Raw genomic sequence first — 44,114 nt, forward strand, 5'->3', positions numbered from 1 at the left:
GTGCTGCTCGTCATTTTCATGGTGGCGGCACCGATCGTGAATCCCGCCGTGGTTGACCTGCCCAGTGTGGCCAACGCCACTCAGCAGCAAAAGGCGCCCCCCATCGTCGTGACCGTGCATGAGGACGGCACACTGACTGCGCGCGGCAAGGATAACGCCGGCAACAGCTTCGAGCGCAAGCTCGACAAACAGGGCCTGATCGACTTCGTGCATCAGCGCCAGAACGAGAATCCCGATCAGCCGGTGGTGATCGCCGCCGACCGCTCGGTCAAGTACGAAGCCGTGCTGGACGTCATGTCAGTGCTCAAGGCTGACGGCGTGAAGCGCGTCGGCCTGATGGTCAAGCCCAAGTAAGCACCGCCCCACGCGATGAAAACCGCCGCCTATCCTTATCAGCCGGCCCCGGAGCGGGGAACCCTGCGTTCCTTCCTGCTCGCGGTTTTCATGCACCTGCTGCTGGGCATCGTGCTGTATTTCGGCGTGCACTGGCAGAGCAGCACCCCGGTGGGCGCCGAAGCCGAGCTCTGGGATGAGATACCGGCCACTACCGCACCGCCGCCGCCTCCCGCACCCCTGCCCATCGTACAGGCCCGTCCGGCGCCTCCTGCGCCAGCGGTGAGGTCTCGTGCCGAAGAAGACGCCGAGATCGCCCTCCAGCAGCAAAAGCGCCGCCAGGCCGAGGCCGCCGCCCGCGAAGAGGCGCGCCAGCAGGCCGACCTGCGCGCGCGCCAGGAAGCCGAGCGGCAGGAAGCGGCCCGCAAGGAGGCGGCCCGCAAGGATGCCCAGCACAAGGACGACCTGCGCCGCGAAGAACAGAAGAAGGACGAGCTGAAGAAGGAAGCCCAGCGCAAGGAAGACGCGCGCAGGCAGGCCGTGCTGCAGGAGCAGCGCAAAGAGCAGCGCAAGGAGCAGGCTGAGCGCGAGCACAAGGAAGCTGAGGCCAAGAGCCGTGCCGAGGCGGATGCCAAGGCGCGCGCCGAGGCTGACGCCAAGGCAAAGGCAGCCGCTGAAGCCAAGGCCAAGGCTAACGCCGAAGCCAAGGCCGCGGCCAACGCGAAAGCCAAGGCTGATGCGGATGCCAAGGCCAAGCGCGACGCCGCCGCCAATGCCCAGCGCCACAGTGAATTGGCGCGGCTGCAGGCCATGGCCGGCGGCGGGGCGGCAGTTGGCGGCGCCGGCGGTGTCGGCAGCAGCGCTGGCAGCGGTGCGGGGTCGGGCGGCAAGGCCTCGCCTGGCTACCCGGATCGCGTGCGTCGCCGCGTCAAGCCGAATATCGTATTTACTGAAGACGTGCCTGGCAATCCGGCCGCGGTGGTGTCTGTTCAACTGGCGCCGGACGGCTCCTTGATGTCCGCGCGGCTGTCCAAGTCCAGCGGCAATTCGGGCTGGGACAACGCTGTGCTGCGCGCCGTGGAGCGCTCGGATCCGCTCCCCCGCGACGAAAACGGCAAGGCGCCAGCCAGCTTCACGATCACCTTCAAGCCTAAGGATTAAGAGGGACGGCGATGTCCACGGCACGGGAACACTCGAATTGCAACATATTGCAACCTACGTCGATGCACCGCAGTCCCAACGCTACGATGACAGGTTGCCTGACGCAGCCGGCAAATGTGCCCGGGGCACGCGATACGGGCATGCGACAAGCCTTCAGCATGCTTGCCCGTTCCACGGCTCCCGTTTGCCGGCCGCGCTCGATGAATATTGATCTCGATTGAGGAGCAGCATGCGAAAGCTTTGGGCCCCCCTTTGGCTGGCCGCGCAGCGGCACGGCACCCGCGCGCACGCCCTGTTTGCCGGGCTGGCCGTGGTGCTGGCTTGTTCGGCCGGCAGCGCGCAGGCGCAATTGAACGTTGAAATTACCGGCGTTGGCGCCAGCCAGCTCCCCATCGCCACGGCCAATTTCCAGGGCGAAGCTCAGGCCCCGCAAAATCTCACCGCCATCATCCGCAGCGACCTGCAGCGCAGCGGCCGCTTCCGCAATGTCGACCCGGGCGGCGCCACGGTGGCGGAGTCCGCCAATGCCGACCTTGGCAGCTGGAAGGCGCGCGGCGCCGATGCCTTCGTGGCCGGCAGCGTCACACCCACCGGCAACGGCCAGTACGACGTGCGCTTTCGCCTCTACGACACCGTCAAGGGCACCAGCCTGGGTGGCCTGGCCTTCACTGTCAKCGGCAACCAGCTGCGCGTGACCGGCCACAAGATCGCCGACTACATCTACGAGAAGCTGCTGGGCGAGCGCGGCGTGTTTGCCACGCGGCTGTCCTATGTCTCGCGGGTCGGCGGGCGTTTCCAGCTGCTGATCTCGGACTCCGACGGCCAGAACTCTCAGGTGGCGCTGACCAGCAACGAGCCGATCATCTCGCCTTCGTGGTCGCCGGATGGCAGCAAGGTCGCTTACGTGTCCTTTGAAGCCAAGAAGCCCGTGGTCTACGTGCACGACCTGGCGACCGGCAAGCGCACGCTGGTGTCGAACCAAAAGGGCAACAACAGCGCGCCTTCGTGGTCGCCTGATGGCCAACGCCTGGCGGTGGCGCTGTCGCGCGACGGCAATACCCAGATCTACCAGGTTGGCGCCGATGGCTCCGGGCTCAAGCGCCTCACCCGCAGCAGCGCCATCGATACCGAGCCGCAATATGCGCCTGACGGCCGCAGCATTTACTTCACCAGCGATCGCGGCGGTGCGCCGCAGATCTACCGCATGCCGGCCGGCGGCGAAGAAGGCGGCGCAGCCCAGCGCGTGACCTTCAAGGGCAGCTACAACGTGAGCCCGCGCATTTCCCCGGATGGCAAGCAGCTGGCCTACATCACCCGCAGCGGCGGCTTCAAGCTGCAGCTGATGGATCTCGGCAACGGCGATGTGACCTCGCTGACCGACACCGCCAACGACGAGGCCCCGAGCTTCGCCGCCAACGGCAAGTACATTCTTTATGCCACCCGGGTGGGAGGTCGCTCGGTGCTGGCGGCAGTGTCCACTGACGGGCGTACCCGGCAGGTTTTGTCGCTCCAGTCCGGCGAGGTTCGCGAGCCGTCCTGGGGACCATTCATGCAATAAACGAGGAGTTCCTAGCCATGACCAATATGATGACCAAAACCCTTGCCGTCGCCGCTCTGCTGGCCCTCGGCGCTTGCAGCTCCGGTGTCAAGCTGGACGACACCGCTAACGCCGGTGCCGGCAACAAGGGTACGCCTTCGACCGACGCCCGCGCCGTGGCGCCGGTGGACGTGTCGCGTGATCCGCTGAACGATCCGAACAGCCCGCTGGCCAAGCGCAGCGTGTACTTCGACTTCGACAGCTACAGCGTCAAGTCCGACTACCAGGGCATGCTCTCGGAGCACGCCAAGTACCTGGCCACCAACAAGGGCCGCCGCATCCTGATTCAGGGCAACACCGACGATCGCGGCACCAGCGAATACAACCTGGCACTGGGCCAGAAGCGCGCCGAAGCCGTGCGCCGCTCGCTGTCCTCGCTGGGCGTGCCGGAAACCCAGATGGAAGCCGTCAGCCTGGGCAAGGAAAAGCCCAAGGCAACCGGCCACGACGAAGCCGCCTGGGCGGAAAACCGCCGCGCGGACATCACGTACTAATCCGCGGACAGCCATCTCATGAAAGCACGCGTCTCCAAGTTGGTATTGCTTGCTGCGATGTCCTGCGCCAGCCTGCTGCCGTTGGCACAGGCGAGGGCTGGCGTGTTCGACGATGACGAGGCGCGCAAAGCCATCGTCAACATGCGGGACCAGTTCAACGGTTTCCAGGCGACGGCATCGCAGCGCATCGATCAGAACAGCCGCGCGCAGCTCGACATGCAGAACCAGCTCGAAGGCCTGCGCCAGGAAGTGGCGCGGCTGCGCGGCCAGAACGAGATGCTGCAGAACGAGGTGACGACGCTGCAAAAGCAGCAGAAGGACTACTACGCGGACCTGGACGCGCGCCTGAAGAAATTCGAGCCGCAGCAGGTCACAGTGGATGGCCGCGAAGGGTTGTCGCAACCGGGCGAGAAGACCGAGTACGATGCCGCGCTCAAGCAGTTCCAGACCGGGGACTTCAAGGGTGCCGGCAACGTGTTCGCGKGCTTCATCAAGAAGTACCCGCAGAGCCCGTACGTGCCACTGGCGCAATTCTGGCTCGGCAACTCGCTGTACGCGCAGCGGGACTACCGCGGCTCGACCTCGGTGCTGCAGAACATGGTACAGGCCTATCCGGATCACCCCAAGGTGCCGGATGCGCTGATCGCCATCGCCAACAACCAGATCGAATCGGGCCAGAAGCCCGCGGCCCGCAAGACCCTGGAGCAGGTGGTAGCCAAATACCCCGGCACCGAGGGCGCGCAGGCGGCGAGCAACCGCCTCAAGACGCTGAAGTAAGCGCCCGGGAGGTTGGGGCGCCGGTGCGCGACCCAGGTGGCAGACAGAAGACAAAGGGCCCGCTTTTCGCGGGCCCTTTGTCTTGGTCGCGCTAAAATACGCGATTCGCCCCGATTTTTGCGTGGTGCCTCCGGGCGCCGCGCCCTGCCATCATGAAAAAACGCGCAATCGTCCTGCTTTCCGGCGGCCTGGACTCCGCCACCGTCCTTGCCATGGCCAATGCGCAGGGCTTCGAGACCTATGCGTTGTCGATGCGCTACGGTCAGCGCCACTCCTCGGAACTGGAGGCCGCAAAGCGCGTGGCCGCCGCCCTGGGCGCGGTGCGCCACGAGATCATCGACCTGGACCTGCGCCGCTTCGGCGGCTCCGCGCTGACCGACGATAGCCTTGAGGTGCCTACGGACGGTGCCGTCGGCGGCATTCCGGTGACCTACGTGCCCGCCCGCAACACCATCATGCTGTCGCTGGCCCTGGGCTGGGCCGAGGCCGTCGGCGGCCGTGACCTGTTCTTCGGTGCCAACGCGGTCGACTACTCCGGCTATCCGGATTGCCGGCCCGAGTACGTGTMCGCCTACGAGGCGCTTGCCAACCTGGCCACCAAGGCTGGCGTCGAAGGCGAGCGCATCCGCGTGCACGCGCCCATCATCGACATGACCAAGGGCGAGATCATCCGCGCCGGCCTCAAGCTCGGGGTGGACTACGGCATGACGGTGTCGTGCTATAAGGCCGACGACGACGGCCGGGCCTGTGGCGTGTGCGACTCTTGCCGCATCCGCCGCGCGGGCTTCGAGGCCGCTGGCGTGCCCGATCCCACCCGCTACCAGGGCGCGGCCTGACAGTTGCCGTTGCCACCAGCGCGCTTGCGCGCACCCACGCGTTCCGCTTCCCCCGCCGGACACCCATGCCCGAAATCGATATTGCCGCGCTCAGCCGTACCATACTGGCTAGCACCTTCATCCTGACCTTCCTGTTTGGGGCCGTGCTTCAGCGCACRCACTTCTGCACCATGGGCGCGGTCTCCGACATCGTCAATATGGGCGACTGGACCCGCATGCGCATGTGGGGGCTGGCCATCGGCGTGGCCATGATCGGCACCGCCGCGCTGGCCGCGGGCGGCTACATCGATCCCACCAAGACCATCTATGCCGCCAGCAAGCTCAGCTGGCTCTCCGCCCTGGTGGGCGGGCTGATGTTCGGCTTCGGCATGGTGCTGGCCTCGGGCTGCGGCAGCAAGACGCTGGTGCGTATCGGCGCGGGGAACCTGAAGTCGCTGGTGGTCTTCGTCTTCCTGGGGCTGTCGGCCTATATGACGCTGCGCGGCTTGTTTGGCGTGATTCGCGTGAACACCGTCGATGCCGTGGCGCTCACGCTGCCCACCACGCAGGATCTGCCCTCCGTGCTGGCGCACGCCAGCGGCATGGCGCGCGCCACCCTGCAAGTCGGCATCGCGCTGGTGGTGGGCGGGGTGCTGGTGATCTGGGCGCTGGCTGGACGCGGCTTCCGTACCTTCGATAACCTGCTTGGTGGCCTGGCCGTGGGCCTGATCATCGTGGCCATGTGGTACGTGTCCGGGCATCTCGGCTACGTCGCTGAGGATCCCAATACGCTCGAGGAGCTGTTCGTTGCCAGCAACAGCGGCCGTATGGAGAGCCTGAGTTTTGTCGCTCCCTACGCCTACACGCTTGACTGGCTGATGATGTTCAGCGACAAGAGCAAGGTGCTGACMATCGGCATCGTCAGCGTGTTCGGCGTGGTGGCCGGCGCCGCTGCGTACGCACTGGTGACCCGCACCTTTCGCTGGGAAGGCTTTGGCAACGCCGAGGACGTCGGCAATCATCTGGTCGGTGGCATCCTGATGGGCGTGGGTGGCGTGACCGCGCTGGGCTGCACCATCGGCCAGGGGCTGTCAGGCGTATCCACGCTGGCGATTGGCTCGTTTATCGCGCTGGCCGGCATCCTGCTTGGCTCGGTGCTGGGCTTCCACTACCAGATATGGCGCCTTGAGCGCATGATCTAGCACGAGTAGTTCGTGAGTAGTTCGTGTTAAAAGGTTGACTTTAGGGCCAAGATATTCCTATAATCGCGGCTTCAGTTTTTCCGGGTCGTTAGCTCAGTCGGTAGAGCAGCGGACTTTTAATCCGTTGGTCGCGTGTTCGAGTCACGCACGACCCACCAGCATTGCGAAAAGGCGTAGCGGGCAACCGCTACGCCTTTTTTGTTTCATGCTCCGCGCCCGAACATCAGGCGCGGAGCCGTCGCAAATTAGCCTTCCTTGACCAAGTGCCTGGCGAGAAACGCTTCCATGGCTTCGTAGAAGTCGAAGGTGTTTTCCTCGTTGTGGAAGCCGTGGCCCTCGTTTTCCTTTAGCAGGTATTCCACATCCACGCCGCGCGAGCGCAGCGCCTGGACGATCTGGTCGCTCTCCGCTTGCTTGACGCGCGGATCGTTGGCGCCTTGCGCCACCAGCAGCGGCGTGCGGATCTTGTCCGCGAAGAACACCGGCGAGGCATCGTGCAGGGCTTGGCGCTCGGTTTCCACGTTGGGGTTGCCGACCATCTCGTACAGCATGTCGAGCATCGGTTTCCAGTACGCGGGAATGGTCTCCAGCAGCGTGAACAGGTTCGATACGCCGACATAGTCGATGGCCGCGGCGTAGCGCTCCGGCGTGAAGGCAACGCCCGCCAGCGTTGCATAGCCGCCATAGCTGGCGCCGTAGATCGCGATGCGCTTAGGGTCCACGATGCCTTGCGCGGCGAGCCAGTCGACGCCGTCGTCGATATCGTGCTGCATCGTCTTGCCCCACTGCTTGAAGCTCGCCTCCCAGAATGCGCGACCGTAGCCAGTGGAGCCGCGGAAGTTGATCTGCAGCACGGCATAGCCGCGATTGGCCAGCAGCTGCACCTCGGGGTTGAAGCCCCATACGTCGCGCGTCCACGGGCCGCCGTGCGGGTTGACCACCAGCGGCAGGCCTTGCGGCACAGGTTCTCCCGCGCTGGCCACCGGCAGCGTCAGGTAGCCGTGGATCTGCAGGCCGTCGCGTGAGGTGAAGCGGATTGGCTGCATGCCGGCCATGTCGGCTTCATCCAGCCAGGGCTGCACCTTGCCTAGCGTGACCAGCTTTTGCGTGCCGCTGTCGTACAGGAAGCGCGTGCCGGTGGTCTTGTCGCTCGACGCGGAGACGATCATGCGGGTCTCGTCGCGCGTGATGCTGGTGACGTGGTGCTCGTAGCCCGGCAGTTGCCGCTCCAGGTCGGCATGGATCTGCTCGGCGTGGGCGTCGAAGAAATGGCGGTGTGTCTTCCAGTCGGTGTACCAGGCGGCGGTCAGCACGCGGCGATGCCGTGGTCAGGATCGGGCGGAAAGGCTCGTCCTCGGTATCGCGGTAGAGCAGGGTGGTGTTCACGCCGTCGCTGGCGGTCGCTACCCGCAGGCGGCCTGCGTGGTCGGTGCCCCAGCTCATCACGTTGCCCGGGTTTTCCGCGATCTGCACCGACTCGCCCGTGACGACATCGACGCGCAGCACGTCGAATACTTCCGGGTCGCGCTTGTTGTGCGACAGCAGKATATGGCGGTCGTCGTCCTCGAGATCGTCGATGATCTCCGCGCGCACGCCCGGGTAAGGGGTCAGGTCGACCTGTTCGCCGCCGTCGATCGGCACCGACAGCACGTGGAAGTTCTCGTCGCCGCCAAAGTCCTTCGCATACAGGATGTGTGCGTTGCCTTTCCAGGTGTGGAAGGGCAGGTCGCGCTCGCTCTCGCCGGTCAGCGGCCGGGCTTCGCCCAGCAGGTTGCCATCTGCGTCGATGGCCTGCACGAAGACGTTCTGGCGGCCCTGGTACCGGGCGAGGAAAGACAGGTGGCGGCCATCCGGCGAGATCGAGAACTGGGAGCGGTCCGGCTTGCGGAACAGTTCACGTACGCTGTAGTGCTTCACCTTTGCCGGCGCCTGTGCACCGGCTGATGGGTTGTCCTGACGCAATGCTCACTCCTTGGTGTGTTTGGGGCCGGCAAACGGCGGCAGGGCTCAATCCGTACGCGCGGCTTGCCCGGTAGTGCCTTCGGACGGTGCGGGCGGCGTCGGGTCCTTGTCGTGCGCGGCGTCCCGGCGCTCGATTTCTTCCCGCGTGGATGTGGACAGGTCCCAGCTGGCGATAAACAGCGCGGCGATCAGCGGGCCGATGACGAAGCCGCTCAGCCCGAACAGTGCCATGCCACCCAGCGTGGAGATCAGCACCACCCAGTCGGGCATGCGGGTGTCCTTGCCGACCAGGATGGGGCGCAGCACGTTGTCCACCGCGCCGATCACCACCGCGCAGAAGCCGATCAGGATGGAGCCCTTGCCCACGTCGCCGGTCAGCAGGAAGTAGATCCCCACCGGTCCCCAGATCAGTGCGGCGCCTACCGCGGGCAGCAGCGACAGGAAGCCCATCAGCACACCCCACAGCAGCGAGCCCTGGATACCGAGGAACCAGAAGGCCAGGCCGCCCAGCGCGCCTTGCACCGCGGCCACGGCGATGTTGCCCTTGACGGTGGCGCGGGCCACGGTGGTGAACTTGCGCAGCAGGTGCTGCTTGTGCGGCTCGCTCAGCGGGATCGCCCGCATGATGATCTTGGAAAGCTGCGGGCCATCGCGCAGCAGGAAGAACAGCAGGTACAGCATCACGCCAAAGCTGACCACGAACTGAAATGTGTTCTGCCCGATGCTGAGCGCCTGCGCGGCGATGATCTGGCTGGCCTGGGCGGCCCCCGCAGTGAGCTTTTGCTGCAGGTCGCTGATATCGGTCAGGCCGAAGCGGCCGAGCACCCTTGTCACCGACGGCGGCAGGGCGTGCAAGGCTTGCTGGAAGTAGGCGCCGAAATTGAGCTGGCCGGACTTGATCTGCTGGTAGACGGTGCTGCCTTCCTGGATCAGGGCGCCGGTGACAAAGATCAGCGGCAGCACGACGATCAGCAGGCACAGTGTCAGTGTGGCCAGTGATGCCAGGTTGCGCCGGCCGCCCATGCGCCGGGTCAGCCAGTTGTTGGGCGGCGTGAAGATGATGGCCAGAATGGCGCCCCAGAACACGGCGCCGAAGAAGGGCTGCAGGACGAAGMAGAAGGCGATCGACACTACTGCCAGCAGCAGGTAGAACGCCTTTTGCTGCATTTCCACTCGTTGGGTCATTGCGCTGTCACCTTGCGTCGAAAAAGCGTTGGAGCGCGCGCCGCTATGGTGGCGTACGGCGGCTCGCCGCGGCGCGTGGCGCTCATTGCCTTCATTGCCGTATGGCAGGCCCTCGGCAGGCAAGGCCGGCGCAGGTGGCGRCCTTGCATGGCGTATCGCGGTGCTAACGCACCAGCGGGTCGCGGAAGCCTGTGTCGACGGTGTCGGACGGGGTCTTGCGGGCATCCTGGACGGAGCTTTTCTGAAAAGTCTCGTAGGCCCAGTAGCCGGCTGCGGCGAGCGCGCCGAGCTTGGACAGCTTCCAGCCCCAGCGCAGCACCGGGGTCTTGCGCAGCAGCGGCAGCGCCAGGGACACGGCTGAGCTGAGCAGCGGGTAGTCCTTGGCGAGTCCGAGCAGCTTGAGCCAGGAGGCGGGCCGGGTCATGCGCGGCAGCCAGGTGCTGAAACGGCCGAGGCGGGTCGCGCTGCCACGGACGTGATGGAGCGCCTGGGCGCAGTCGTAGCGTTCAAGCGCGGCGCGCGTGATCAGCAGCTCCTTGCGAATGGCAAGGGGCAGCCGCACCTCCCGCGCGAAACGCACGGGGCGTTGGTGCGAGCGAGGCGCTTTGGCGGTGGATGCGGAGCCGGCCGCGTTGTCGGCCGGCTCGCCTGGGGTGTGTGGTGTGCTCATCGGCGCAGGATCTCCCGGTCTTTATCGATCTCGGCCAGCGTCGCTTCGAACAGGGGCGGGGCATTGCGCACCAGATGGCGGGCAACCGCGAGGCAGATCGCGCAGGCGGCCAGGTATAACGCAACCAGCACGCCCAGGGCCTGCCAGCGGTAGGTGTCCCAGAACACGATGGCGATCAATACGGTCAGCGTCACCATGGCCAGGCCAAAGAACACCAGGCCGAAACAGGCCAGCAAGGCCATCTTCATCAGCCGGGAGCGTTCTTCCGCGAGTTCGACACTGGCAAGTTCAAGGCGAGTCTGCACCATTGCCACCAGTGATCCTGCCAGGCTGCGCAGGGCATCCATAAACTTGGGGGAAGAGGTGGGGTCGCTCATTCAATTCCGGCGAAGGCGTGCAGCGGCGAAGCGCTGCACCTGCTGCAGACGGGGAACCCCGCCAGCGGTGCGGGACCGCTGGCGGGGCGTTGCCCGGCACTGGGCCGCGACATGCCGCGGCCCAGGTGCAAGGCGTTCGGGTTCATGCGCGAGGCCTGCGGCCTGGCGAATTACTTGCGGTTCAGCAAAAGGCCGATCAGCAGGCCGACGCCGGCGGCAACGCCGACTGCGCGCCACGGATGGTCATGGACGTAGTCGTCGGTGGCACGTGCAGCCGCCTTGCTCTTGGTGACCACGGCGTCCTGGAGGTCTTGGGCCTTTTCTTTGGCTTGTTTCAGCAGGCCCATGCCGCGCTCACGCARCTCGGCAGCTTTCTCGCCTGTGGTCGAGGCCGCTTGCTTAAGCAGTTCTTCGGCATCGGACAAAACGGTCTTGACATCGCTCATCAGTTTCTCCTGTTTGCGGGCGGTGGTTTCAGATTGTGACATTTTGCCTTCCTCGCACGTTGTCGGGCAGCTTCTCGCCCTCTTTACTAGCATATGCGGGGAACCGCCGTGGTTTCAACACCACGAGTCCGACACAGCGTGTAGGACTGTGACGCAGGACAAAGGTCTTAACAAAGGTCTTAATACAAAAAGGTGATTTTGTAGTGACTTTATATTCGTTTGGGTTGGATCGCAATCGCACTAGACTGGTTCAACCCTATTTTGCCTCTTGAGGAGACCCGCATGGCTCTACGTCTCGGTGATATCGCGCCGGATTTCGAACAGGATTCCAGTGAAGGCCCGATCCGCTTTCATGAATGGCTGGGCGACAGCTGGGGCGTGCTTTTCTCGCACCCGGCCGATTTCACACCGGTCTGCACGACCGAACTCGGCCTGACGGCGAAGCTGAAGGGTGATTTTGCCAAGCGCAATGTCAAAGTCATCGCACTGTCGGTCGATCCTGTCGAGTCCCATCGCGCGTGGATCAAGGATATCAACGAGACCCAGGGTACCACGGTCAATTTCCCCATCATCGCCGATGGCGAGCGCAAGGTTTCAGAGTTGTACGACATGATTCACCCCAATGCGAACGAGACCTTGACGGTGCGCTCGCTGTTTGTGGTCGATCCGAAGAAGAAGGTGCGGCTGACCATCACCTACCCGGCCAGCACCGGGCGCAACTTCAATGAGATCCTGCGGGTGATCGATTCTCTGCAGCTCACCGACAACCATAGCGTCGCCACGCCTGGCAACTGGCAGGACGGCGAGGATGTCGTGATTGTGCCCTCGCTGAAGGACGAGGACGTGATAAAGCAGAAATTTCCGAAGGGATACAAGGCCATTCGGCCTTACCTGCGGCTGACGCCGCAACCCAACAAGTAAGCAAGCGGCCGGCCGGGGCGCGTAGCGCCGGGCCGGCTGACCGGTGTTGTACAACGATGGGCTCGCCCGTCGTCTCTCCTTGGTAGTGTGCTTGGCCCGGCTTTGCAGCCGGGCCATTTTTATTTCTGGCGAGAGAGCGGGCGGGCCCGGGCGGCGTGTCTTAGAAGAACGCCTGGATGCCGGTCTGGGCGCGGCCCAGGATCAGCGCGTGGATGTCATGGGTGCCCTCGTAAGTGTTGACCACTTCGAGGTTGACCACGTGACGGATCACGCCGAACTCGTCCGAGATGCCGTTGCCGCCGAGCATATCGCGCGCCACGCGGGCGATGTCCAGCGACTTGCCGCAGGAATTGCGCTTCATGATCGAGGTGATTTCCACCGCGGCGGTGCCTTCGTCCTTCATGCGGCCCAGGCGCAGGCAGCCTTGCAGGCCCAGCGTGATCTCGGTCTGCATGTCGGCCAGCTTCTTTTGCACCAGCTGGTTGGCGGCCAGCGGGCGGCCGAACTGCTTGCGGTCCAGCGTGTACTGGCGCGCGGTATGCCAGCAGAACTCGGCAGCGCCCAGGGCGCCCCAGGCGATGCCGTAGCGGGCCGAGTTCAGGCAGGTGAACGGACCCTTCAGGCCGGACACGCCGGGCATCAGGTTCTCTTCCGGCACGAACACCTGGTCCATGACGATTTCGCCGGTGATCGAGGTGCGCAGGCCAACCTTGCCATGGATGGCAGGTGCAGACAGGCCCTTCCAGCCCTTTTCGAGGATAAAGCCGCGGATCGCTTCCTTGCCGTCGTCGCCGACCAGCTTGCCCCACACCACGAATACGTCGGCGATGGGCGAGTTGGTGATCCACATCTTGGCGCCGGACAGCTCATAGCCGCCTGCAACCTTCTTGGCGCGCGTGATCATGGAGCCCGGGTCGGAGCCGTGGTTCGGCTCGGTCAGGCCGAAGCAGCCGATCCACTCGCCGGTAGCGAGCTTAGGCAGGTATTTCTGCTTTTGCGCTTCGCTGCCGAATTCGTGGATGGGCACCATCACCAGCGACGACTGCACGCTCATCATCGAGCGATAGCCCGAATCCACCCGCTCCACTTCGCGCGCGATCAGGCCGTAGGCCACGTAGTTCAGGCCGGGGCCGCCGTATTCCTCGGGAATGGTGGGGCCGAGCAGGCCGAGTTCGCCCATCTCGCGGAAGATCTCGATGTCGGTCTTCTCATTGCGGAACGATTGCAGTACGCGCGGGGCGAGCTTGTCCTGGCAATAGGCCAGGGCGGCATCGCGCACCATGCGCTCGTCGGCGCTCAGCTGGTCGTCCAGCAAGAGGGGGTCGGCCCAGTGGAATTCGGCGTTGGCAGCCATGTAGGTCTCCTTCGGTAGTGCAGGTCTAGTGCGGATCGGGATGGGCGGCCTCGCGAGCCAGCCCTGAATTCAGGAAGTATCGGCGTATTCCGCGGTCCGCCGAGGTGCTTTTGCGGTTCCGCATTGCGGAACTTTGTTCCGATGATGTAGTATATCGCAATGCGCGATCCATGCAATAGGGCGTGCTGCCTCCATCCAATCCGCGGAGATCACTTTTGGCTACTGAATCGCAAGCCACGCCTGCGGCGGATGCCGCCAACGCCACACCGCGCGAAAGCGATCCCAATTTCGTTGCCGCGCTGGCGCGCGGCCTTGAGTTGCTGCGTTGCTTTCGCACTGGCGAGTCGATGCTGGGCAACCAGGATTTCGTGCGCCGTACGGGCTTTCCCAAAGCCACCGTGAGCCGGCTGGCCGGCACGCTGGTGCAGCTGGGCTACCTGCGCTACGACGATAGCCTGGGCAAGTACGCACTCGATGCCGGTGTGCTGGCGCTAGGCTATTCCTACCTGTCCGCGTCCAATGTGGTGACGCTGGCGCGTCCGCACATGCTGGCGTTCGCCCAGGCTTATGGGGTGTCGGTCTCGCTGGGCAAGCGCGAGCGCATGGAGGTGATCTATCTTGAATCGATCCGCAACGATGCGGGCGTGATGCTGGGGCTGGGAGTGGGGTCGCGGCTCTCGCTGGTGTCGAGTTCCATGGGCCGCGCTTACCTGGCGGCCTTGCCGGCAGCCAAGCGCGAGCGGGTGCTGGCGGAGTTTGCCCTGGCCTATCCCGAACAGTGGAAAACCCAGGAGGCGGCCATGCGTGCCACGGTGGAGCAGGCGTCTACCCTGGGCTATGCGGCGTCGTTCCGCGACTGGCACCCGGCCATCCACGCATGCGCGGTGGCATTTCGTCCGGTGGGGGAGAAGGAGCTGCACATGCTGAGTTGCAGTGCGTCCTATGGCTCGGTCGAGGAAGCGGTGTTCCACGACAAGCTGGCGCCGGCCTTGCGCGCGCTGGCGGCGCGGCTGTCGGACCCGGTGCTCTGAAGCAACGCGACACCCGCCTTGGCCGGTGTCGCGTTGCCAATACGGCCCGCTTCTGTCCGCTTCTGCCTGCTTACAGATCCGTGCGCAGCTTCCACAACTCCGGGAACAGCACCACGTCAAGCATCTTGCGCAGGTAGCTGACGCCTTCGGTGCCGCCGGTGCCGCGCTTGAAGCCGATCACGCGTTCGACGGTGGTGACATGGCGAAAGCGCCACTGCCGGAACGCATCTTCCAGGTCAACGAACTTCTCGCCCAGTTCATACAGTTCCCAGTGCGCCTCTGGCCGGCGATAGACCTCCAGCCATGCCGCTTCCACCKAGGCGTTCTCGCCGGCCGGCTTGGTCCAGTCCCGCTCGATGCAGGCCGCATCGATGGCAAAGCCGCGCCGCGCCATCAGGAGGATCGCTTCGTCATACAGCGACGGCGTGCGCAGGGCTTCTTCCACCAGCGCCAGGTGTTGCGGCTGGTGCGCATGCGGACGCAGCATGGCCGCGTTCTTGTTGCCGAGGATGAATTCGATCTCGCGGTACTGGAACGATTGGAAACCAGACGACATCCCGAGGTAAGGACGCATCGCCGAGTACTCCGGCGGCGTCATCGTCGCCAGCACGCTCCACGCCTGCACCAGTTGCTCCATGATGCGCGAGACGCGCGTGAGCATCTTGAAGGCAGGCGGCAACTGGTCCTGGCGCACGCATTCGCGCGCGGCGCGCAGCTCGTGCAGCGCGAGCTTCATCCACAGCTCGCTGGTCTGGTGCTGCACGATGAACAGCATCTCGTTGTGCTCGGGCGAGAGCGGGTGCTGGGCGTTGAGAATCTGGTCCAGCGCCAGGTAATCGCCATAGCTCATGTCCTTGGCGAAATCCATCTGGGCGTCGTGCCAGCTGGCATCGCCGGTCTCGGTGGCGCCTGCGCCCGACATCGGGCATCCCTTGTGGTTGCTCATGGCGCTCTCCTGCTCAGGTCACCAGGCCGCGCGTCTGGTGACGCTCGGCCTTGTAGGTACCGCTGTCGAGTACGTCGCGCAGGATTTCCACTGCGTCCCAGACATCGGTGAAGCTGGTGTACAGCGGCGTGAAGCCAAAGCGCGCGATGCGTGGCTCGCGGTAGTCGCCGATCACGCCGCGCTCGATCAGGGCCTGCACCACGGCAAAGCCGTCCGGATGGGCAAAGCTCACATGGCTGCCGCGGCGCGCATGGGTGCGAGGGGTCACTAGTTCGAGCGGGTGCGCAGCGCAGCGTGCTTCCACCAGTGCGATAAAGAGGTCGGTCAGCATCAGCGACTTGGCGCGTAGCGCTGCCATGTCGGTCTGGGCGTAGATATCAAGCCCGCATTCGACCAAGGCCAGCGAGGCAATGGGCTGGGTGCCGCACAGGAAGCGCGCTACGCCTTCGCGCGGGCGGTAGCCGGGTTCCATCGCGAACGGCGCGGCATGGCCCCACCAGCCTGACAGCGGTTGCCAGAAGGCATCGCGCAGCGAGGGCGCGACCCACAGGAAGGCGGGCGAGCCGGGGCCGCCGTTGAGGTACTTGTAAGTGCAGCCGACCGCGTAGTCCGCACCCGATGCCTTGAGCGCCACGGGCACGGCGCCGGCCGAGTGGGCCAGGTCCCACACCGTGAGCGCGCCGCGGGCATGCGCCATCTCGGTCATGCTGGCCATGTCGAGCATTTCGCCGGTCTTGTAGTTGACATGGGTCAGCATCAACACGGCGGTGTCGGCGTCCACCGCCGCATCGATCTCCTCGGGCGCATTCACCAGGCGCAGCGAATAGCCTTGCTGCAGCAGGTCGGCCAGCCCCTGTGCGATGTAGAGGTCGGTGGGGAAGTTGCTGGCTTCCGATACGATCACCTTGCGTTTCGGGTCGCGGGTTTGCTGCACGCGCAGCGCGGCCGCCAGCACCTTGAACAGGTTGGAGGAGGTGGTGTCGGTCACCACGACTTCGTCCTCGCCGGCGCCGACCAGCGGTGCCAGCATATTGCCCAGGCGCTGGGGCAGTTCGAACCAGCCGGCCGTGTTCCAGCTGCGGATCAGTCCCGTGCCCCATTCTTCGCTCACCACTTGGGCGGCGCGTGCCGCGGCGCTGCGCGGGCGCGCGCCCAGCGAGTTGCCATCGAGGTAGATCACGCCCGCCGGGAGCGCGAACTGGTCGCGCAGGTGGCGCAGCGCATCTTCTTGGTCGAGGGCGAGGCATTGCTCGCGAGTCAGTGCGGTCATGTGTGAGAGGTTTCCTGGGGGGAGGTTGGGTTCGGGTCGTTCAGTGCGATCGTTCAGGCCAGGCTGCGCAGCACGGCACGCACCGGGCTTGCATCGAGTCCGGCGAAGCGCAGCGGCAAGGCAATCAGTTCGTAGTCGGCCTCGGCCACGGCGTCGAGCACCAGGCCTTCGAGGATGGCCAGGCGATGCCGGCGCACCATGTTGTGCGCGGCCATGGTCTTGGATTCCTGCGGGTCCAGCGAGGGCGTATCGATGCCGACCAGCATCACGCCGTGCTCTGCGAGCAACGCGATGGTTTCCGGCGCGACCGCGCAGAAGTCCGGGTCCCACGTTGCCAGCGGTGCTTGCTGGTAAGTGCGCAGCAGCACACGCGACGGTACGCCTGCCAGCGCATGTTCAATGTGGCGGGGCTCGACCAGCGGGGCCGCGCCGATGCAATGGATCACCCGGCACGGGCCGAGGTAGGGCGCCAGGTCCACCGCGCCGATGGGCGCGCCGTCGGCGGCGTAGTGCAGCGGCGCATCGGCATGGGCGCCGGTGTGGGGCGACAAGGTGATGCGCCCGACATTGACGGGGCAGTGGGCGTCGATCTGCCAGTTGCGCTCGAGCTGGAACGGCGTGTCGCCCGGCCACACTGGCGTGTCGGGCGAGAGCGCGGGGCTGATGTCCCAGAGCTGGCGCGGCCTATCGTAGGTATCGGGGGTGGGGCGGGTCGTCATCGGGGGCTGACGCCTGGGAGCGGCGTTCCAAGGCTCATCGCGGAGCGGATGACGGCATGATAGTCAATATTACGGGCAAGAGGCTTGCGAATTGGCCCGTGGATTCCGTTGGTTTTCGCATAGAATTTCATCTACGAAGAGAATTATGGAAGAATCTGCGAAATGAACCTGGATCCCATCGATTTGCGCATCCTGACCTGCCTCCAGGAGAACGGACGCATCAGCAACCAGGACCTGGCCGACCGCGTGKCGCTGTCGCCTTCGGCCTGCCTGCGGCGCGTGCGTTTGCTGGAGGAGGACGGTGTGATCGGCGGCTACCGGGCGTGGTTCGACGCCGAGCGGCTCGGCCTGGAACTGGAGGCGATCGTGCAGGTGTCGATGCGCCCCGAAACCGAAGGCTGGCACGATACCTTCAACGCGGCGGTGCAATCCTGGCCTGAAGTGGTGTCGGCCTACATCATCACCGGCGACAGCAATTACATCCTGACCGTGCAGGCGCGCAACCTCAAGCACTACTCGGATTTCATCGTGAACCGGCTCTACCGCACGCCGGGCGTGATGGATATCCGCTCGAACATCGTGCTGCAAAGGATCAAGACCGATGGCTCGCCGCTAGCGGTCGTCAAGAGCGAGCCGCGGCCCTGAACGCTGCCGGCACTCAGCGCAGCGCGTGCAGCGCGATCAGGCGGCGCAAGGTGTCCTTGAGCTGATTGCCCTGCGCGACGCCAAAGTCATCCAGCACTTGTTGCTCGTGGGCGGCGGCCTGGTCTAGCAAGGCGCGGGCGCGGCTGCGGCCGCGCGCGGTGATCGATACCAGCGCATGGCGGCGGTCCAGGGCGCCGTTGCGCCGCGTGACGAGTCCGTCGGCGGCCATGCGGTCGATCAGCTTGGTCAGGGTGGGTTGCTTGGTGAGCGTGATATCGGCCAGCGCGCCGATGGTGCAGTCTGGCCGGTCGGCCAGCGTGGCCAGCACGCGCCATTCGGGCACGGAGAACCCGGCTGCCTCGACCTGCCGGTGGAACTCGCCCGACACAAGGTGGCTGGCCCGCGCCAGCAGATAGGGCAGGTAGCCATCTACAAAGGCGTCTGGGGCCGCCGGGGCCGGCTTGGGCGAATCCTTCATGTGCTGTGCCCGGACTTCAGTCCGTCAGCGGATCGGTGGTGGCAAAGCGGCCGTCGTGGAACACCAGCGGGTTGCCCGCGTTGTCGTGCACGCCGCAGCGCTCCACCTCGCCCACGAAGATGACGTGGTCGCCCTCGTCGTAGCGGCTGCGGTTGTGGCATTCGAACCAGGCCAGCGCGTTGGCCAGGATCGGCAGGCCGTTCTCGGACAGGCGGTAGTCGACGCCAGCGAAGCGGTCGCCTTTGAGCGTGGCGAAGCGCTGGCACAGGTCCAGCTGCGAGGCCGACAGCACATTGATGATGTAGTGCGAGCCGTCGCGGAACATCGGCAGGCTGTTGGCGCGCGTAGCCATGCTCCACAGCACCAGCGGCGGATCGAGCGAGACCGAGTTGAACGAACTGGCGGTAATGCCCACGAACGGCGCGCCCGGCGGCGAGCCAGGGCCCGCGCGGGTGGTGATCACCGTCACGCCAGTGGCGAACTGTGACAGCGTGCGCCGGAAGTGCAGCGTATCGAAATCGGGAGAAGCGGCCTTGCCGATGATGCTTGGCGTGGCCTCAGGCATGCCCATAGCGCGGGCTCCACTGGGATCCATGAAATTTCATATATTATTTGCGCCAGCGACAAGAATCACAAGCACAAAGCTAATGCGTCCGGCAGGAGGCATCGGTGGGCTGGCGCACCAAAGCCATTCCCCCGGGACCCTGCCAGGACCGCAGCAGATCGCACCAGGAGGAGACCTATGCTCATCGAGCAAATCGAGCACCGCTGGCTGGCGGCTTTTCGGCGCACCCTTGAACTGTGCGCCCTGTCCGCCCAGGAAGTGGTTGGGATTGTAACGGAGTCCCAATCCCGACGCGTCAATGTGGAGTTGGCTGAACTGGCGGTGCAATCGCTGGGCGCCACGCCCGTACGCATCCGGGTGCCGTCCCCGGCGCTTGCCGCCCCCGCGCCCGTGCGTTCCACCGGCGCCAGCGATGCCTTGCAGCAACTCGCYCCGGTGGTGGCCGCCTTGCAGCGCTGCCACCTGGTGATCGATTGCACCGTGGAGGGCTTGCTGCATGCGCCCGAACTCCCGCTGATCCTCAAAGGCGCCGACGGCATCGTGCCGCGCCTGCTGATGGTCAGCAACGAACATCCCGAGATCCTGGAGCGCTGCCTGCCCGATCCAGCGCTGGAGAGCAGCGTGCGCGCGGCCATGAAACGGTTGCGCGGCGCAGGCGAGATGCGCGTGCATTCGGCCGCCGGCACCGAGCTGCGCGTCGGGCTCGCAAGCGCGCGCGTAGGCGGCGTCTGGGGCTACTGCAACAAGCCAGGCCAGGTTGCGCACTGGCCGGGCGGCCTGTGCCTGGCCTTCCCCGCCGGCGGGCAGGTCAACGGCACGCTGGTGCTCGCGCCGGGCGACGTCAAMCTGACCTTCAAGACCTACCTGCGCGACACCATCGTCTGCCATATCGAGGATGACTACATGGTCGGCATCGAAGGGCAGGGCATGGATGCCGACATGATGCGCGGCTACTACGCGGCGTGGGCCGACCGCGAAGGCACGCGCGACGCCTACGCGGTTTCGCACGTGGGCTGGGGTTTGAACCCGCAGGCCCGCTGGGATGCGATGACGTTCTACGACAAGCGCGACTGCAACGGCACGGAGCTGCGCGCCTTTGCCGGCAACTTCCTCTACTCCACCGGCGCCAACGAGGTCGCCGGCCGCCACACGCTGGGCCACTTCGACCTGCCGCTGCGCAACTGCACGATCACGCTCGACGGCGTGGGCGAGGTGGATGAGGGCCGGCTCGCCGGCCCGGCCACGCCCGAGGCGGCCCAAACAAACAACAAGGCAAGCGCATGACCGAGAACGTGAATCCTGGCACGACCCAGACCCAGACCCATGCCAATGGCATGTCCACCATCGCGCAGGGCACCGGCCCCGTGGCCGTCGTCATGTTGCATGGCATCGGCGGCGGCAAGGCCGCGTGGCCTTCGCAGATCGCCGCGCTGGTGYAAGCGGGCTATCGCGCGGTGGCCTGGGACATGCCTGGCTACGGCGACAGTGCCATGATCGATCCCTGTGATTTCGCCGGGCTGGCGCGAGCCTTGCAGCCGGTGCTGCAGGCCGAGCGCGATGCGGGCCGGCGCGTGGTGCTGCTAGGCCACAGCATGGGCGRCATGGTCGCGCAGGAAGCTTACGCAGCCATGCCTGGACTGATCGACGGCATGGTGTTGTCCGGTACGTCGCCCGCATTCGGCAAGGCCGATGGCCAGTGGCAACGCGATTTCGTGGCCGCGCGCACGGCGCCGCTCGATGCCGGCAAGACCATGGCGGAGATGGCCAACGGGCTGGTGCGTGCCATGGTCGCGCCKCAGGCCGAGCCTCGCGCGGTGGCGTTCGCCGCCAGCGTGATGGCGGCCGTGCCGCCCGACACCTATCGCGCCGCCCTGCAGGCACTGGTGCGCTTTGACCGGCGCGAAGTGCTGGCGCGCATCACCGTGCCGGTGCTGGTGCTGGCCGGCGAGCACGACGCCAACGCCGCGCCCGCCGTGATGGAGCGCATGGCGCAGAAGATCGCTGGCGCCGAGTACCTGTGCCTGCCCGCTGTGGGCCACCTGGCTTGCATGGAGCGCCCGGCGGATTTCAATGCCGCCGTGCTCGGCTTCCTGGGGCGGCGCTTCCCGCTGCACTTCCCGCTGCAATCCCCGCTGCACTGAATCCACAAGAACATCGAGGCATCGCCACGTGCGTGGCCGATGCCCGGGAGACACGATCATGCCACTGGACTTCATCCCCGCCGTCGGCAGCGCCGATTTCACCGAGGCGCAGGAGYKCCTGCTGACGCTCGCCAACCGGCTCGGCCGCGAGCGCTTCGCCCCGCGCGCGGCGCGGTGGGACCGCGAGGCCAGCTTTCCCTTTGCCAACTATGATGATTTGCGCGAGACCGGCCTGCTGGCTTTGTGCGTGCCGCGCGCGTTCGGCGGAGAGGGCGCGGACTTCGCCACGTATTGCATGGTGGGCGCGGAGATTGGCCGCTTCTGTGGCGCCACCGCGCTGACCTACAACATGCATATCTGTTCCACCATGTGGACCGGCATGCTCGCCGACGGCATTGCCATGACGCCGGAGCAGCGCGGCGAGCACGAGGCCCGGCGCGAGCTGCACTTCGCGCGCGTGGTGAAGGACGGCGCGATCTACGCTCAGCCCTTCTCGGAGGGCTCGGCCGCCGCGGCCGGGCGCGCGCCCTTCGGCACCAGCGCGCGCAAGGTGGACGGCGGCTGGGTGCTCAATGGCCGCAAGATCTTTGCATCGCTGTCGGGCGCGGCGGACTACTACGGGATCCTCTGCACGGAGGCGTGCGCGGACCATTCGGCCGATATGCGCGACACGCTCTACATCGCGGTGCCAGGCAAGGCCGAAGGCCTTACCGTGACCGGCGAGTGGGATCCGATGGGCATGCGCGGCACGGTGTCGCGCACGCTGCTGCTCAAGGATGTGTTCGTCGCCGACCAGGAGCAGCTGATGCCGCGCGGCGTCTATTACAAAGCGGCGCAGACCTGGCCAGCCATGTTCTTCACGCTCTCGCCGACCTATCTCGGCGTGGCGCAGGCCGCCTACGATTTCACCGTGCAGTACCTGCGCGGCGAAGTGCCGGGCCAGCCGCAGGTGAAGCGCCGCATGTATCCCACCAAGCAGATCGCCGTAGCGCAGATGCGCATCCAGCTGGAGAACATGCGCTCGATCTTCTGGCGCGTGATTCATGAAGCCTGCGCCAGCCCGGGGAAGGATGCGCGCATGCGGCTGTACGCTGCGCACTACAGCGTGATGGAAGGCGCCAACGACATCGCCCGGCTGGCGATCCGCACCTGCGGCGGCCAGTCCATGCTCAAGGACCTGCCACTGGAGCGGCTCTATCGCGATTCGCGCTGCGGCGCGCTGATGCTGCCCTGGACCGCCGAGCTGATCCTGGACCGCATGGGTCGCGAGACCCTGTACGAGTCGGGCGAGCGCGACGAATGAGCGAGCGCGCCAACCGGCTGTTCGCCGGCACGCCGGAGCCGGGCGCGCTGCTGCGCACGCTGCATGCGCATGTCAGCGCCGCACCCCTGCGCCCGGCGCTGCATAGCCTCGGCTACACCATCGACTACGGCAAGCTGTGGTGCCGCGTGGAACGCGTCTGCGCGCACCTGGCCGGCACCTGGGGCGTGCAGCCGGGCGATCGCGTGGGCACGCTGTGCCTGAACCACGATCTGCAGCTCGCCATCCTGTTCGCGTGCGCAAGGCTCGGGGCCATCTTCGTGCCGCTGAACTTCCGGCTGGCCGTGCCGGAGCTGAGCGCCATCGCCGCGCATGCGGGCATTCGCGTGCTGTTCCACGATGTGCCGCACGCGCAGGCTGCGGCGGCGGTGGCAGCTACCCTGCCGGAGCCAGCCGCGCGGGCGCCGATCGATAGCCTGATCGACCGGCCGGCGCCGCTGGACACCCCCCTGCCGAGGCCATCGCAGCCGCCCGGCGAGGCGCCGCTGCTGCTGGTCTACACCTCGGGCTCCACTGGCCATCCCAAGGGTGCGCTGCACACGCAGGCCGGGTTGCTGGCCAACGCGCGCGCGAGCTGGTGGGCGCACGGCATGACGCGGGACGACCATGTCTTGTCCGTGCTGCCGCTGTTTCATGTAGGTGGCCTGTGCATCCAGACGCTGCCGGCATTGCTGGCCGGGGCGCAGGTGACGTTGCACCAGCGTTTCGCGCCGGATGCCTGGCTCGATGCGTGCGCGCGGACCCAGCCCACGCTGTCGCTGATGGTGCCAGCCACGCTGCGCGCCGTGCTGGAGCATCCCGGCTGGCCAGGCGCGGATCTCACATCTCTGCGCGGCGTGATGGCAGGCTCCTCGCCTATTCCCCGCGCGTACATCGATGCTTTCCATGCGCGCGGCGTCGCGCTCGGGCAGGTCTACGGCGCTACCGAGACCGGCCCCGTATCGGTCGTGCTGCGCCTGGACCAGGCCAGGGCCCGGCCCGGCTACGCCGGCTGGCCCCAGCCTGAGGTGCGGGTACGGCTAGCCGATGCGCAAGGCAATGCGGTCGCCGACGGCGAAGTGGGCGAGCTCTGGCTCGCGGGCGCCAACCTGATGCAGGGTTACTGGCGGCAGCCTGACCATTCGGATTTCCGCGATGGCTGGTTCCGCTCGGGGGACCTTGCGCATCGCAATGCCGATGGTTGCATCGAGGTGGTCGGCCGCAGCAAGGACATGATCATTTCGGGCGGGGAGAACATCTATCCGGCCGAGATCGAGAACGCGCTGCTGAGCCTGCCCGGCGTGCTGGATTGCGCGGTGGTGGGGCTGCCGGACGCGCGCTGGGGCGAGGTGCCGGTTGCCGTCGTGGTGGCTGCCGCCGGCGCGGATCGCGCCGCGCTGGCGCCAGAGGCGCTGCGTGAAACGCTGGCGCTGTCGATTGCGCGGTTCAAGCTGCCGCAGCGGGTGGTGCTGGTGGATAGCCTGCCCAAGAGCGCGCTTGGCAAGGTCCTTAAGCCCCAGTTGCGAACGATGTTGGCGGCGTCGTCAAGCTAGCGTCCGGCTGGCCTTGCAGAGCCTCGGCCAGGAACGCCACGAACGCGCCCACCTTCCGTTGCAGGTGCCGGTGGCTGGCATAGAGCGCATAGATGCTCCGGCCGGCCAGCGCATGTTCCGGCAGCACCCTGACCAGCTCGCCGCGCGCCAGCAAGGGCAGCGCGATGAACGAGGGCAGCGCGCCGATGCCAAGCCCGGCCAGCAGCATATCGCTGAGCAGCAGGCTGTTGTTGGCCGAGAAGCGCGCGGGCACTTCGATGCTGGTGGTGCCTTGCGGCCCTTCCAGGTGCCAGCTGCCGGGATAGTCGGCCAGCTGGTAGGCCAGGCAGTCGTGGCTGCGCAGGTCCTCGACGGTGCGCGGTGTGCCGCGCGCCGCCAGGTAGGCGGGGGCGGCGCAGATGGTTTGCTCTACCTCGCCCAGCCGCCGCGCGATGAGGGACGAGTCCGTCAATGCCGAGCGGATGCGCAGCGAGACGTCGAAGCCCTCCGACACCACGTCCAGCAAGCGGTCGTCCAGGGTCAGTTCGACCTGCACCTGCGGATAGCGCGCCATGAACGTCACCAGCAGGGGCGAGAGCACCTTGAGCCCGAACGATAGCGGCGCGTTCACGCGCAGGCGGCCGCTGATCTCATCCGTGCCAGCGGCCGTGGCCCGTTCCAGCGCATCGAGCTCGTCGAGCAGGCGGCAGCATTCGGCAAAGTAGGCGCGGCCGGTTTCCGACAGGCGCATGCGGCGCGTGGTGCGCTGGATCAGCAGCGCGCCCAGGCGCGCCTCCAGCTGGCGCACCTGCTTGCTGACCGCGGCGGTCGATTGCCCGAGATCGGCGGCGGCATGGCTGAAGCTATCGCGTTCCACCACGCGCCGGAAGGTGCGCATCGCCGCGAGCAGATCCATATATTTTCCTATCAGTTAAATATGTTTGTCTGAATTCGCAGATTATCTACCAGCAGATGCCTAATAGGATGGCGGCATGCCTTCCACGTTGCTGTGGAAACCGTCAATTCAGTCAGGAGTCCCCTATGTCCTCTCGTCTCACCCCTGCCGCCAGCGCCACGCGCCGCCTGGCCGCTTTTTCCCTGCCGCTGCTGTTCGCGCTACTGAGCGGTGCCGCCAGCGCGGCGCCCCAGGTGGGCGTCAGCCCCTGGGGCCCCAAGGATGAGATCGGCCGCCTCAACCTGATCACCCCGGCCTCGCGCGCTGCCATCATGGCGCGGGTTTCCGGCACGCAGGCCTACGACCTGGCGGTGGATTACTTCATCGGCATGCCGAGCTGGCAGGCCGCCGGCGATCCGCCCTACCAGATGTGGATGACCCATACCCCGCACGGCAACCTGGTGGCTGATTCCATGCAGGTGGGCGAGGCGATGAACCGGCATGTCAGCTACAGCGGCTCGGCGGTTTCCATGTATGCCCACATGGGCACGCATATCGATGCGCTGAACCACTTCGGCCTGAACGGCAAGATCTGGAATGGTTATTCCGCTGCCGAGCACCTGGGCGATCGCGGCTGGAAAGTGACGGGCGCGGAGAAGCTGCCGCCGATCGTCGCCCGTGGCGTGCTGATCGACGTGGCCGCGGCCAAGGGGCTGGACATGCTGCCCGACAACTACCGCGTGACGCGCAAGGACCTGCGCGAAGCGCTGGACAAGCAAGGCGTGGCGCTGGAGCAGGGTGATGTGGTGCTGATCCGCACCGGGCGCATGCAGCACTATGAAAACGCCCAGGCCTATATGGCCAACCCGCCTGGCCTGGGACTGGATGCAGCCAGGTTCCTGGTCGAAGAAGGGGGGGCGATGGTTGTGGGGGCAGATAACCTGAGCTTTGAGACGTTCCCGGCGGAGGTGCCCGACAACTACATCCCGGTCCATACCTATTTGCTGGCCCAGCAGGGAGCACCGATCATCGAGCTGGTGAATCTGGAGGCCTTGTCGCGCGAGCGCGTCTACCAGTTCGCTTTTATCGGCGCCTCATTGAAGTTCCGTGGGGCCGACGCCGCGCCGATCCGGCCGGTCGCTTTGCCGATCCGCTAGGCGCAGCGTCCATTGCAGTCTCCGGCGGCGTGACGGATGGCGAACGAGTATGCTACCAATAGTCACGAGTCACGAGTCACGAGTCACGAGTCACGAGTCACGAGTCACGAGCCGGAGAGATCAAGATGGACAACGAGCATGAGATTGCCACGCTGGGCGGTGGTTGCTTCTGGTGCCTGGAAGCGGTGTACCAGCAAGTCAAGGGCGTACGGGCCGTGGAGTCGGGCTATACCGGCGGCCACGTAAGCCATCCAACCTACGAGCAGGTGTGCGGCGGCGACACCGGGCACGCCGAAGTGGTGCGCGTGACCTTCGATCCCACGGTGATCAAGTTCCGCGAGATCCTGGAGATCTTCTTTGCCATCCACGATCCCACCACCCTCAACCGGCAGGGCAACGATGTTGGCACGCAGTACCGCTCGGTGATCTTCACCAACACGGAGCCGCAGCGTGCGGTGGCCGAGTATGTGATGCGGGAGGTGGCGKAGCACAAGCTCTACGATGYGCCGCTGGTGACGCAGATCGAGCCCACGCAACCGTACTGGCGCGCGGAAGAAGGCCATCAGAATTACTTCCAGAACCACCCGAACCAGGGCTATTGCTCGTTTGTGATTTCACCCAAGCTGGCCAAGTTCCGGCAGAAGTTCGCGCATCATCTGAATCGCTGATGCGCCTGGCCTGCGCTCAGCTTGCTTCCAGCCGCTCGGCAATGGCCTCGGCCAGCCTCGCACAAGTCAACGGCGCCGAGCCTTCCGCCTTGTTGCTGACAATGACATAGGCGGGCTGGCCCGCGCGCAGCGTGCGCACCACCTGCTCGGCGATCACCGCGCGGGTATGCGGGTCTTCGTCGATCAGCCGGTCAAACGGCGCGTAGCGGGATTCGGCTTGCTCGTAGGCAAAGCCCGCATGCAGCATCCACCGCAGCACCAGCGGTCCTGGTGCGCCCTCGTCCATGAGTGCTTGTGCCGGCAGTTGCCGTTCGGCCGGCGGCATGCGCTCGCGCGCGGACAGGCAGAAGCGCACGCCGCGTGCGCGCAGCAGCTTGATGAAGCGCGGCGTGAGCAAGGCGGCATCGCGCAACTCCACGGCGTAGCAGGCGTGCGGTGTCGTGGCGGCGTCGAGCGCGGGCAGGGCGCCGAGGAAGGCGTCGAGCCGCGACAGGAAGCCGGCGCTGTCGGCGGCCATCGCGCCTAGCGGGGAGAGCTGGAACAGCAGCGGCCCGCACTTGGCGCCGAGGCCCGCGGTGGCCGGCGCGATGAAATCGCGTGCGGCGATCTCGGCATCGAGGAAACTGGCGTTGGCCAGCCGGCCGGCGCCTTCGGACGTGCGCAGCCACGGATCGCAAACGCTGGCAGGTGCCTTGACCAGGAAGCGGAAGTGCGCGGGCACCTGGGCGGCGTAGGCAACGTAGTCGGCAAGCGGGATCGGCGCGTAGAACCCGCGATCGATGCCGGCGGCACGCAGCAAGGGATGCTGCGAGTAGGCGGCCAGGCCTTTGCGCGAGAGCAGGCTGTCCGTGTACTCGCCTTGATAGACCAATCCGTTCCAGCCGCTATAAGACCATGACGACGTGCCGAGATGCAGCCCGGCCGGCAGGCGTTGCGCCAGTGCCAGCAGGGCGGGGTCCGGGGGCGGCGCCAGCACGCTCTTGCCGCGGGATGGCTTGGTGCCGGCGGCACYGGCCGGGGTGGCTGTGGCAAGCGGTGCGGCATTGCCGGCAGCGGCCACCCCTGGCGGCTCCAGCAGGCCGCCGAACAGGTCTTCAGTCAAGCCGATTTTCAGTCAAGCGAATTGTCGTAGATATAGCGGCGCGACCAGGGCAAGCTCTGCGACGAGAGGCCGGCCTTGTGGCAAACCACCTGGTAGATCGACATCTGGTCGGTATCGAAGGCATGGCCGCAKCCTGCCAGGTAGACGCGCCAGATGCGGTATTTCTTCTCGCCCACCATGGCGCGGATGGTATCACCCTGCGCTTCGAAGTTGTCCGCCCAATGTTGCAGCGTGCGCCGGTAGTGGCCGCGCATCAACTCCACATCGGTGGCCTCCAGGCCGCCGCGCTGCAGGGTGTTGAGCACCATGCCGATGTGCGGCAGCTCGCCCTGCGGGAACACGTAGCGGTCCATGAACTCGGAGCCGTCCATGGGCGTGGCGCCGCTGTCGGGGTCGGGCGAGGTGATGCCGTGGTTCATGGCGAAGCCATCATCGGCGAGCAACTCGCGCATGCGGCCGAAATAGGCGGGCAGGTTGTTCTTGCCAACGTGCTCGAACATGCCGACGCTGGTGATGCGGTCGAAGGTGCCGGCAGTGTCGCGGTAATCCTGCAAACGGATCTCGATGCGATCGGACAGGCCTGCCTGCCTGACGCGTTCGGTCGCCAGGTCGAACTGGTTCTGCGACAGCGTGATGCCCACGCAGCGCGCGCCGAACTTCTGCGCCGCGCGGATGACCAGCGCGCCCCAGCCGCAGCCGATGTCGAGCAAGGTCTGTCCGGGCTGCAGCCGGATCTTGGTCAGGATGTGGTCGATCTTCTTGCGCTGCGCGGTGGCGAGGTCTTCATTGCCATGCTCGAAGTAGGCGCAGGAGTACACCATGCCCGGGTCCAGCCAGAGCCGGTAGAACTCGTTCGATACGTCGTAGTGATACTGGATCGAGGCCTTGTCCGCGGCCTTGGTGTGGGCGAAATGCTGGGCCACCCGTGCCAGTGCGCCACCGGCCTGCGCGCTGGCGGCAGCCGAGAAGCGGTAAGCCACGGCGATGATGTCGCTGAGCGTGCCGTCGAGGTCGATCTTTTCCTGGACATAGGCTTCGCCGAGGTTGTCCAGGCTGGGCGTGAGCAGCAGGGGCAGGGCACCCGCCTCGCGTATGGTCAGGGTCACCGCGGGATGTTCGAAGCGGCCGAGCGGATACTCGTTGCCGTTCCATAGCCGCAGCCTCACAGGGAGGTTGGCCCGATCGCGCAGATCGGCGATCCAGTGGTCCAGTTGCTTGTCCAGTGCTTGCTTGAAAAACATGCGGCCTCCCTCCTGATGGTTGCGGCACACTCCTCGAACTACAGCACAGGGYAGGCGGGGCCTGCTCCTGGTGGCCGMCTCCTCACAAAACCGGAAAGCGACCCTGACTCACTTTACGACAATTCCTAATTTTGTGCAGTGCGCGGCCTTGCCGGCCGGCGGCACCGCGCTCAGGGCGCTCAGGGCGACAGACGCACGATTTGCCAGCTGCCGTCCGGCGCCAGGCGGTAGGCGATCCGGTCGTGCAGGCGCGACGGGCGTCCCTGCCAGTACTCGATGCGGGTCGGCACCAGGCGGTACCCGCCCCAGTGCGCCGGCCGCGGCGGGTTATCGCCGAACTTGGCGCGGAAATCCGCTTCGCGCTGCTCCAGCACCGTGCGGTCCGCCACCTCGCGGCTCTGCTCCGAGGCCCATGCCCCGAGGCGCGAGCCGAGCGGACGCGTCGCGTAGTAGGCATCGCTCTCGCTCTCGGTAACTTTTTCAACGCGTCCTTCCACGCGCACCTGGCGCTCCAGTTGCACCCAGTGGAACAGCAGCGCTGCGCGCGGGTTGGCGGCAAGGTCCAGGCCCTTGCGGCTTTCGTAGTTGGTGAAGAACGTAAAGCCCTGGGTGTCCATGGCCTTGAGCAGCACAATGCGTGCCGAGGGCTGGCCGTCGGCGTCGACGGTGGCCAGCGTCATGGCATTGGGTTCCGGGAGCTTGGCGTGGATGGCTTCATCGAACCAGCGCTGGAACTGGCTGATGGGATCGGGCGCCACGTCGGATTCGGACAGCGATCCGAGTACGTAGGTGCGGCGGAGGTCGGCGAGTTGGGTCATGTCAGATCAGGTATCGAGTCAGCAGGCCGCGCGCGAGGCAAGCATGCACGGCGCCGGCGGCCTGTCTGATTTGAGTATAGCGAAAGCGCAGCGGACCGCATTTGCGCCTACGCAACTCATGCGCGATGCCGTGGGCGCCTCAGGCCGGCGGCTGGGGCAGCTTGCGGGCCTGGCCGCGCGAGTAATAGCCGGCCACGCCCATCGCCCCTGCCATCGACAGGAAAATCGGCAGCATGCCAAGCGCCGTGCCGACCACGCCGAAGGTCAGCGGCCACACCACCTGGCTGGTATTGAGCACGGCCGAGCGCAATCCCAGGGCCTCGCCGGCGCGCCCGGTGGGCGAGGCCGTGTGCAGGATGTTCATGACGTTGGGCTGGGCGCTGCCGAGCGCCAAGCCCAGCAGGAAGGCCAGGCAGCACATCAGCCAGAACTCGGCCGCGAAGGGGTAGAGCAGGTAGGCCACCGCCCCGACCAGCAGTGCGACCCGAATCACCTTCCACTCCGAGAGCCGGCGCGATACCAGCGGCATTGCCACACGGATGGCGAAGGTGGCAATGGCGAAGGCGCCCAGCACCCAGCCGACCGACGACGGCGAGAGGCCAACCCGGGTGCCCTGGATGGGAATGAGGAAGGCGTGCAGGTCCCAGGCTGCCGACAGGACCGCRCTGGCGATAAAGACCGCGCGCAACTCCGGGTGGGCAAGCAAGCCCAGTGTGGAGTTGCGGGTGCCGTCCACGATGGCGCCGCGCGCGGCGCGCCCACCGCGTGCCGGCAGCCGCCCGCGCATGAAGTACAGGCCGACCAGCCCTGCGGCCGCTACCGCCACCAGCACAAAGAAAGCCGGGCGGTAGCCAGCGTGCTCGATCACATAGCCCATCATCACCGGGCCCAGCGTGCCGGAGAACGAGAATCCCAGCGCTTGGAGCGTGTAGTTGCGCAGCCGCGTGCCATCGGTGGAAATCTGCCCGATCAGCAACTGCATGGCGACCTGCACCAGCATGAAGCCGACGCCGATCAGCGCGCAGGAAAGGTAGAGCGCCGCGATGCCCGGCCACACCGCCGGCAGCAGCGTGCCCGCGACTACCATCACGGAGCCTGCGGTCATCGGCTTGCGCGGCCCGATCTCGTCGATGCGCTTGCCGGCATGGATCGCCAGCAGCATCGGCAGCAGCGCATAGAGCGACATCAGGATGCCGAGCGTGACGGTCGACGCTTTGAGCGAGAGGGCAAACAGGGAAACCACCACGCGGCTGGCATTGAAGGCTACGTGGTTGCACACCGTTAGTGCGATCAGGCAGCTGATCGGCGGGACGGTGGCATGTAGCGGCGTCATGCAGGGGCGGGGGCTGGAAGGGAATCGGGAAAAACAAGTGCGGCCGAAACCGCACCCTGAGAAGGACGCCAGCCTCGAAATGCATCGGAGCCAGACATCCGCTTCATGCCACGTATTGAGAACTTCGTTGTAAATGGCCGTTTAATTATGCGGTCGAATGTGGGCGATGCACAACGATGCCTTGCGTTGCAATGCACCAAAGTGTTGCGTAATTGCGTCGGTGGCAGAAGGGGGGCGCACGGTGTCGCAAACAGGCAACGTCCGGCTTGAAACCGGGCTTGAAACCGGGCGCGGAACCGCCGGTTAGCCGCCCTGATAGAGCGAATTGCCTGGCGCTGGCCGGTCGGATGCGGCGGGGCGCGACGGYGCCGCACGCTTGACGGGTGCCGAAGCGGCAGGCGCGGCCTGCGCGTCCGGCGAAGGGGCAGGGCCGGCCGCCTGGCTGGTCTTGCCGGCCTTCGGGTCGCGGTAGGCCTGCCCAGGCGGCGGCGCGGTCGGGCGCGTGCGAATCTCCGCCAGCAGTTTGCCGCACTGGCTGTCGGGTGCAGCCGATAGATCGATCAGGGGCAGGACTGCCGTGGCCACCGGCGCTACCAGCGCCAGTGCCACAACGCCGCCGGCGCGCAAGGCCAGCACGCCGATGTCCGGGCTGACCGAAGGCTTCTTCAGCGTGCCGCCCACGTAGAGCGGCGAGCGCAGCGAGAAGATGCGCAGGCCCTTGGAATCCGGCCGCACGGTGAGCGCTAGCCGCTCGCTGCCAAGGTCGATGGCGCCGCTGGTGTCGATCACGGCGTCCTGGGTGTCGATGACGAAGACACGCGAGCGCGCCACGCCGTTGGTGAAGCTGAAATCGCTGACGCCGCAATGGATCTGCACCGGCTTGTCGCCGAACAGCTTGGAGATCACCACGCTGCCCACGTTCAGGCCCATCGCCTCGAGCAGGAACTTGCTGACCGTGCCGTTTTCCACCAGCAGCTTGGCCTCGCCATTGGACGAGCCCAACAAGGCCGCCACTGAGTTGCCGGTGGCGCTCAGCYTGGCGCTGCCGTTGACCTCACCCACGCTGGCGCGCATCGACTCGAACTTCGGGAACAATTGCTTGAGCTGGAGGTGACGCGCTTTCATGTCGATGGTGGCAGCGAGCGGCTCGCGCTTGCCGTTGAGCTGCAGCGATGACATCAGGTTGCCGCCGGCCACGCCAAAGTTCAGCGGGTCCAGCGTCAGCACGCCATCGTCGAGCTTGAGGTGGGTGACGAGGTCGGTGATCGGCAGGTCGGCGGTGCGGATGATGCGCTGGCCGGTGAACTTCACGTCGGCGTCGATGCTGTCCCAGCGCTCGGTGCGGAACGGCGCCACCGGCAGCGCTTTGTCGGCGGGCTGGCGCACCGTGCTGTCGGATGCTGCCTGCCCGGGCTTGGCATCCGCACCGATCAGCGGAGCCAGGTCCTCGAAGCGCAGTTGCTTCGATTCCAGTTCGCCCGACAGCAGGGCGCGTGGCTGGCGCTGCGTATAGGTGAGCGAGCCGTTCAGGTCGCTGCCGCCGACGCGCMCGGAAAACTTGTCGTACCGGTACACGGAAGCACCTTTGCGCAAGGTGGCAACCAGCCGGCCGCTGGTCTCGTAGGGCGGGGTGCTCGGCAGCACGATGCCGGTCAGCGCGTACAGCTTGGCCATGTTGTCGCCGGACAACTGCAGGTGCATGTCGAGCGCGCCCAGGTGGGCGGGGTTGGTCAGCGTGCCCTCCACGACCGCACGGGTGTTGCCCACCCGCATATCGGCCTGGAGCGGGAAGGGATCCTGCGTGTCGCGCAGGCTAAGCACGGTGCCGGCCTTGCCGGTGGCATTGATGGTGGCCTGGTTGTAGCGGCCCGTGGCCTTCCAGCGCAGGCCATAGCGCAGGCTGGCGTTGCCGACGGCGCTGGCCGTGCTGGATGCCGGGGGCGCGATCAGGGCGCCGTCGCGGGTCTTGTCGTAGAGGGCGGCGTCGCCGATGGTGTCCAGGCGCGCCTGCAGCTCAATCTTCATTGCCTGGTCGTTCAGCGCCAGGTCGCCGCGCGCCAGCGAGATCTCGCCGATGTCGAGCCGCCATGGCAATGGCGCCTTGCCGGCGGGCGTGACGAAGGTCCAGTTGTTGCGCTGGTCGGCMAGCCGCTCCAGCCAGACCGCGGGGCTGTCGACGGTAATGCTGGGGATCGAGATCTGGTGCGATAGCAGGGGCAGCGGGCGTAACACGAAGATCAGCTCGCGCACGGTGGCAAAGTTGGCCTCGTGTGCCCATTCCGGGTTGCCGACGGTGATATCCCGCGCAGACAGGCGTGGCCAGGGGACCCAGGTGTGCCAGCCGGTCTCGCCCTCGGCGCTGCGCCAGGTCAGGGTGAGGTCGCCATTGACGGCAAAGGGCCGGCCGATGGCCTCGGTAACCCTCTGGTTCAGCCACGGCTTGAGGCGGTTCCAGTCGAAGGTCAGAATGATCACGACAAGCGCCGCGATCAGCACCAGCGGTGTCAGTACACTCCAGAGAACGGCCTTGCGGCGCAGGGGCATGGGATCGGTTTCCTGGTTGGCGCCGGCAGCCGCGCGCGCTCTGCGAGACAATGCGGCGATCGAACCACTGCTATGGGTATTGTATAGTTGCGCGCCCCGCTCCCCTGTCGGCGCTTGGCTGACAAGGTGCGGCAATGCGCGCTTTTCCCCTGCAGTGTCCTCCAATTCAGCCAGTTTCGAGCGTAGAAATGAGCAACCCCGTCCCCGCAACCTCCACCCCGCCGGAACCGGAGCTGGCACCACTGCCGCCTGCCCTTACCCACGAGAGCCCGGAGGATGACGACTACCACCGGCGCTTCGGCGGCGTGGCGCGCCTGTACGGCGCGGCGGGCCTGGCGCGGCTGGAGGCGGCCAACGTGTGCGTGGTTGGCATCGGCGGGGTGGGCAGCTGGGCGGCCGAGGCGCTGGCGCGCAACGCGGTCGGCCGCGTCACGCTGATCGATCTTGACCATATCGCGGTGTCCAACACCAACCGCCAGATCCACGCGCTGGGCGACGCCTATGGCCGCGCCAAGGTGCAGGCCATGGCGGAGCGCATGGTGCAGATCAACCCGCGCTGCCGGGTGACCGAGGTGGACGATTTCGTGACCCCKGAAAACCTTGTCGAACTGCTCGACGGGCACGACTACATCATTGATGCGATCGACTCGGTCAAGGTCAAGATCGCCATGCTGGGCTGGGCCCGCCGCGTGGGCCGGCGCATCATCACCTGCGGCGGCGCCGGCGGCCAGCTCGACCCGACCCGCATCCGCGTGGTGGACTTCTCCCGCACTGTGCAGGATCCGCTGCTGGCCAAGGTGCGCTCCACCCTGCGCAAGGACTGGGGCTGGCCACGCAACCCCAAGCGCAAGTTCGGCATCGACGCGGTCTTCTCCGACGAGCCGCTGCGCTATCCGGAGCCCGAGCAGCAGTCCTGCGAGATCGACGAGGCCCCGGAAGCCGCGCCAGGCGCCTCGGCCGAGTCCCCGGCCGGCCCGCAGGGGCTGGCCTGCGCCGGCTTCGGCTCCTCGGTGGCGGTCACCGCGGTGTTCGGGATGGTGGCGGCGTCCAGCGTGCTGGCCGCCCTCACGGCGCCGGACGTTCCGACGGCGCCGGAATGAGCATCGCGGCGGCTGGCTACGCCGCGAGCGTGGCGAGCAGGGCGTTCAGCGCGGTGTCGTCCGGCGCCGTATTGTCGAAGTAGGCCAGCTCGGGGTACAGCGCCGGCTCGGGCATGAAGCGCCGGGTCCGGTAGTCGTCCCAGTGCGCCAGCTTGTAGGCATCGTTGGGGTTGGCGCGCTTGACGATGCGCGCATGGGCCTCATCCTCCGGCAGGTGCACCCACAGGGTGCGCACGATGGTGCCGGCGGGCACGCGCAGCCAATCGGGATCGTGCAGCAGGTGGTCGCGCACCTCGCGCGATAGCGGGCCCACCACGATCACGCTGATGCCCAGCGCGAGGTTCTCCCGCKCGGTATCCAGCAGGCCATGATATTCCGCATTGCGCAGGTGCTTGAGGTAGGTCGGGCTGTCGCGGTCGTTCGGGTCGCCGGTCAGCGCGCMCATGGCCGCGGCGCTGTAGCCACCGTAGAGCGTGTCCTTGTCGAGCAGGCAGAACGGCTCGCCGGTGGCCTGCATCAGTGGGCCGATCAGGCGGTGGGCCAGGGTGGTCTTGCCGGTGCCGGCATGGCCGCAGAAGAAGAGCAGTCGGGGCATGGGAAGCCAGGGATCAGCCTGGTGCGGTGATAGGGCCAGCCTTGAGCATACCCTGCGCGTGCCGGCGGCCTTGGCGGCGCCGCGCTTTGTCCTGGATCAGTCCGAGCCGCCGCGGATTCGGTATCCTTGCGGTTTGCGTGATTTTGTCCCTTCCGATATGACCGATTCCTCTTCGCCTGGCACCGCCACGCTGGCCCCCGACCTGCTGTTGGGCGAGCCGGTCACCGATGCCACCCACGCCGAATTCGTCCAACTGCTGGACGCCGCCACGCGCGCCGACGATGCGGGCTTCCTGGCGGCCCTGGACGAGTGGATCGACCACACCCGCCATCATTTCGGCCAGGAGGAAGCCTGGATGGAGGCGATGGCCTTCGGCCCGCAGCATTGCCACCGCGGCGAGCACGAGCAGGTGCTGGCGGTGGCCGGCGCGGTGCGCGACAAGGTGGCCGAGGGCGACCTGGCGCTGGGCCGGCGGCTCTTGTCGGAGCTGCCCGGCTGGTTCGACCAGCACGTGAAGGCGATGGACGCGATGATGGTCAACCACATGCGCGAGAACGGCTTTAGCCTGATCGAGGCGCCGTCGGAGCAGGCGGGCTAGATGGCCGGATGACCTGGATGGCCCGATTGCCTAGATTGCGTCGGCGGCAGCCCGATCCAGCACGACAAAGTGCTTGCGCACCGGTTCGAGCACCTCGAACAGGCCGGTGAAGCCGGCCGGGATCACGCAGGCGTCGCCGGGCCCGAATTCACGGGCGTTGCCCGCGTCGTCGCTGATGCGCAGACGGCCGCTGATGACATGGAAGAACTCCTCCTTGCCGGCCGGAAACGCAATGCGCCACGCGCCCGGCTCGCAAGCCCAGATGCCGCAATCGAAATCGCCCTGGCTGGCGCTGTAGTGCGTCCAGGTGGTGCGCTCCGGGTTGCCGGCAACCAGCCGGTCTGGGCGTGGGCGATCGTGGCCGGGCAGCGGTTCGGGGTCGGTCTGGAAGTCGATCAGGCGGGGCGGGGAGGCAGTCACGGCGGAACAGGGAGGTTGCAGGGAAATAGAACGGCGGGCTCGGCCCGCCGCGTTCACCCGCCAGTTTAATTGAGCGCCGAGGCCAGCAGCCGGCGATAGCGCGACACCACGTCGGGCTGATCGCTCATCAGCTTGAATACCGACAACATGGCCGTGCGGCCGATATCGTCCTCGAAGGTGCGATCCGTGCGCGCGATGGCCAGCAGTTGCTCCAGCGCCGGCTCATATTGCCTGTGCGCGATCAGCGCGCGCGCCAGGTCCAGCCGCGCCTGCAGGTCGCCGGGGGTGTCGGCGACGCGGGCCGCCAGGGTGGCCGAGTCGGGCAGGCCGGAGGCGCCGCGCATGGCCTCGATCCGGGTGGCGAGCGCCGCGTAGCCGTCCTCCTGGGCCGCGTCGGGGTAGAGCATGCCGAACTCGGCCTGGGCCTGGTCCAGCGCGTCTTCATCCAGCAGGAAGCCAATGTATTCAAGGCGCGCCGCATCGAAGCCGGGGTCGAACGCCAGCGCCGCCTGGAACGCCGACCTGGCCGCCTCGCGGTCGCCCGCGGCTGCGGCGGCGCGGGCGKCACGCAGGGCCACCCTGCCCGGATCCGGCATCACGCGGGCAATAAACTCGCGCAGCCCGGATTCCGGCAGCACGCCGGTGAACTGGTCCACCGCCTGGCCGTCGGCGAACGCCACCACGTGGGGAATGCTGCGCACGCCGAAATGCGAGGCCAGCTCCTGGTTCTCATCCACGTTCACCTTGGCCAGCCGCCATTTGCCGGCCGCCTCGCCCTCAAGCTTTTCCAGCATCGGCCCCAAGGTGCGGCAAGGGCCGCACCACGGTGCCCAGAAATCCACCAGCACGGGGATGTGGCGCGACGTCTCGATCACGTTGGCGTCAAAATTCTGCAGGGTTACGTCGCTCATGGTTTGGCCTCGGAGTGTGGAACGCCGGCGCGAATGGCTCCACTCGCGCAAAGACGTCTTGCCTCTCATATTAGGACCGCCCCGCCGAATGCAACCTTTGCACGCTGCGCGGCATGGATGCTGGCGCAGGCAAGGGTAAGCGATGGATTGAAAAAAGAACGGTCGTTCGGTTATATTGCTCGACTGATTGCTGGTTTCGCCAGATTCACCTCTCGCCTCGCATCCAAGATCAGGTCGGATAGACCGCACAGGAGACCTTTATGCAGACCCCCCAGCCCGCACGCCCGCATTTCCAGTTCTGGCCCAAGCGCGTGCCTACCAAGATCGTGCTGCCGGAGACCTCGCTCTGGTACAACCTGGTGGTCTCCGCCCATCGCTACGCCGACAAGGCGGCTATCCGGTATTTCGGCAATGCCATCACCTTCCGGGCGCTGGAAGCCCAGGCCAGTGCCATGGCGGGCTGGCTGCAGCAAAAGGCCGGMGTGAAGAAGGGCGACCGGGTGCTGCTGTATATGCAGAACTGCCCGCAGTTCATCATTGCCTATTACGCGATCCTGCGCGMGGATGCCGTGGTCGTGCCGGTCAATCCGATGAACCGGTCTGAGGAATTCAAGCACTACATCACCGACGCGCAGGCCAGCGTGGCGATCTGCAGCGCGGATCTGGCCATGGGCGCCGAGCAGGCCAATGACGAGTTGCCGCCCGAGCAGCGCCTGCAGCACCTGCTKGTCACGCAATACAGCGATGCGCTGCCGGCCACCTACGAGAACCCCGAAGACGCACCGGGCGCCTGGCTGACCACGCAGCATCCGCTGCCGGCCGGCGCCACCCCCTGGGCCGAGGCGCTTGCCGCGCAACTGGTGCCTGGCCCGCATACCGCGGGCCCGGACGATATGGCGGTGATGCCCTACACCTCTGGCACCACCGGCTTTCCCAAGGGTTGCATCCACACTCACCGCTCCGTCATGCATAACGTGATCGGCGGCGGCATCTGGAGCGGCAGCGGCGCGGAATCGACGATCCTGGCGGTGCTGCCGCTGTTTCACGTGACCGGCATGCAGTACGGCATGAACGGCCCGATCTACAGCGGCGCTACCGTGGTGATGCTGCCGCGCTGGGACCGCGAAGTCGCGGGCCGGCTGATCTCGCGCTTCCAGATCACGCACTGGACCAATATCCCGACCATGGTGATCGACTTCCTGGGCAGCCCGAACCTGGACCAGTTCGACCTGTCGAGCCTGCGCTATATCGGCGGCGGCGGCGCGGCCATGCCGCAGGCGGTAGCGGAGCGCCTGAAGCAGCAGTTCGGCCTTAACTACATTGAAGGCTATGGCCTGTCCGAGACCATGGCGCCGACCCACAGCAATCCGGGCGACCGGCCCAAGCTGCAGTGCCTGGGCGTGCCCACCTTCAATACCGACGCGCGCGTGATCGATCCGGTCACGCTCGAGGAAGTGGCGGTCAACGAGACCGGCGAGATCATCGTGTGCGGCCCGCAGGTGTTCAAGGGCTACTGGGGCAAGCCGGATGCCACGCGCGATGCCTTCATCGAGTTCGATGGCAAGACCTTCTTCCGTACCGGCGACCTGGGCCGCATGGACGAAGAGGGCTACTACTTCATCACCGACCGGCTCAAGCGCATGATCAACGCGTCGGGCTTCAAGGTGTGGCCGGCTGAGGTGGAGAACCTGCTGTACAAGCATCCCGACGTGCAGGAGGCCTGCATCATCGGCACGCGCGATGCGTATCGGGGCGAAACCGTGAAGGCGGTGGTGGTGCTCAAGACGCACGCCAAGGGCAAGACCACGCCCGAGGAAATCATCGAGTGGGCCAAGGAAAACATGGCGGCCTACAAGTACCCGCGCGTGGTGGAGTTTGTCGACGCGCTGCCCAAGTCGGGCACGGGCAAGGTGATGTGGCGCGCGCTGCAGGAGAGCGAGAACGCGCGCAGCGCAGAGTCGAAGCCGGCAGCGGCCTGAGTGGCCTGAGCGGGTAGCGCCGCATCGGCGGGATGCGCGGGCACATCCGGGCCCGCGTCAGTGCCCGCGCACGCGCACCAGCATCTTCACCATGGTCTTGTAGCTGCGCTCGCGGGCGTGCCGGGTCGGGGTGGTGCCATCCCGGTCGGCGAGGTTGGCGTCCGCGCCCGCGTCCAGCAGCAACTGCACCGTGTCTTCATACCGCGCGCTGCCATCGCCCATGACGATGGTCTCCAGCAAGGCGGTCCAGCCCTGGCGGTTGATATGGTCGACCGCCACACCGGCTTTCAACAACACCTTCACCACTTCGGTATTGCCATGCTCGCACGCGGCGATCAGGGCAGTGTTGTCATAGCTGTCCGTGCTGTTGATGTCGGCCCCATGCGCCAGCGCCAGTTGCACCAGCTCGAGCTGCCCGGTGGACGCGGCCAGCAGGAAGGGGCTGTTGGATTCCATGTCCTTGTGGTTGACATCGGCGCCAGCCGCCACCAGCGCCTTGGCGACCTCGGTATGGCGGCTATAGACCGCCACCAGCAAGGCGCTGCGGCCGCGTTCGTCGGCGGCCTGCGCGGAAGCGCCCGAAGCCAGCAAGCGCTTGACCAGTTCGAGGTCTCCCAGTGTTGCCGCGGCAAGGAGATTGCGGTCGAGCCCGCCAACGCCGTCGTGCGCGGGAGCGGTGGAGCCGGCAGCGCCTTGCCCGTGCGAGCGCGGCGATGACTGGGCCGGGCCGCTGTTGGCCGGGCGCGCCGCCAGCGTCGATCCGCCGGGGCCGGCCAGCAGGGCGCCGCCCATCAGCAATCCGGTGAGCCCCAGCACTTCGGCAAGCACCAGTCGGCGGGGGCGGGCGGCAGGGCGTGGCATCCTGGTCGTTCCTGGGTCAGGCGGGTTCGCTGACAGCCTGTGCGGCCGTGGCATCCGTATCCTGCAGCCGGCGCCAGAGCCGGCCCAGGTAGGGGTCTTCGACCCCGTTGGTGGCAAGGCCAAGCAGCGTCTGCTGCAGGTATTCGCGGGCCGGGCCATACAKGCCGCAGGCGTGGCGCAGGCGGGCCACCACGCGGTCGTCCGGCAAGCGTCCGGCATAGGCTTCGTGCTCGCGGTTCATCACGAAGGCCAGGGCGCGCTGCGGCGGGCTGCCGGCCATCTTCACATTGAGCCAGCGCGGATGGTAGGCGCCGGTCAGCATCTCGCGGCGCCACAGCAGGCGGAATTCCTGCTCGATCATGTGATGGGGGATGCGGAAGACAACGCCCAGGCACGAGCCGCCGCGGTCCAGCGCGAGCACCAGGCCCGGGTCGTCCCAGGTGCCCCGGTTGATGCGCGAGTACAGGTAGAAGCCGCGGTGGTAGCCATGCACGGTAGCCAGTTGGCGGTCCGTGTGAATCACCATCGGGTTCCAGATCAGCGAGCCATAGCCGAACAGCAGGACATCGCCGGCCAGCCCGGGCGTATCCGGCCGCTGGTCCAGCGTAGCGCGCAGAGAGCGTTCGAAAACGTCTTCGGGAAGTAGCGAGGAAGCCACCGGCGTGCTGCAAAGAGAAGCACGCAGCCGATCTGTTTCGAGATCTTGTCGGGTGATGGCCATGATGCAAGCATAATCCAAAGCTGCGCGGCAGGCGGCATGGAAACCACATGGCACGCAGAAATGTCTGTAAGGTCCGGCAGGCTGTATGCGACTGACAACGGTCAGGCAGCCTTCGGAGGTCCAGCATGCACAAGCATCTCGAACAATCGGCGCAGGCCGATGCCATCGCGCACCGGCAAGCCGGGCCGTGCCCCCCATCCTGGAAATCCTGCAAGCCCAGGTCCTTGCCGGCGCGCTGGGCGCCGGTGCTGATGTTCGCCGCGCTGGCCGGCCCGGTGCGCGCGGCGGCCGGCGCCGTGCCGGCCGCATGCCTGCACGACAGCCCGCCCCAGCGGCTGGCGCTGATCGAGCTCTACACCTCGGAGGGCTGTAGCAGCTGTCCGCCGGCCGATCACTGGCTCGGCGCGCAGGCCGCTCGGCTGCCGGCCTCGCAGGCACTGGCGCTGGCGCTGCACGTCGACTACTGGGACAGCCTGGGCTGGCGCGACCGCTTTGCCAGCCCGGTGTTCACCGCCCGCCAGCGTACGCTCGCGGGCGCCGTCGGCAGTCATACGGTATATACGCCCGAGGTGTTTATCGGCGCGCGCGAGCAGCGCCGCTGGCACGATGCAGGCGAGGTCGCGGCGCGCGTCGCCGAGATCAACGCGCAAGCGCCCGGCGCCTCGCTTCGGCTGGGCTGGCAGGCGCTCGCCGCCGGACAGGTGCAGGTCGCGCTGAACGTGACACCGGCGGTCCGCTCCGGGCCACTGCAAGCCTATGCCGCGCTGGTCGAGGACGGGCTGGTGTCGTCGGTGAAGGCCGGCGAGAACCAGGGCGCCACGCTGCACCACGAGCGTGTCGTGCGGCTCTGGCTGGGCCCCTTCGCGGTGCCGGCCGAGGGGCTGGCCTGGTCAGGCAGCGTGCCGCTGCCAGCCGGGGCCGACCCGCACAGGCTGGCCTGGGTCGCCTTCGCGCAGCAGCCCGGCGCCGAGGTGGCGCAGGCGGTGCTGGCACCGCGCTGCGAATTGTCCGGGTGACGCAGGGATTCCTGTCGCGGGCTGGCACTATCTGCTGGGCAAGGTGGCGGTATCGCCTGCTATGTCTTTACAATGTGGCATCAACCAGGAGAACAGGCTATGGCGCGCACGCTCACGGTAGTTTTCGGTACCGGCAAGGAATTTGGCTTCACCATTGGCGACGCAGAGTTGGCTGCGGTCACCGAGGATGCCGGCTGGCGCTGGTTCGACCGCGAATACGCCGAGCTCGATTGCCAGGCCTCCAGTCCGGTAGGCAAGGTGCTGGTGATCGACAAGATCCTCAGCGTGGCCAAGTTCTCCGGCGAGCAGCGCTTCAGCGGCGATGCCGCGTGGGCCCAGGACTACGCCCGCCATGCCGCCCGCCTGCTGGACCGCGACAAGGTCCGGGTCGACGTGGGCAACGCCGCGATCAGTTTCTGATCGCGGCCTGTCCGCGGCGCAATGCAAAGAGGGGCGCCCGTGGGCGCCCCTCTTGCTTGCGTTATCCGCGCAAGGTGCGGATGGATGCGATTGGCCGCTGCCGTAGCGGCGGCCAGGCGATCAGACTGCCAGCAGTTCCACTTCGAACAGCAGCGTGGCGTTCGGCGGGATCACGCCGCCCGCGCCGCGCGCGCCGTAGCCCAGCTCGGCCGGGATCACCAGGCGGCGGGTGCCGCCAACCTTCATGCCTTGCACGCCTTCATCCCAGCCGCGGATGACGTGGCCGGCGCCCAGCGGGAACACGAACGGGTCGTTGCGGTMCTTGCTCGAGTCGAACTTGCGGCCGGCTTGCTCGTTTTCGTAGAGCCAGCCGGTGTAGTGCACCGTGACATGCTTGCCTGCCGTGGCTTCGGCGCCTTCGCCGGTGACGGTGTCTTCAAATTGCAGGCCGGAGGGAGTGGTATTCATGGATGGCTTCCTTGTGCTGTATCAGCGAGGGTCACGGGTTCGGTGAGGCCGGCGGCAAACCGGCCGCACCGGGCGGATTGGTTGAACGGGTTTGGCTCAGCCCGCGGGCTGTTGCAGGACTTCGAGCGTGATGCGGACGTTATGGTCGTCGTCGCTGACCCAGATCTCGCTATCCTGGATCGTCACCGACAGCCGCATGGCGCGCTGGGCCAGGGCAGCAAGTGCTTCCACGGCCTCGGCCGGCACATTGTAAATGGTCACGTTGCGCAGCTTGCCCGCCTTGCCGGCCATGCCCTTCCACCATTCACGCGCGCTCGCACCATTGTAGGTGAACACGGTGACGCGATCGGCACGGGCCGCGGCGCGCTTCAGGCGCGATTCGTCGGGCTGGCCCAGCTCGATCCAGTGTGCGATGTCGCCGGTGAGGGTTTTTTCCCACAGGTCCGGCTCGTCGGGCTCGTCCAGGCCGCGGGTGAAGGTCAAGGTGTCGCTGGCTTCGCAGGCAAAGGCCAGCAACCGCACCATCATGCGCGCGTCGTTTTCCGACGGGTGCTTGGCAATGGTCAGGGCGTGGCTGCCGTAATAGGGCCGATCCATGTCGGATACGGACAGTTCGGCCTTGTAGATGGTGGATTTAAGAGCCATGAAGGAAGCGGGGGCGGCAAAGGCTGCGAGAAGCGAAAGGCCGCATCATACGTGAATCGGGCGGGGCGATCTCGCGCCGGACTTTCAAGTGCCCGCTCAGGCGCCCACGGCGCGCAGCGCGATCGCGCTCAGCCTGCCGGCAAAGCCGGGCTGGTTCTGCCAGGCCTCGCCCAGCAAGTGGCCGGTATCCGGCAGGTCGATCACCTCCACGCGCTCGGCCAGGACGGCGCGTTCGGCGAGCGCATCGGCGATGCCGGGTGGAATGACCGCATCCTCGGCGCCGCGCACCAGCGTCAGGCGGCCGCGGAACCCGGCAATGAGGTCGAAGGCGAGCGAGGCGCGCCAGCTGCCGGGGGTGCGCAGCACTGCCGTAAAGGCCGGGCCGAAGGGGAGCTCGAACGCGGCGGGGTCATAGGCGGCGCCCACTAGCGTCAGGAGCCGCCCAATGCGGTTGCGCGGATCGGCGGCCAGCCGCACGGCGATTTCCCCGCTCATGCTGATGCCAATCACGGCCCGGGGGCCGGTGCCGTCAAGGTGCGCCAGTGCCGCCTGGGCCTCGCGCAGGCGCTTGGCCAGCGAGTTCGGCGTGCGCGCCGAGCTATCGCCGTGTCCGGAAAAATCGATGGCAACGCTGCCCACGCCCTGCGCGGCAAGCGTTTGGCGCAAGGCCAGCCAGCGCGCGCGGTGGCTGGTGCCCGCGC

At 66.6% G+C, this 44,114-nt stretch carries 45 protein-coding genes, 1 tRNA gene and 1 pseudogene; 22 read left to right on the forward strand and 25 right to left on the reverse strand.

Features of this window, described 5'->3' with window-relative positions:
* From AC1DS3_RS08800 to AC1DS3_RS08835, 8 genes are all read left to right on the forward strand, one after another.
* A partial coding sequence (locus AC1DS3_RS08800) for an ExbD/TolR family protein (protein WP_477127022.1) occupies positions 1-354 on the forward strand: 354 nt, incomplete at its 5' end.
* Positions 355-369: 15 nt separating this feature from the next.
* Positions 370-1,494 carry a cell envelope integrity protein TolA gene (tolA, locus tag AC1DS3_RS08805; protein ID WP_441634314.1) on the forward strand — a complete coding sequence of 375 codons (1,125 nt, stop codon included), beginning with the start codon at positions 370-372 and terminating at the stop codon, positions 1,492-1,494.
* Positions 1,495-1,723: 229 nt separating this feature from the next.
* Entirely contained in the window at positions 1,724-3,052 is a 1,329-nt protein-coding gene (gene tolB / locus AC1DS3_RS08810; protein ID WP_477127023.1) for a Tol-Pal system beta propeller repeat protein TolB, read from the forward strand.
* A gap of 17 nt (positions 3,053-3,069) precedes the next feature.
* Positions 3,070-3,585: a peptidoglycan-associated lipoprotein Pal gene (pal, locus tag AC1DS3_RS08815; RefSeq protein WP_441634318.1), complete on the forward strand. Its 516-nt coding sequence runs from the start codon at positions 3,070-3,072 to the stop codon at positions 3,583-3,585.
* 18 nt (positions 3,586-3,603) lie between these two features.
* Complete coding sequence (gene ybgF / locus AC1DS3_RS08820) at positions 3,604-4,362, forward strand: tol-pal system protein YbgF (RefSeq protein ID WP_477127024.1); 759 nt, start codon at positions 3,604-3,606, stop codon at positions 4,360-4,362.
* Positions 4,363-4,514: 152 nt separating this feature from the next.
* On the forward strand, positions 4,515-5,198 hold the full coding sequence (gene queC / locus AC1DS3_RS08825) for a 7-cyano-7-deazaguanine synthase QueC (RefSeq protein WP_477127025.1): 684 nt from the start codon (positions 4,515-4,517) through the stop codon (positions 5,196-5,198).
* Positions 5,199-5,263: 65 nt separating this feature from the next.
* On the forward strand, positions 5,264-6,379 hold the full coding sequence (locus AC1DS3_RS08830; protein ID WP_477127026.1) for a YeeE/YedE family protein: 1,116 nt from the start codon (positions 5,264-5,266) through the stop codon (positions 6,377-6,379).
* An 82-nt stretch (positions 6,380-6,461) separates the two neighbouring features.
* Positions 6,462-6,537: transfer RNA gene (locus AC1DS3_RS08835), tRNA-Lys, on the forward strand.
* An 87-nt stretch (positions 6,538-6,624) separates the two neighbouring features.
* Here AC1DS3_RS08835 and AC1DS3_RS08840 read toward each other — a convergent pair.
* The 5 genes and pseudogenes from AC1DS3_RS08840 to AC1DS3_RS08860 form a co-directional block, all read right to left on the reverse strand.
* Positions 6,625-8,341 (reverse strand): annotated as a pseudogene (locus tag AC1DS3_RS08840) (S9 family peptidase).
* A gap of 45 nt (positions 8,342-8,386) precedes the next feature.
* Positions 8,387-9,526 carry an AI-2E family transporter gene (locus AC1DS3_RS08845; protein ID WP_477127027.1) on the reverse strand — a complete coding sequence of 380 codons (1,140 nt, stop codon included), beginning with the start codon at positions 9,524-9,526 and terminating at the stop codon, positions 8,387-8,389.
* Between the two features lie 163 nt (positions 9,527-9,689).
* Complete coding sequence (locus tag AC1DS3_RS08850; RefSeq protein WP_441634328.1) at positions 9,690-10,196, reverse strand: DUF3318 domain-containing protein; 507 nt, start codon at positions 10,194-10,196, stop codon at positions 9,690-9,692.
* On the reverse strand, positions 10,193-10,573 hold the full coding sequence (locus tag AC1DS3_RS08855) for a phage holin family protein (RefSeq protein WP_150984121.1): 381 nt from the start codon (positions 10,571-10,573) through the stop codon (positions 10,193-10,195). Before AC1DS3_RS08855 ends, AC1DS3_RS08850 begins: the two co-directional genes overlap by 4 nt.
* A 170-nt stretch (positions 10,574-10,743) precedes the next feature.
* A complete protein-coding gene (locus AC1DS3_RS08860) occupies positions 10,744-11,061 on the reverse strand; it encodes an ElaB/YgaM/YqjD family protein (RefSeq protein ID WP_324291756.1) in 318 nt (105 codons plus the stop codon).
* A gap of 240 nt (positions 11,062-11,301) precedes the next feature.
* Between AC1DS3_RS08860 and AC1DS3_RS08865 the strand changes: the two genes are divergently transcribed.
* Positions 11,302-11,940, forward strand: a complete 639-nt coding sequence (locus AC1DS3_RS08865) for a peroxiredoxin (RefSeq protein WP_441634331.1) — start codon at positions 11,302-11,304, stop codon at positions 11,938-11,940.
* Positions 11,941-12,100: 160 nt separating this feature from the next.
* Here the strand turns inward: AC1DS3_RS08865 and AC1DS3_RS08870 are convergent, their stop codons facing one another.
* On the reverse strand, positions 12,101-13,294 hold the full coding sequence (locus tag AC1DS3_RS08870) for an acyl-CoA dehydrogenase (RefSeq protein WP_006162948.1): 1,194 nt from the start codon (positions 13,292-13,294) through the stop codon (positions 12,101-12,103).
* A 215-nt stretch (positions 13,295-13,509) separates the two neighbouring features.
* On the opposite strand from AC1DS3_RS08870, the gene AC1DS3_RS08875 reads away from it, so the two are divergent.
* Positions 13,510-14,325 (forward strand): IclR family transcriptional regulator, encoded by an 816-nt coding sequence (locus AC1DS3_RS08875; RefSeq protein WP_441634335.1) that lies wholly within the window; start codon positions 13,510-13,512, stop codon positions 14,323-14,325.
* Between the two features lie 70 nt (positions 14,326-14,395).
* On the opposite strand, the gene kynA is transcribed toward AC1DS3_RS08875, so the two are convergent.
* The 3 genes from kynA to kynB are packed head-to-tail and all read right to left on the reverse strand — an operon-like array spanning position 14,396 to position 17,260.
* Positions 14,396-15,271, reverse strand: a complete 876-nt coding sequence (gene kynA / locus AC1DS3_RS08880; RefSeq protein ID WP_477127028.1) for a tryptophan 2,3-dioxygenase — start codon at positions 15,269-15,271, stop codon at positions 14,396-14,398.
* 13 nt (positions 15,272-15,284) lie between these two features.
* Complete coding sequence (gene kynU / locus AC1DS3_RS08885) at positions 15,285-16,541, reverse strand: kynureninase (RefSeq protein ID WP_441634339.1); 1,257 nt, start codon at positions 16,539-16,541, stop codon at positions 15,285-15,287.
* Between the two features lie 53 nt (positions 16,542-16,594).
* Positions 16,595-17,260, reverse strand: a complete 666-nt coding sequence (kynB, locus tag AC1DS3_RS08890; protein ID WP_441634341.1) for an arylformamidase — start codon at positions 17,258-17,260, stop codon at positions 16,595-16,597.
* A gap of 162 nt (positions 17,261-17,422) precedes the next feature.
* On the opposite strand from kynB, the gene AC1DS3_RS08895 reads away from it, so the two are divergent.
* Positions 17,423-17,905, forward strand: coding sequence for an Lrp/AsnC family transcriptional regulator (locus AC1DS3_RS08895; RefSeq protein WP_477127029.1), 483 nt, complete (start codon positions 17,423-17,425; stop codon positions 17,903-17,905).
* 13 nt (positions 17,906-17,918) lie between these two features.
* On the opposite strand, the gene AC1DS3_RS08900 is transcribed toward AC1DS3_RS08895, so the two are convergent.
* Together AC1DS3_RS08900 and AC1DS3_RS08905 are read right to left on the reverse strand one after the other, a co-directional pair.
* Positions 17,919-18,383 carry a MarR family winged helix-turn-helix transcriptional regulator gene (locus tag AC1DS3_RS08900; RefSeq protein ID WP_441634345.1) on the reverse strand — a complete coding sequence of 155 codons (465 nt, stop codon included), beginning with the start codon at positions 18,381-18,383 and terminating at the stop codon, positions 17,919-17,921.
* Between the two features lie 16 nt (positions 18,384-18,399).
* A complete protein-coding gene (locus tag AC1DS3_RS08905; RefSeq protein ID WP_006162962.1) occupies positions 18,400-18,954 on the reverse strand; it encodes a flavin reductase family protein in 555 nt (184 codons plus the stop codon).
* Positions 18,955-19,125: 171 nt separating this feature from the next.
* On the opposite strand from AC1DS3_RS08905, the gene AC1DS3_RS08910 reads away from it, so the two are divergent.
* The 4 genes from AC1DS3_RS08910 to AC1DS3_RS08925 are packed head-to-tail and all read left to right on the forward strand — an operon-like array spanning position 19,126 to position 23,942.
* Entirely contained in the window at positions 19,126-20,232 is a 1,107-nt protein-coding gene (locus tag AC1DS3_RS08910; RefSeq protein WP_477127030.1) for a 2,5-dihydroxypyridine 5,6-dioxygenase NicX family protein, read from the forward strand.
* Positions 20,229-21,089, forward strand: coding sequence for an alpha/beta fold hydrolase (locus tag AC1DS3_RS08915; RefSeq protein ID WP_477127031.1), 861 nt, complete (start codon positions 20,229-20,231; stop codon positions 21,087-21,089). Before AC1DS3_RS08910 ends, AC1DS3_RS08915 begins: the two co-directional genes overlap by 4 nt.
* A gap of 58 nt (positions 21,090-21,147) precedes the next feature.
* The gene (locus AC1DS3_RS08920) at positions 21,148-22,392 is read left to right on the forward strand and encodes an acyl-CoA dehydrogenase family protein (RefSeq protein WP_477127032.1); all 1,245 of its coding nucleotides are present in this window, start codon (positions 21,148-21,150) and stop codon (positions 22,390-22,392) included.
* A complete protein-coding gene (locus AC1DS3_RS08925; protein ID WP_477127033.1) occupies positions 22,389-23,942 on the forward strand; it encodes a class I adenylate-forming enzyme family protein in 1,554 nt (517 codons plus the stop codon). Before AC1DS3_RS08920 ends, AC1DS3_RS08925 begins: the two co-directional genes overlap by 4 nt.
* Here the strand turns inward: AC1DS3_RS08925 and AC1DS3_RS08930 are convergent.
* Positions 23,899-24,837 carry a LysR family transcriptional regulator gene (locus AC1DS3_RS08930; protein WP_477127034.1) on the reverse strand — a complete coding sequence of 313 codons (939 nt, stop codon included), beginning with the start codon at positions 24,835-24,837 and terminating at the stop codon, positions 23,899-23,901. The two genes, AC1DS3_RS08925 and AC1DS3_RS08930, sit on opposite strands and share 44 nt — an antisense overlap.
* 125 nt (positions 24,838-24,962) lie before the next feature.
* On the opposite strand from AC1DS3_RS08930, the gene AC1DS3_RS08935 reads away from it, so the two are divergent.
* Positions 24,963-25,973, forward strand: a complete 1,011-nt coding sequence (locus tag AC1DS3_RS08935) for a cyclase family protein (RefSeq protein WP_459371602.1) — start codon at positions 24,963-24,965, stop codon at positions 25,971-25,973.
* A gap of 125 nt (positions 25,974-26,098) precedes the next feature.
* Entirely contained in the window at positions 26,099-26,641 is a 543-nt protein-coding gene (gene msrA, locus AC1DS3_RS08940) for a peptide-methionine (S)-S-oxide reductase MsrA (protein WP_477127035.1), read from the forward strand.
* A 16-nt stretch (positions 26,642-26,657) separates the two neighbouring features.
* Here the strand turns inward: msrA and AC1DS3_RS08945 are convergent, their stop codons facing one another.
* From AC1DS3_RS08945 to AC1DS3_RS08965, 5 genes are all read right to left on the reverse strand, one after another.
* Complete coding sequence (locus tag AC1DS3_RS08945; protein WP_477127036.1) at positions 26,658-27,743, reverse strand: DUF72 domain-containing protein; 1,086 nt, start codon at positions 27,741-27,743, stop codon at positions 26,658-26,660.
* 8 nt (positions 27,744-27,751) lie between these two features.
* Positions 27,752-28,984 carry a class I SAM-dependent methyltransferase gene (locus AC1DS3_RS08950; RefSeq protein ID WP_441634363.1) on the reverse strand — a complete coding sequence of 411 codons (1,233 nt, stop codon included), beginning with the start codon at positions 28,982-28,984 and terminating at the stop codon, positions 27,752-27,754.
* A 179-nt stretch (positions 28,985-29,163) separates the two neighbouring features.
* Positions 29,164-29,802 carry a pyridoxamine 5'-phosphate oxidase gene (gene pdxH, locus AC1DS3_RS08955; protein ID WP_441634365.1) on the reverse strand — a complete coding sequence of 213 codons (639 nt, stop codon included), beginning with the start codon at positions 29,800-29,802 and terminating at the stop codon, positions 29,164-29,166.
* 139 nt (positions 29,803-29,941) lie between these two features.
* Positions 29,942-31,135 carry an MFS transporter gene (locus tag AC1DS3_RS08960; RefSeq protein WP_441634367.1) on the reverse strand — a complete coding sequence of 398 codons (1,194 nt, stop codon included), beginning with the start codon at positions 31,133-31,135 and terminating at the stop codon, positions 29,942-29,944.
* A 303-nt stretch (positions 31,136-31,438) separates the two neighbouring features.
* The gene (locus AC1DS3_RS08965; RefSeq protein ID WP_477127037.1) at positions 31,439-33,679 is read right to left on the reverse strand and encodes an AsmA family protein; all 2,241 of its coding nucleotides are present in this window, start codon (positions 33,677-33,679) and stop codon (positions 31,439-31,441) included.
* Positions 33,680-33,867: 188 nt separating this feature from the next.
* Here AC1DS3_RS08965 and tcdA point away from each other — a divergent pair, with 188 nt between their 5' ends.
* Positions 33,868-34,779: a tRNA cyclic N6-threonylcarbamoyladenosine(37) synthase TcdA gene (gene tcdA, locus AC1DS3_RS08970; protein WP_441634371.1), complete on the forward strand. Its 912-nt coding sequence runs from the start codon at positions 33,868-33,870 to the stop codon at positions 34,777-34,779.
* Positions 34,780-34,795: 16 nt separating this feature from the next.
* On the opposite strand, the gene AC1DS3_RS08975 is transcribed toward tcdA, so the two are convergent.
* Positions 34,796-35,374, reverse strand: a complete 579-nt coding sequence (locus tag AC1DS3_RS08975) for a P-loop nucleotide/nucleoside kinase family protein (protein WP_477127038.1) — start codon at positions 35,372-35,374, stop codon at positions 34,796-34,798.
* Positions 35,375-35,531: 157 nt separating this feature from the next.
* On the opposite strand from AC1DS3_RS08975, the gene AC1DS3_RS08980 reads away from it, so the two are divergent.
* Positions 35,532-35,972, forward strand: coding sequence for a bacteriohemerythrin (locus AC1DS3_RS08980; protein WP_174422549.1), 441 nt, complete (start codon positions 35,532-35,534; stop codon positions 35,970-35,972).
* A 30-nt stretch (positions 35,973-36,002) separates the two neighbouring features.
* Here the strand turns inward: AC1DS3_RS08980 and AC1DS3_RS08985 are convergent, their stop codons facing one another.
* Positions 36,003-36,392 (reverse strand): cupin domain-containing protein, encoded by a 390-nt coding sequence (locus AC1DS3_RS08985; protein ID WP_459371591.1) that lies wholly within the window; start codon positions 36,390-36,392, stop codon positions 36,003-36,005.
* Between the two features lie 65 nt (positions 36,393-36,457).
* Positions 36,458-37,303, reverse strand: coding sequence for a thioredoxin (trxA, locus tag AC1DS3_RS08990; protein WP_477127039.1), 846 nt, complete (start codon positions 37,301-37,303; stop codon positions 36,458-36,460).
* Positions 37,304-37,563: 260 nt separating this feature from the next.
* On the opposite strand from trxA, the gene AC1DS3_RS08995 reads away from it, so the two are divergent.
* Positions 37,564-39,282 (forward strand): long-chain fatty acid--CoA ligase, encoded by a 1,719-nt coding sequence (locus tag AC1DS3_RS08995; RefSeq protein ID WP_477127040.1) that lies wholly within the window; start codon positions 37,564-37,566, stop codon positions 39,280-39,282.
* Positions 39,283-39,339: 57 nt separating this feature from the next.
* Here AC1DS3_RS08995 and AC1DS3_RS09000 read toward each other — a convergent pair whose 3' ends face one another.
* Both AC1DS3_RS09000 and AC1DS3_RS09005 read right to left on the reverse strand, forming a co-directional pair.
* Positions 39,340-40,143, reverse strand: a complete 804-nt coding sequence (locus AC1DS3_RS09000; RefSeq protein ID WP_441634382.1) for an ankyrin repeat domain-containing protein — start codon at positions 40,141-40,143, stop codon at positions 39,340-39,342.
* A gap of 16 nt (positions 40,144-40,159) precedes the next feature.
* On the reverse strand, positions 40,160-40,864 hold the full coding sequence (locus AC1DS3_RS09005; protein ID WP_477127041.1) for a gamma-glutamylcyclotransferase: 705 nt from the start codon (positions 40,862-40,864) through the stop codon (positions 40,160-40,162).
* 125 nt (positions 40,865-40,989) lie between these two features.
* Here AC1DS3_RS09005 and AC1DS3_RS09010 point away from each other — a divergent pair, with 125 nt between their 5' ends.
* The gene (locus tag AC1DS3_RS09010; RefSeq protein WP_477109459.1) at positions 40,990-41,880 is read left to right on the forward strand and encodes a DUF1223 domain-containing protein; all 891 of its coding nucleotides are present in this window, start codon (positions 40,990-40,992) and stop codon (positions 41,878-41,880) included.
* A 99-nt stretch (positions 41,881-41,979) separates the two neighbouring features.
* Positions 41,980-42,300, forward strand: coding sequence for a hypothetical protein (locus AC1DS3_RS09015; RefSeq protein WP_043348426.1), 321 nt, complete (start codon positions 41,980-41,982; stop codon positions 42,298-42,300).
* 120 nt (positions 42,301-42,420) lie between these two features.
* Here the strand turns inward: AC1DS3_RS09015 and AC1DS3_RS09020 are convergent, their stop codons facing one another.
* The 3 genes from AC1DS3_RS09020 to AC1DS3_RS09030 form a co-directional block, all read right to left on the reverse strand.
* Complete coding sequence (locus tag AC1DS3_RS09020; protein ID WP_477127042.1) at positions 42,421-42,768, reverse strand: FKBP-type peptidyl-prolyl cis-trans isomerase; 348 nt, start codon at positions 42,766-42,768, stop codon at positions 42,421-42,423.
* Between the two features lie 96 nt (positions 42,769-42,864).
* Positions 42,865-43,413: a YaeQ family protein gene (locus AC1DS3_RS09025; protein WP_043348422.1), complete on the reverse strand. Its 549-nt coding sequence runs from the start codon at positions 43,411-43,413 to the stop codon at positions 42,865-42,867.
* Between the two features lie 96 nt (positions 43,414-43,509).
* On the reverse strand, positions 43,510-44,114 hold a 605-nt coding region (locus tag AC1DS3_RS09030), incomplete at its 5' end, for an alpha/beta hydrolase (protein ID WP_477127043.1).

It is taken from the genome of Cupriavidus sp. 01L46, assembly GCF_056399905.1.

What these genes read in the sequence shown, in the direction of transcription:
- AC1DS3_RS08930 (WP_477127034.1), bottom strand. Translation starts at nt 24,837, where the DNA reads ATGGATCTGCTCGCGGCGATGCGCACCTTCCGGCGCGTGGTGGAACGC.
- AC1DS3_RS09010 (WP_477109459.1), top strand. Translation starts at nt 40,990, where the DNA reads ATGCACAAGCATCTCGAACAATCGGCGCAGGCCGATGCCATCGCGCAC.
- AC1DS3_RS08905 (WP_006162962.1), bottom strand. Translation starts at nt 18,954, where the DNA reads ATGGGCATGCCTGAGGCCACGCCAAGCATCATCGGCAAGGCCGCTTCT.
- tolA (WP_441634314.1), top strand. Translation starts at nt 370, where the DNA reads ATGAAAACCGCCGCCTATCCTTATCAGCCGGCCCCGGAGCGGGGAACC.
- AC1DS3_RS08865 (WP_441634331.1), top strand. Translation starts at nt 11,302, where the DNA reads ATGGCTCTACGTCTCGGTGATATCGCGCCGGATTTCGAACAGGATTCC.
- kynU (WP_441634339.1), bottom strand. Translation starts at nt 16,541, where the DNA reads ATGACCGCACTGACTCGCGAGCAATGCCTCGCCCTCGACCAAGAAGAT.
- AC1DS3_RS08935 (WP_459371602.1), top strand. Translation starts at nt 24,963, where the DNA reads ATGTCCTCTCGTCTCACCCCTGCCGCCAGCGCCACGCGCCGCCTGGCC.
- AC1DS3_RS08870 (WP_006162948.1), bottom strand. Translation starts at nt 13,294, where the DNA reads ATGGCTGCCAACGCCGAATTCCACTGGGCCGACCCCCTCTTGCTGGAC.
- AC1DS3_RS09025 (WP_043348422.1), bottom strand. Translation starts at nt 43,413, where the DNA reads ATGGCTCTTAAATCCACCATCTACAAGGCCGAACTGTCCGTATCCGAC.
- AC1DS3_RS08855 (WP_150984121.1), bottom strand. Translation starts at nt 10,573, where the DNA reads ATGAGCGACCCCACCTCTTCCCCCAAGTTTATGGATGCCCTGCGCAGC.
- AC1DS3_RS09015 (WP_043348426.1), top strand. Translation starts at nt 41,980, where the DNA reads ATGGCGCGCACGCTCACGGTAGTTTTCGGTACCGGCAAGGAATTTGGC.
- AC1DS3_RS08850 (WP_441634328.1), bottom strand. Translation starts at nt 10,196, where the DNA reads ATGAGCACACCACACACCCCAGGCGAGCCGGCCGACAACGCGGCCGGC.
- AC1DS3_RS08980 (WP_174422549.1), top strand. Translation starts at nt 35,532, where the DNA reads ATGACCGATTCCTCTTCGCCTGGCACCGCCACGCTGGCCCCCGACCTG.
- pal (WP_441634318.1), top strand. Translation starts at nt 3,070, where the DNA reads ATGACCAATATGATGACCAAAACCCTTGCCGTCGCCGCTCTGCTGGCC.
- AC1DS3_RS08925 (WP_477127033.1), top strand. Translation starts at nt 22,389, where the DNA reads ATGAGCGAGCGCGCCAACCGGCTGTTCGCCGGCACGCCGGAGCCGGGC.
- AC1DS3_RS09000 (WP_441634382.1), bottom strand. Translation starts at nt 40,143, where the DNA reads ATGCCACGCCCTGCCGCCCGCCCCCGCCGACTGGTGCTTGCCGAAGTG.
- pdxH (WP_441634365.1), bottom strand. Translation starts at nt 29,802, where the DNA reads ATGACCCAACTCGCCGACCTCCGCCGCACCTACGTACTCGGATCGCTG.
- AC1DS3_RS08900 (WP_441634345.1), bottom strand. Translation starts at nt 18,383, where the DNA reads ATGAAGGATTCGCCCAAGCCGGCCCCGGCGGCCCCAGACGCCTTTGTA.
- kynB (WP_441634341.1), bottom strand. Translation starts at nt 17,260, where the DNA reads ATGACGACCCGCCCCACCCCCGATACCTACGATAGGCCGCGCCAGCTC.